Here is a 57,671-nt window from a genome sequence, read left to right on the forward strand (position 1 = left end):
AATGGAAGGGCCATCGCTCAACGGATAAAAGGTACTCCGGGGATAACAGGCTGATACCGCCCAAGAGTTCACATCGACGGCGGTGTTTGGCACCTCGATGTCGGCTCATCACATCCTGGGGCTGAAGCCGGTCCCAAGGGTATGGCTGTTCGCCATTTAAAGTGGTACGCGAGCTGGGTTTAGAACGTCGTGAGACAGTTCGGTCCCTATCTGCCGTGGACGTTGGAAGTTTGAGGAGAGCTGCTCCTAGTACGAGAGGACCGGAGTGGACGAACCACTGGTGTTCGGGTTGTGTCGCCAGACGCATTGCCCGGTAGCTAAGTTCGGACGGGATAACCGCTGAAAGCATCTAAGCGGGAAGCCCCCTTCAAGATGAGACTTCCCTGGCCGCAAGGCCCATAAGAGACGTTGAAGACTACGACGTTGATAGGCGGGGTGTGTAAGCGTTGTGAGGCGTTGAGCTAACCCGTACTAATGACTCGAGAGGCTTGACCATATAACGCCAAAGCGATTTGCGCAGCGAAGCTGCCAGCAAAAGCTGGAAGCCTGAAGCTGGAAGCCGTACACAGTGAACGAGAGTGTTGAGCAAGAATAGGCGACACAGCTTAAAAGAGATTTGGATTCCAGAGCCTTAGTTTTCGAGAAACAGCTTCAAGCCTTCAGCTTAAAGCTTCCAGCTCGAGAGCCACCGGCTCGACCAGTTTTGCCTGGTGACCATAGAGTGTTGGAACCACCCGATCCCATCCCGAACTCGGAAGTGAAACGACACATCGCCGATGGTAGTGTGGGGCTTCCCCATGTGAGAGTAGGTCATCGCCAGGCATTGAATAAAGCAGAACCCCGGTTGAGAGATTGACCGGGGTTTTTGCTGTGTGTCGAGCATGTTGCACAGCTTGGGGGTGAAAGTCCCCTGCTCAGCCAGATGAGGGCGAAGGGTTAGCGAAACACAAGGTTTGTATCGCGAGGTGCAGGCTGAAGGCAGTGTGGAGCAAAACTGCGAGCTGACGAACAGAAATCGGATATGAGGCTGTCTGCGTCGGGACGAGTTAGCAATTGATAACGAAGTCCCATACTCATCCGGACATTCAGGCAGTAGATCCGGCAGTTGTTCAGTGAAGGCGGTGTGACTTACCTCGGGAGGTCTGTGTAGTGTCTGACATTTCAGACTGAGGTCATCGTAAGGTGTCCTGATCGCTACACAGAAGTCAGCAGACGGCATAGTAGCTGGCGTATGTCAGTAAAGGCCCGAACGGTAAAGAGTGGTGAGTAGTTTTTGTCATTCGATACACCGGACGCAGACAAGTCCAGCAAACACTGGAACTCATACCAAGTGGTCACGGCGGAAACGGAGGCTGCGAGGCTATGAGAGCTGAGGTCGTGTCGGTATCACAGGATTACGAAAGCCCGGCGGGTGGTACGAGCCTGATGGAACGTATCACCAATCCCAATAATTTAGCAAGAGCCTTACAGCGAGTTAAACGCAATAAGGCCGGATCTTAATCAACCGAAGCTGTGTGCTGCGCTTGACTTTGCAAGTGAGTGTGACGTTGGTTGCCACACAACTGTAAAGGTTGAATATTTGCAATCGCCAAACGCAAAGGAGTTTCAAAAGATTCCTGATAATGACTCAATATATCTTCAGCAGTATGGAAAAAAATATTCCCGTCCCCCAGTTTACCTATGCAAACATTATCTCCAATGTGAATAAATGTATGAACGGGATCGTTGTTTTTTAAAATTGCAATAGGAGTGAATTGATTGTTTGTATCTAAAGTTTTTAAGTTTGTATACTCGTTGCGGAATTTATCTAGAAATGAAGTTGAATTAAACTCCATAAAGTTCACAAACTGATAGCAAGTTGCTGGGATTTTTTTACCTTTATAAATCTCAGCAACTGTCTTATTTCCTAAGAAAGGGACTAATCTATCTGGAGGGCAATCATCGAAATAAATCTGCAATCCTGAGTTTACACATTTTAAGAATTGCTTTTGCCATAGATGTGAAGGTGTATAGTCGTGATTGCCATTTTGTGTTTTGATATTAAAAGTGAAAGAGCTTTTTGGCCTGTCGTCACTAATGTCAATCATTTTTTTTGCCAGCTCATCATCTCTTTTATTGCCATCGATATAATTAAACACAGTGCCGTTTATTTCAAAAGGGATATGCTTTAATACCACTCTATTCTTCAAGCCTCTCTCATGAAACCCAGCGAAAGCACTCTCTCTTTTTTTGGATCTATCAATTTTTATAGATACTGATGGCTCTAAACACTCCACAGACCTGTTATAACACGTTGCTCCAGATGTTTGTGAATTGTACGGGTTTTGTGTTGAAGCCATATCTGTTGTTGAGAGCAATCTTTTATTTGAAATATTGCTGACCGGTGTCGTCATGATGCAACTCCTTTTCTTTTATTGATTGATGTTGTTCGGAGTCACAACCCTATATAAAGTTCATAACAAAATGGTCAGCCAATATAACAATGAGTGGCAGTATTACCCTTTAGTCTGGCAGTCTGCCGATGCACCAGATGCTACCAGGTGTGCCAAGTGGTATCACGACCATGGTAATAATACTTGAGTAATTGTATTCCAACGAGACTATGCTCTGGTGTCAATGGGAGAAAAGTCCGAAGCGTTATGCGGAGCTGAGAAGGCGGGGAGTCAGTGATGAACTGACGAGACAGACGGTAGGATCTAGCAAAGGGCAGTTGCGAGTATGCCGGAGTCCTGCGCTGCACTTAGCATTGCCGAATAGTTGGTTCGATGAATTAGGTTTGATTAGATTATTGGCTGCTTAACTGACCGAAACGCCCAGTACGGACCCGTAAACTGGGTGTTGTGGGAGTTGCGCCTTGCAAGCGCGTAAAATCTTGTGACCTGAAATGGTCATCGCGGTAAAGCTGTGGTCGGCAGCCGTGTACCGAGTCTTGCGTGGTAGAAGGTAACGACTACTGCGAAGCGTAGACAGGGTGATAACAGGCCGTAACGTCTGCTAAGGGATAATTAGCCCCGAAATTGCACGTGGTTGAAGTGGCTGACCTTCTCTCTCAATGGGGAAAGCGGAAGTCGGGAGCTCCGCTAATGACAAGGCATCCCGACTGCTTCCGGGGTTCGTACCCACGGCATGTTATCGAATGATTTTACGTGAACAAGGGAGATCCTGAACGTTCAGGCGGAGCCTGTAGGGTCCGACGAGCCTTTAAAGCAAGAACGACTTGATGACGTTCAGGAAGTCAGACCAGCTGATAGTACTCCGAGGCGGGGAGAGCCCGTCACATGGGGAAGCGGCTGGCGGTATTTGAGCCTTTCCAGGGAAACATGGGCTCCACATCTGAGGGAGTTACGGTCTTCTACGCAGTGAGAAGGTAAACCAGCCATGGCAACGGGACTGGAGAGGGTAGCAGCGAAAGCCCGGAGTTATCCGAAACTTCGCTTCACAAGTCTGGCACATCACATTACCCCGGCGAGCCTGTGTATGAATCTGAACAAGATTCCACACAACACATCGCCCGGAGTCGATGGGCTGACTGTCGAAGAGACAAAGAAAGACTTTAAGCGGTGGTTGGAACAGACACTGACGTCTATCCATCGGCAAGGCTACAAGGCACCGCCGGTCAAAAGGGCGTGGATACCCAAGCCGGGGAAAAAGGAAAAGCGCCCTCTGGGTGTTCCCTGCATCAATGACCGGGCTTTGCAGCGAAGTGTTGCTGATGTGCTGAATGCTATTTATGAGCAGGACTTTTTGCCCTGTTCCATGGGTGGCAGGCCACGACTGGGAGCGCACCATGCCCTGTCCACTTTTAACGAGGTGGTTTCAGGCCGAAAGGTCAGCTGGGTGCTGGAAGCGGACTTGAAGAACTTCTTTGGGAGTCTTGACCATGGATGGCTGCTTCGTTTTGTGGAACACCGGGTCGGTGATCCCAGAATCCTGAACCTTATACGGCGCTGGTTGAAAGCCGGGGTGATGGAGGCCGGGGAGTTGCAAGAGTGTGAAGAAGGTACGCCTCAGGGTGGGCCGGTCAGCGTAGTTCTGAGCAACCTGTACCTGCATTATGTGCTTGACCTCTGGTTCGAGTGCATGGTCAAGCCTCGGCTAAAAGGCGAGGCATGGCTGATCAGGTACATTGATGACTTTGTGGTGTGTTTTCAGTATCGCAGTGATGCGGAGCGGTTCATGAATGTGCTGCCACAGCGACTGGAGAAATTTGCGCTGAAACTGGAGCCGGATAAAACCCGGTTAGTCAGGTTCGGACGTTTTGCCAGTCGTGGGGGAAGACGACCGGAAACGGTTTATTTCCTTGGCTTTACGCACTACTGCACAAGGAATCTGAAAGGAAACTTCATGGTGGGAAGGAGAACGGAAAAATCCCGCCTAAGACGCAGCATAGCCAAACTGAAGGAACTGCTGAGACGAATACGCCATGATCCGCTGCACGAACAAGTGACAGCGATCAATCGACGGTTGAGAGGGCATTATGCGTATTACGGTCTGGGAGGAAACTTCCGAAGTATGGAGAAGCTTTACCGATTTGTTGACCGCTACTGGTACAAGATGCTGTGTAGCCGATGCCGGAAAGGCAAGATTCCATGGGAAAAGTACCATAACCTCAAGCAGCTTCTGCCGCTACAGAAACCGAGGATAATGCTGCCTTTTATGGCAATGAAATCCATGGCTGTGCTGTGAGTCAAATATCGAAGAGCCCGGTGCGGGAAATCCGCACGCCGGGATCTGAGGGGGTTGGAGCTACAATTGGTAGCTCCTTCTACCCGGTGAGCGTAGCTGTGAGGCTTCGCCCTATCCCGGTTATCCAATGCTTTGTTCCTGAGAGGAATTGAGTCCTGGATAATAAACCCGGCATCTCAGCGGGTCATCACCCCAAAAACGCCTGATAAGCCTTGTTATCCGTTTCTTCACAGTAGTAATAGTCCAGCTCAGCCAGAAATTTTGCGATGTGTGGTCTCTCCATTTCTGGTACTTCCAGACCGACAGCCACACGACCATAGGCAGCTCCGTGGTTCCGGTAATGGAACATGCTGATATTCCATTGGTCACCCAGTTTGTTCAGGAAGTTGAGCAGGGCACCCGGACGTTCCGGGAATTCAAAACAATAAACCACCTCATCCTTTACGGCTTTACTGTGACCGCCTACCATGTGCCGGACGTGCAACTTAGCCATCTCGTTGTCGGTCAGGTTCTCTACCGGATAACCTTTCTCTTGCAACTCTTGGGTCAGATTATCAATGGGCATTTGATCGGGATGAACCTGGACACCTACAAAGATTCGGGCATTTTTGGGGTCGTGGAATCGGTAGTTGAATTCGGTGATATTCCTCTTACCAAGGGTTTCACAAAATTTTTTGAAACTGCCGGGTTGTTCAGGGATGGTGACAGCGATGATCGCTTCGCGCTTCTCACCTAATTCCGCACGTTCGGAAACATAACGCAGACGATCAAAGTTGATATTGGCGCCACTGGCTATAGCCATCAGTTTCTGATTGCTGGCACCTGTCTCGCTGACATATTTTTTCAGGCCAGCTACGCTTGCCGCACCAGCAGGCTCACAGACCGAACGGGTATCATCAAAGATATCCTTGATGGATGCGCAGATTTCATCAGAGCTGACCGTGATCACTTCATCAATGTATTTCCGGCAGAGCTTGAAGGTTTCTTCGCCGATCTGAGCCACAGCAATGCCATCAGCAAAAAGACCCACATGGGGCAAGGTTACTCGCTCATCAGCTTCCAGAGCGGCTTTCAGACAAGCAGATTCTTCATACTCAACACCGATGACTTTGATATCAGGGCGCAGATACTTGATATAGGTCGCTATGCCTGCTGCCAGACCACCTCCGCCGACGGGTACAAAGACAGCGTCGAGCTGACCGGAAGTCTGACGGAGAATCTCCATGCCGATCGTGCCCTGACCGGCGATGGTGTGAGGATCATCATAAGGATGAATAAAGGTATAGCCCTGTTCTTCAACGAGTTTCATGGAGTAAGCCAAAGCCTGATCAAAGGTATCACCATGAAGGATGACCTTGGCTCCTCTGGCCTCGCAGGCTTTGTACTTTATTTCAGGAGTAGTACCGGGCATCACGATAACGGCTTCAATTCCCATGGTCTTGGCTGCCATGGCCACGCCCTGGGCATGATTGCCGGCAGAAGCACAGGTCACTCCGCAGGCTTTTTCTTCAGCGGTTAACTGGGCCATCTTGTTATAAGCGCCCCGGATTTTAAATGAGAATACGGGTTGCAGGTCTTCTCGCTTCAGAAAAACCTGATTATTCAAACGTTTGCTGAGAAATGGAGCCTCATGAATAGGAGTCTCAATCGCCACATCATAAACTTTGGCTTCGAGAATCATTCTTATGTACTGATGAGGCATGGGACTTCACTTTTGTAATAACTTATCTTGATTGGACTGATTCTAAACAGGCATGTGTACAAGAAACAATCTTTTATCGTTTTCAAGTAACAAAAGGTTATACGAAATTTGAAGTATTTAGTTCAGCGGGGGATCGTTTCCGGGGGTATAATCCCTGGCTTCATTGTACATGACCGCAAGGTAGAGACATGACCCAGGACGAGCTGAAGAAGGCGACTGCCGAGGCTGCATTGCAGCGGATCCTCCCTCATCTGGAAGAAGATATGATTATCGGTATTGGCACTGGTTCCACGGCCAATTTCTTTATTGATGCTCTGGCAGAACACAGAAACAGTTTTGATGGTTGCGTAGCCAGTTCAGAGGCTTCTGCTGATCGTCTGAAACAGCACGGGATTCCGGTTTATGACCTGAACAGTATCAGTGAACTGCGCTTTTATATTGACGGGGCTGATGAGTCCAACAATCGTCTGCACCTGATCAAAGGCGGTGGAGCAGCCCTGACAAGGGAAAAAATTGTGGCTGCAGTGGCGAAAGAGTTTATCTGTATTGCAGACGAGAGCAAGCTGGTTGACGTGTTGGGTGAATTCCCGCTTCCTGTTGAGGTTATTCCCATGGCTCGCAGTCATGTTGCCCGTGAACTGGTTAAGTTGGGTGGTGACCCCGCTTACCGTGAAGGGGTTATGACAGATAATGGTAATATCATTCTGGATGTATGGAATCTGGAGATTACTGACGCCATGGGTCTGGAAGAAAAAATCAACCAGATTGTGGGGGTCGTAACTAATGGATTGTTTGCGGCTCGACCTGCTGACGTGTTGCTTCTGGGCACTGCGGAGGGGGTTAAAACCATCAAGCCCTGAATAACCAGAGCCGGGTGTAAACCCGGCCATTTCCCCTGACCTCTAACATGAAATATTACTTGTCACCAATATGGGACACTAATGATTTCCTGAACTCATGGTTCAGAAAATGGTGTTCAAAAAGAAGTGAAGCGAAGCCAGAACGCTGCCTAAAGAAAGTGACAATATAATGAGTTCGCCGGTTTTCAGTTCATTATCCTGTGTATTATGTTGTTTCGTATCCATACTGCTTCTCCTTACATCCTTGTTTAGAGTATTCCCTTACTGAATGCTTTCACTCTAGGTCTGTGATAGCTCTGCCGCCTTAAGACGTTCGTATAGATTTAGACATAAGTCGAAGAAAAAAGTTTGGAAAAAAAGCTGTTATGACTGAAAAAAATCCTTAATATAACTTTTCGAGAGAAAGATGGATTTAGATAATGAGAAAATGGAATTAAGTCCATTCCAAGAGAACTACAGCATGATAAGAAAAATGAACAAAACTCTGGCCGCTCTGGCGGTATCTGCAGCCGTAGCAGGGGCTTCCGGTCTGGCTCAGGCTGCCGACACGATAAAAATTGCTTTAGCTGGCCCGGTAACAGGTCCTGTAGCCCAGTATGGTGATATGCAGTTCACCGGCGCCAGGATGGCCGTAGAGCAAATCAACCAACAGGGGGGCGTCAATGGTAAGCAGCTGGAAGCGGTAGTCTATGACGATGCCTGTGATCCCAAACAGGCCGTAGCGGTTGCCAACAAAATCGTTAATGATGATATCCGTTTTGTCGTAGGGCATCTGTGTTCCGCTTCTACCCAGCCTACCACCGACATCTATGAAGATGAAGGTATCCTGATGATCACCCCCGCCTCCACCAGTCCGGAGATCACCAGTCGTGGATATGAGCTGATATTCCGCACAATTGGACTCGATAGCCTGCAAGGACCTACTGCGGGTAACTACATCGTAGAGAGCATAAAGCCTGAGCGTATGGCAGTTATCCATGACAAGCAACAGTACGGTGAAGGCATTGCCACAGCTGTTAAGAACACGGTTGAAAAAGCCGGTATTGATGTGGCTGTCTTTGAAGGTGTTACTTCAGGTGACAAGGACTTTTCAGCGCTCATTGCCAAGTTGAAGAAGGAAGATGTCGATTTTGTTTACTACGGTGGCTATCACCCTGAGCTGGGCCTGATTCTGCGTCAGAGCGCAGAAAAGGGTTTGAAGGCTAAATTCATGGGACCTGAAGGTGTGGGCAACAAGGATATTTCAGCCATTGCCGGTCAGGCTTCAGAAGGTTTGCTCGTGACACTGCCGAAGAGTTTTGATCAGGACCCTGCCAACGCCAAACTGGTAGCCGCCTTCGAGGCAAAAGGTGAAGATTCATCCGGTCCTTTCGTATTCCCTTCCTATTCTGCTGTTCAGGTTATGGCAGAAGGCATGGAACTGACCAAGAGTGAAAGCCCTGAAGAAGTAGCCGACGTTCTGCGTTCAAACACCTTTAGTACGCCAACAGGTAACCTGGCCTTCGATGGCAAGGGAGACCTGAAAGACTTCAGTTTTGTCGTTTATGAATGGCACGCTGACGGTACCAAGTCTGAGGCTTCAAAATAAAAGCCCGATCGGGAAATACCGTCGACTGTAACTGTGATGGTATTTTCATTACAGGGAATAGCTTGCATAGGCCGACGCTGAAATGTTCAGTTGTCGGTCTGCTTCTGTCTCATCTTTTAGTTCCCAATCCCTGTTCAATGTCTTCCACGCTGGGTAGTTGCGATTGCAAGTTTTCCGGCAGTGATTGAGTGAGTTGGTATTCCGAAACGCCAATAGGCTTTTGCATATCACTGAGAGAGTACTCTGCCACGAGTTTGTCTTTGTTCTTGCACAGCAGAATGCCAATAGTGGGCGTATCGCCCTCTTTACGCAGTTGTTCGTCCACGGCTCTGATATAAAAATTCAGTTTGCCTGCATGTTCCGGTTCAAAATCTACCGTCTTCAGCTCAACCACCACATAACAATCTAACCGGACATGGTAAAACAGCAGGTCAATATAAAAATCCCGTTGTCCTACCTGTATATGAAATTGTTTGCCCAAATAAGCAAATCCAGCCCCTAATTCCAGCAAAAACTGGGTGATATGCTCGGTCAAACCTTTCTCAAGCTCACGTTCGTTGTAGTTTTGGGTCAGGGCGAGAAAATCAAATACATAAGGGTCTTTCAGAGTTTCTTGCGCCATGTCAGATTGTACGGCTGGCAGGGTGGCACTAAAGTTACTGACGGCTTGTCCATCTCGCTGCCAGAGGCCGCTTTCTATCTGGTGAGTGAGTACGCTTCGGCTCCAACCGTGCTCAATGGTACTTCTCACGTAATACAGGGCTTCTGGAACACTTTTACACTTGCTGATAATTTGCAAATTATGTCCCCAGGGTACCTGTGTTAATTGGGCAACAAGCTGTTGCCCAATTGCCTGCTCCCCGGAGTAATAAAGAAACCATTGGCGAATATATTTAAGATTTCGCTCCGAAAACCCCTTAATTTCAGGGAAATCCGACATTAAGTCCTTACTGAGTTGTTTCAGGAAGCCTTCACCCCAGTTAGCCTGAGCCTGTCGACGAACAATGTCTTCCCCCAGTTCCCAGTAAAAAGCCAGCAAGGTCGAATTCACCTGAACAGCGGCTTTAAGCTGAGTTGACAGTACTTTCTGTTTCAACGTTTTCAGCCAGTTTTTGTACTCGCCGTTCAGGCTTAGGTTGACGGTGTTTTTTTGTTTGCTCATGCACGAACCTCTTTTAGCACCGCTGAAACTTAGTTGAGATATTGCCCGAATTCAATGTCAGCATTCTGCTACCAGAGCAACGCAGGAGCAGTTGCCGCGTAGGGCAGCTATTCTCGGTCAGGCTCCTGGTGGGCACTCACTCACCCCTTCAACATATCAAACACAACCCGAGCAAAGCCCCGAGCCAATTCCGGGTTGGAAAGATACTGCAACATCATTTCCTGTTGAGCCTCGTTGCTGTCCATCACGGCATCATCAATGGCTTGTGGGAAGTCACCAAGCAGTGCTTGTTCAGCGGTATTGTTCTCAATCTGCTTCATCACCGTTTCGTTTTCGGCCAGTTTGTCCCGCACGGTAAAGGCGTAATTGATCAAGTCAGCATCGGTCAGGTTGTCGGTAATAAACATCTCATTCAGCCGTGCCACAATCTGGGATAAGAACTCTTCTTTCTTGTCCTTGGGTTTGGCGGAACCGACATCGCTGGAGGGTTCCAGTTCATAGCCCTCGGCGTCTTCCTTGAGTTCAATGTCTTGCTGGCGAATCTTGGACAACCGGTAATGGCTCATGACCACGTTATCCAGGTCAATATCATCTTCTTCAATAACCTTTTCACGGAGCAGTGGGCGCAGGTAGCGAGCGTAAAGGCTGAGCTTTTCCAGGTCTTTGTTGTCGTAGTCCACAATCTGGGACATAAACTCGTAGAAACGGGTAAAGGTGCCTAAGTCCTTTTTGAAGATTTCCAGCCGGTCTTTTTCCAGCTTGCATTCTTTGAAGCTGTTTTCAGCATTAGCGATTAACACGGCATCTTTGGTCTTCCTGGTTCGTTCGAACATCTCCTTGGCACGCACATAAGCATCAATGGCAGAACTGTATCGCTTCTGCCAGCGATCCACAGCGGGCTTGCAAATGTTGCTCACCGCTGCATTGCTTTTGCTCTTGGAAAGAAAAGCCTCGCAGAACTGTTCTACTTCGTTCCAGGTAAAGATACCGCTGGCACGGAGTTTTTCGTAAAGGTCGAATACTTTATCCGGGTCTGTCACATCCGCCAGTTCAGCGATTTGGTAATACGGCTGGAATGCGGCCAGAATCTCTTCCGGCTCATTGACAAAATCCAATACAAAAGTGCCGCACTCGGCTTTGCCGGGATAGGTACGGTTCAGACGGGAAAAGGTTTGCACACATTCCAAACCACCTAAGGGCTTGTCTACATACATGGCGCAGAGTTTCGGCTGATCAAAGCCAGTCTGGAATTTGTTGGCAACCAGCATGATCTGGTAGTCGTCGCTATCGAATGCTTTGCGCATGTCCCGGCCCTTTAGAGCTGGGTTCATATTGGTTTCGGTGAACTTTTGGTCCAGCAGGGCAGAGCTGTCCGGATCGTCCTTATGGAATTCCACCTCGCCGGAGAAGGCAATCATCACGGCTATCGAACTTTTGTGTTCTGAGAGGTATTTATCAAACGCCAGCTTGTAACGCACCGCTTCCTTACGGGAACTGGTGACCACCATCGCCTTGGCCTGACCACCCAGCAAGCCCATAACATGCTCTTTGTAGTGCTCGGTGATGACTTTCACCTTCTGGGAAATATTGTATTCATGAAGCCGCACCCAGCGGTTCAGTTTTACCTTGGCTTTTTTGCTGTCTACCTCTTCGTCCTCGGCCTCTATTTTTTGGGCCAGCTGATAGGCCACCTTGTAGTTGGTGTAGTTTTTCAGCACATCGAGAATAAAGCCTTCCTCAATGGCCTGGCGCATGGAATACACATGGAAGGCTTCAGGCAGGTTCTTCTCGGAAGCAGGCTCATCAGGTTTGGGCAGGCGACCAAACAGCTCCAGGGTTTTCGCCTTGGGTGTCGCAGTGAACGCATAGTAATTCAGGTTGCTGCTGCCCCGGCGTGAGGCAATGGTGGCATCTAGCATATCTTCAGAAGACAGCTCTTTGTCCTCATCTCCGTCATCAGCACCATCCACCATCAACACTTCCTTCAGCTTGCGGGCGGTGGAGCCGGTTTGTGACGAGTGGGCTTCGTCGGCAATCACGGCATAGCGGCGTTCCTTCAGTCTGGTACTGTTCTCAATGGCCGCCAGTACATAAGGGAAGGTTTGAATGGTGACAATAATAATCGGTTGAGCACTCTCCAGAGCCGCTGCCAGTTTCTCCGACTTGGAGCCGTCACCTTCTTTTTTGTTGATACGCCCCACCACACCGTCGGCGTGTTCAAACTGATAAATAGTGTCTTGTAGCTGATCGTCCAGCACGGTTCTGTCGGTAATTACAATCACCGAATGGAACTGCTTGTTGCCTTCACCGTCGTACAGGGTAGAAAGCTGGTGGGCGGTCCAGGCAATGGAGTTGGATTTACCGGAACCGGCACTGTGCTGCACCAGATACTTGTTGCCCGTGCCTTCTGCCTTGGCCGTTGCAATCAGCTTGGTCACCACATCCCACTGGTGATAACGGGGAAAGATCAGGGTTTCCTTTTTCGACTTGCGGCCTTCCCAGTCTTCCTTCTCTTCGATCTGCAAATGCACAAACCGACCGATAATATTCAGCAGGTTGTCGGGCAGCAATACCTCGTTCCACAGGTATTCGGTGGCGTACTCATTCCGGTCTTCAGGAATATCATTGCCTGCACCGCCTTCAGCCGTGCCTTTGTTAAACGGCAGAAAGAAGGTATCGCTGCCCGCCAGTTTAGTCGCCATATACACTTCGTACTGACTCACGGCAAAATGCACCAGCGCCCCCCGTTTAAAGGTCAGCAACGGTTCCGGCTTGCCGGTTTCCGGGTCTTTGGGCAGACGGGTCTTTTGATATTGTCGTTTGGCGTTTTCAATGGCCTGTTTGAATTCTGATTTCAGCTCCAGCGTTGCCACGGGCAGACCGTTTACAAACAACACCAGGTCAATGCGCCATGCCTTGGCTTTTTTACCGGTTTCTGCCAGATGAGCGTCGACGCCTTCCCCCTCGGGGGAAGGTTGGGATGGGGGGACAAGATTGACATAAGGACTGTAAACCAGCTCCGGCACCACACGACAACGGTTTTCTTTATAGCGGGCCAGCGTATCCGGATTCAGGGTATGTTCCGGCATAAACTGACACAGGGAGAACCGGGCATTGCGAATCTTCAAGCCATGACGCAACACGCCCAGGGTGCCAAAGCTGCGAAGCTCCTTATCAATGGCATTGGCATCGGCTTTCTTTAACTGGTTGACCAGATGGCTGATAAAATGCTGCTCCGAATCCACCGGAAAGCTTTTGCAGAACTTTTGCCATTCCTTCGGCTGGGTGTTTTTGACAAAATCCAGTACATCGCTGGTATACAACGCCGTTTCCCGGTCGTACTGGTCGCCACTGCCCAGTAGCCAGCCTTTGGCTTGCAGGCGGGCGATCATATCGTTCTGGAAGGTGGATTCGCTGGTACTGTCCATATTTCAGGGTCTCAAAATGGTACCTGAAGGTCTCGATATGGGACTCTTCAGGCATTGTGCAGACAGTGTCTGCACAATGTATCAATCTGGCTGAATTGTCTCCACACTGCGGAGACAATTCGAGGATTCCACTATTCAGTTTTATTCTCAATACGTTTTCGGGCGTTGCTGACGGCTTCCTGAAAGCGCTCTTCCAATATTTCTTTGGAGGGTATGTTGGTGAGATAGTCTGCTATATGGATACCGCTTTTATCCAGTTCAAGTAATTCAATTTGCTTTTGCTTCTTACCTGCACAAAGAATGATGCCGATAGGGGGGTCTTCTCCATGCTGACGGTCATATCTATTCAGCCAGCGTAGATATAACTCCATCTGTCCTTTGTACTCAGCTTTAAACTTGCCTGTTTTCAGTTCAATAGCAACCAGTCGCTTCAGTTTTCGGTTATAGAACAAGAGATCAATATAAAAATCATCTTCATCAATTTGAACTCGGTGCTGGCGTGCGACAAAAGTGAAGCCCATACCCATTTCTAACAGAAAATGCTCCATTTCCCGCAAAATAGCATCCTCAAGATCTTTTTCCACGTAGGTATCATTAAGCTCAAGAAAATCCAGAATGTAAGGGTCTTTCAGAACGATATCCTGATCGGCTTTCCCTTGATCCCTCAGCATTTTCAGATCGTGAACGATGGTTTCTTCCGGCTTTCGGGATAAGGCAGTACGCTCAAACAGCATGGAATCCGTACGCTCGCTGAAGGTGCGGACAGACCATCGCTCCTGAATCGCCATGGTCATATAGAACTCACGTTTTAGTGGGTCATCAATGTAAATCAACAGTTTCAGGTGTGACCAGCTCAATTGTCTCCACACTGTAGAGACAATTTCATCAGCCTCACAGATTTCGGCAAACTTAATACAATGTCTCAATTGCTGAGGGCTCCAGCCCTTACCAAAATGCCCGGAGAGCTGGCGGGACAAGTCGGAAATAACCTGTTTGCCGTAGTCTGCCCGCTTACCCTTCAGGATTTCCTGCTGAATACGCTGACCGACCTTCCAATAGAGTGCGGTTATCTCGGCATTGAGTGCCACCGCTGCCCGTTGTTTGGCTCTTTGTATCAGGTCTTTGATTTCGCCGAACAGGTTGTCTGGCTCTTTTGATGAAGCGGGTGTTTTGCTCATGCGGTGGCCTCTGTGGGGTGTTCTTTTTGTTCTGTTGCTGGTTGCCAGTCACGGACGTCCTAAGAGATTTCAGGGAGTGATTTAACCAGATTTAACAGCTCATGGGTTAGCAGAATCAGTTCTTTCAACAGTTGCGGGTTAATATCCAGGTGCCCTTCGTATTCCGCCAGGTTACGATGGTTGTGGCATTGATCAAGAACCCGCCATTTTGCACGACTCACGTCTAATGTATGCTGCAAACACTGGAACACCAGATAGCGGCTTTCAGAGCGGTAGCCGTGCCAGCGTAATGCAGCAAGCGACAAAGCATGGGCAGCACTGTAGGCCAGAGAAAACTGGCTGTCGACAGATAAACCACTGATGGCAGCATCTTTGAGTTTGGTTTCAGCCGCCCGAACCATCCCTGCAAATTCCTGTGCATCGGGGGGTTCTTGTTTGAGTTTGTTGATTTTGACCAGATTATCCAGCTCTTTCACGATGGCTTGTCTCCGGTTAAGGGTTGATCGGTCAGCCAGAGTTTGGGCTGTTCCATAAGTCGTGTGACAAAACTTTGCTGACTGTCTACTCTTTGCTGGAATTCTTCAGGCGTCAGCAATGTAGGATTAATGATTCGCCCCAGCTGATTTTCTGCTGGTTCCAGATGCTCCATAATCTCGCCATAACTTAAATCATGCCCCACTAGCAAAACGTCTATATCACTGCCCGCGTGTTCCTGTCCTTTTGCTACCGAGCCATAAATAAATGCCATGTCACATTGACTTAAAACGGGCGACAGTGCCCCTTTAATCACGCCCTGTACGCCAAAGGTTTTGCGGGTAATGGCTTTCAGCTCTTCAAAAACGGGGTTATCGGGATTGGCTTGATAATGCTGCTGGTTACCCTGCTGGTGAGTGGTGAGCAATCCGACTTCGGTCATTTTCTTGAGTTCCCGAACCACAGCGCCCTTGCCGACCCCGGCCAGCCTTGCCACCTCGTTCAGATAAAAAGAGCAGTCCGGCTTGCCGTAGAGCACAGCCAGCAGACGTTGCTGAGTTTTGGTGAACAGTACGGAGGCAATGGATGACACAGTGACGAAGTTCCTATAGAGGTATCAATATGGGAACTATAGGTCTCATATTGGGACTTTTCAAGGTCCCAAAAAAAGACCTTTTAGTCTCAATTTAGGACTGAACTGAATTGTCTCGACAGTGTCGAGACAATCGCAGGCTCAGATATTATGACGGAGCGACCCAGTCACGTACGTCGATTTTGCCGGTGACGGCGGCGGAGATTAGGGCGGTGCGGCGTTCTTGGAGCTTGGCAATCATTGACTCTGCATCTTTCGCTATCATGTCAAAAGATGCTTTCTTGCCAGCAACTTCACGCATAATACTGTCTTGCTCGTCTTCAGGCGGAACAAAAATCGGAATATCTGCTAAAACAGTTTTCTGCAATTTATATCTGCCAACGCCTTGTTTAATCAGCCAAGGTAAAATATCCATGTGTTCAAAATACAAACACGCCCACGCTGTAGAACAAGTTCCCTTGCCTTTGATCAAGTGAGCATGGTTGTTCACGTTGAACTTGCCTTTGACATGAATTGTCATGGATTTTTCTTTGAACTTAAGAAAATGGTCGCCATCCTCACCGAGCAGGAAGTACTCGCCTTCAACATTGTATTGGTTAATGTAATTGAGAATTCCTGTCGGTCCGTAATATGGGTATTCACCCTCCATTTTCATACGGGTCTGTCTATCAATAGGCGTTCTGAGGTTGTTGTCGACTTCACATGCGTGACGAACTCGCTTTACTTCCCAATGCTCCGGCACTTCCCCAAGCCACTCCATACCGGAATCCTTCATCGGTGCATCAGGGTTTAGCCCCTTGGTGACAGCATGACTAATCACCGCCTGTCGTTTTTCTTTCATCAGCCGGATCAGGGATTGCTGCTCTTCGATCAGGGTGTCGATTTTGGCGGTTTCGTGGCTGAGGAAGCTAAGAATATTGTCCTGTTCGACTCTATCTGGCAACGGAAGAACCAAGTCTTTCACAATTCCGGAGTTCAAACCGTGCATGATTGAACCTTTACCGAGAGTTTTTATCTGAAAACCAATCTCGTGTGTTTCATCAATCAGTATCTTGAAGAATCTTGGATCAATTTCATGCTCTTTAACTCTGGTTCTCAAAAGATGCGAATCAATTATCCCTAACGGAATGCCCTCAGGAACGATTTCGCACTTCCCACTTGTACCCATCATGGTTATTAGAATGTCATTCGGGAATACCTGATAAAGACTCATTTCTTGGAATTTTTCAGTAGTAATTTTTCTCTTTCCTAAAGAAAAATCCTTCTTAATTACATTTTCTTGCCCGTAGACATTGTGACCATGCTCAGCCATATCGTCGAGCTTTAAGGCACTGCCGAAAGGGCCGATCTTTATGCCTTCAGAGCCATCTTTAAGCACATAGCGGACTTTTTTTAAGTTCCAATGTTTGGGGATGGAACTCAACCACTCAACCCCAGAATCCTTATATTCCGGATAAGCCGCATATTTTTTGCGCTGAAGGCTGTTTCCATCCATCACAACTCACCCCCCAGTCCCTGCTCAATTTCTTCAATACTGGGCAGTTGCGATTGCAGATTTTCTGGCAGTGATTGGGTCAGTTGGTATTCCGAAACACCAATAGGCTTTTGAATATCGCTGAGGGCGTATTCCGCCACGAGTTTGTCCTTGTTCTTACACAGCAGAATGCCGATAGTCGGCGCATCGCCCTCCCTGCGTACCAGTTCATCTACTGCTTTGATATAAAAATTCAGTTTGCCTGCGTGTTCCGGCCTGAAGTCACCCGCTTTCAGTTCAATGACTACGTAGCAATGCAGGTGTGCATGATAAAATAAGAGGTCAATATAAAAATCCTGCTGCCCTACCTGTATATGAAACTGCTTGCCCATGTAGGCAAAACCTGATCCCAATTCCAGTAGAAACTGAGTGATATGCTTAATCAATCCCTGCTCCAGCTCTCGCTCTGTGTAATTATCAGTGAAGGCAAGAAAGTCAAACATATAGGGGTCTTTCAGGGTTTGCTGTGCAAGGTCGGACTGGACGGCAGGCAGTGTTGCATTGAAGTTGTTGGGCGCTTGTCCCTTCCGCTGCCAGAGTCCACTTTCAATCTGGTGAGTGAGGACGTTTCGGCTCCAGCCATGTTCTATGGTTTTGCCCACGTAATACAGAGCTTCAGCCGTTGTTTGGCACTTGCTGATTATCTTCAGGTTATGTCCCCAGGGCACCTGAACTAATTGCGAAACAGCCTGTTTCGCAATTTCCGGAGATTGGTTCCAGAACAGATACCATTGTCGGATAAATTCAAGGTTTCGACGGGAAAATCCTTTGATTTCAGGAAATTCCGTCATTAAGTCATGGCTTAGTTGCTTCAGAAAGCCATCGCCCCAATTAGCCTGAGCCTGTCGGCGAATAATGTCTTCCCCAAGCTCCCAATAAAAAGCCAGCAAGGTTGAGTTCACCTGAATGGCGGCTTTGAGCTGGGTGGACAGTACCTTCTGTTTAAGGTTTTTCAGCCAGCTTTTGTATTCCTTATTCAGGCTCAGGTTAATGTTGTTTTTTGGCTTGCTCATGAGTGAACCTCTTGTAACAGACTCATGATTCTAGCACTCACCGCATCCAGATCAGCATCAATGGCTTCCAGCGCACGGGGCGGCCGATACACATAAAAATGTCGGTTAAAGGGAATCTCGTAACCCACAATACCAATCTCACCATCCTGGGCATCGCATTTATCGGCATTGATCCAGGCATCGGGTACATGGGGTGCCACTTCCCGGTTGAAGTAGGTTTCGATCAGGATATGGGTGGGCATTGATGGGTCAAGAGGAATATTCTCGTTATCCCGCAGGTCGCCATCGGTCTGGAATTCGACGATTTTGCCTTTGTATTCAAATGCGCCGTACAGTGGTTGGGTTTCTTTATGTTCAGGATGAACGGTATGCGGCGGCGTCATGGACGACGAGGAGCCGCCCTTCAGCACCTTTTTGATCACCGGCTCGGCTTCGGGGTTCTTGCGGGTGACGGCATCGAGGAACTGCTTTTTCTCTTTGGTATCCAGCTTTAAATTAGCGGCTTTGAGCGCGGCTTTCAGGTCTTTATCGAACTGGTTAAAGTCGTTGGACAGTATCGTTCCGACTGTATTTTGCAGAGTTTGGGCTTTCTCCATCAGCCCCCGCTGGAACAGCCAGAGTTTGTCGTTCAGCACCTCTTTGATCTGCTTCTCTTTCAGTTCTTTGAAGTCTTTTTTGATTTTGGTGCGGATGGTTTCTTCGTTGTCTGCCAAGGTTGTATGACACTCTGTGCCGAATTCCTCAACCATCCAGCGCATAACGGCATTATACGGCCTGGGTGCATAGCGTAGACCCGTTACTGCGTCATCAGTAATCTGGGCGGACAGGCGAAGTGGGCGTTCCACGGTAATACGACGGTAGCCGAATTTATGACTGTCGAAAATTTTGGCGGCAAAATTTTCTTCGGATGCTTCTGCAAAGGCTCCAAAGTTTTGGGTAATGATGCGGCGATCCGCTTCGCTCATTATGTTCCGCTTGGAGCCCAGGGACTTACGCATCTTGCCGCAAAGGTTTACGCCGTTAATCAGCTGCACTTTACCTTTGCGTTCATTGGACTTTTTATTGGTCAGCACCCACACATAGGTAGCGATACCGGTGTTGTAGAACATGTCTGTGGGCAGGGCGACAATGGCTTCGAGCAGGTCGGCTTCGAGAATATAACGGCGAATCTCGCTTTCACCACTGCCTGCACTGCCGGTAAAGAGCGGCGAACCGTTGAGGATAATGCCGATGCGGCTGGGGTTCTGGTTCTCTGGCGTGATGTCCCTGAACTTGCTGATCAGGTGCATCAGGAACAGCAGCGAACCATCGGACACTCTTGGCAGGCCAGGGCCAAAGCGACCGTCGTAGCCTTTGTGTTCATGCTCATCTTTAATGGTGCCTTCGATCTTCTTCCAGTCCACCCCGAATGGCGGATTAGACAGCATGTAGTCAAACTGGTCGCCACTGAGGTGATCGTTCGACAGAGTGTTGCCCAGTTTGATGCGACTGACATCCTGACCCTTGATCAGCATATCGGCTTTACAGATGGCGTAGGACTCCGGGTTCAACTCCTGGCCAAAGGCCGTCATACGAGCTTTTGTATTGTGCTTGTATACGTACTCCATTCCCGCAGAGAGAAAGCCGCCTGTGCCTGCCGTTGGATCATAAATACTGCGAACGATCCCTTCTTTGGTTAAGGCATCATCATCTTCCATAAACACCAGTGAGGTGGTGAGCTCGACAATATCCCTTGGGGTAAAGTGTTCACCGGCGGTTTCGTTGGAAGATTCGGCAAAGCGACGGATCAGTTCTTCAAACACCAAACCCATATCGTGGTTGCTGATCGCCTTGGGGCTGAGGTCGATGGTGGCAAACTTCCGCAGTACCTTGAACAGCAGGTTGGCTTCGTTCAGGCTGCCTGCAAACTCATCAAACTTGAAATGCTCAAAGATTTCACGGGCATCTTTGGAGAAGGAGAGGACATAGTTTTCAAGGTTGTCCTTGATATCGCCCTGACCCATCTTCGACAGGTTCATGGGTGAAGTGTTGAAAAACGACAATCCAGAAGCACGCAGCAGCATCTTCTCCATACCTTCTTCAGGCAGGTTCATAGCCTTTACTTTTTCGTGCTGGGCAACCACTGCTTCCTTGGTGGGCTCCAGAACGCATTCCAGGCGGCGCAGCAGGGTAAACGGTAAGATGATGCGCCCGTACTGGGACTGCTTGAAATCGCCTCGCAGGAGGTCGGCTACGGACCAGATGAAGGCGGCAAGGTTGTTAGAGGTTTGGGTGTTGGGCATATCTTGACCAGATTGAGCTTTTGGCTGGCAGGTGAGTCAGCAAAAGTGACCAATTGATTGACTTTGATGCTGCTAGAGTACATCAAAAGTTCAGTATTAACGAATAGCGAAATATGTTTACCCAAGCTCTGGAGAGGCTGTCGCAAAACTCTGGTTCCCATGCTCCAGCGTGGGAACCCATACCCATCTCGCGCTGCAGAGTCCGCTTTTCAGGGGAGGTATGCATTCCCACGCAGAGCGTGGGAACGAGTTGTTAGAGTTTTGCGACACCCTCTGGAGTTCGGGGTTGCACATTCGAAAACTATAAGAATTGAAGTCTCTGAATCGTAAGGGCATATTGTTATTGTCGTCTAATGGGTAATGGCAATAATGAGTAAAATAATAAGAACTGCTAATGAGCTGCCTGGCTGCTAGTCAGTTGCAATACTGCCCTGATTAATGGGGGATTTTCCGCCAGCTATTTTTTTGTTCCATCCCTACCAAGAGCCTTTGTCGTGTGAGAGAATCGGCCCGACATTGAGGGGGTTTTTATAGATCTTCAGCCCTGACATATGGGTTTTGACCCAGACAGATCCAGGATGATATTTCGCAGACTTTCTTGTGGCTGAGTCAGAGCAAACCCTCTGAAGAAAAGTAAAAAATAGTAGAAAAAACAACGTTTACAAAAATAAAAAACGAGGTCGTGGAATGGGGGATTCAGGTTTTTACCTTATTCAACAACTACTTAACGGGCTGACGATAGGTAGTACGTATGCTCTGATTGCTATCGGTTATACCATGGTTTACGGCATCATTGGCATGATCAATTTTGCTCATGGTGAGATCTACATGATTGGCAGTTACATCGCTTTTGCGGTACTGGCCGCGTTAGCGATGATGGGAATAGACAGTGTTTCACTGATGCTGGTTTCCGCCTTTGTCATCAGCATCATTATCACCAGCACCTATGGCTTTGCGGTGGAGAGGGTTGCTTATCGGCCTTTGAGGAACAGCAACCGGCTGATTGCCCTGATTTCTGCCATTGGTATGTCCATTTTCCTTCAGAACTATGTCCGCCTGGCCCAGGGGTCAAGGGATATAGCCATGCCCAGCATGATCAGTGGTGGCTGGACCTTTGGTCCTGAAGACGGTTTTAATGCCACTGTGTCGTACATGCAGTTAATTATCTTTGTGGTGACGTTTATTGCCATGACGGCCCTGACTCTGTTTATCTCCAGATCAAAAATGGGTCGGGCCTGCAGAGCTTGCGCTGAAGATCTTGGCATGACCGGGCTGCTGGGTATCAACACGCATCAGATTATTTCGATCACTTTTGTGATCGGGGCCGCTCTTGCTGCGGTAGCCGGTGTATTGCTTGGCATGTATTACGGAGTAATCAATCCCCACATTGGCTTTATGGCAGGTCTTAAAGCGTTCACTGCTGCGGTGCTGGGAGGAATCGGAAGTATACCCGGAGCTGTGCTGGGTGGTTTGATTCTGGGGGTCACGGAAGCCTTCACTGCAGGTTACTTCAGTGCGGAATATAAGGACGTTGTCGCCTTCAGTCTCCTCGTTCTGATTCTTCTGTTCAGGCCGACCGGCCTTCTGGGCAAGCCGGAGGTTGAAAAAGTATGAAATCATTACGCTTCACTCCGGCAATACTCTCGGCAGTTGTTTTGCTGATACTAACCAGCCTGATGATGGGGGTTCGTCTTGAGCCCTCGGGCGTTGGACTTGAGGTGACATTAGCCGATCCTTCTTCCCTCTACTGGATAGCTGCCGGTGTGGCTGCTGTCTTCTTCTTCCAGCTGTTCAGGGCACCCATCGATCAGGGGCTTTCCGGAATAAAACAACAGTTGCCATCTATTAATGCAGAAAAGCTGACCAAAGTAACCAGGAACAAAGAAGCTAAAACCCTTGTAATCTGCTTTGCAGTAGCAGGATTGATGATCTGGCCATTCTTTGTTTCCAGGGGGGCTGTGGATCTCGCCACTCTGGCCCTGATTTACGTCATGCTGGGGCTGGGTCTGAACATTGTGGTGGGCCTGGCCGGTCTTCTTGATTTGGGCTACGTCGGCTTTTATGCCGTGGGTGCCTACAGTTATGCCTTATTGAATCAATATTTGGGGCTCGACTTCTGGAGCAGTCTGGTGCTGGGTGGTATTCTGGCGGCTTTCTTTGGTTTTATTCTTGGTTTTCCGGTGCTCAGGCTTCGGGGCGATTATCTGGCCATCGTAACTCTGGGTTTTGGTGAAATCATTCGAATCCTGCTCAACAACTGGACGACATTAACAGGTGGTCCTAATGGAATCAGTCAGATTCCGAAACCGACTTTGTTTGGCCTTGAATTTGGACGCAGGGCGCAGGAAGAAGGGAATGTTCCTTTCCACGAATACTTTGGTATTGATTACAGCAGTGAGTACAAGGTGATTTTCCTGTACATACTGGCCGTGTTGCTGGTGATTGCCACGCTGTTTGTGATCAATCGACTCCTTCGAATGCCTATTGGCAGAGCCTGGGAAGCCTTGCGTGAAGACGATATTGCCTGTCGCTCACTGGGTTTGAATCCTACGGCCATCAAACTGTCTGCATTTACTATAGGGGCTGCATTTGCTGGCTTTGCTGGTACCTTCTTTGCCGCCCGTCAGGGTTTTATTAGTCCTGAGTCGTTTACTTTCATCGAGTCCGCAATCATTCTGGCCATTGTTGTGCTTGGTGGAATGGGGTCTCAGGTCGGTGTCATTCTTGCTGCTGTGATTATGACCGTTTTGCCTGAGTTTGCCCGTGAATTCCAGGAATACCGAATGCTGATGTTCGGGTTGATGATGGTTTGCATGATGGTATGGCGTCCTGAAGGTCTGATGCCCATGAAGCGGCCTCATATCAAGATTAAATCGGATAAGTCTGAGTCGGTTAGCCCGATCAAGACAGCATCATTGGCTGAAAGCGTGTAAACGGAGGAATCAGAATGAGTGAATGTTTACTGGACGTTTCTGATCTGAGTATGCGCTTTGGCGGACTGCTGGCTGTGGATCAGATGGCGCTGAAAATCTGTCCGGGTGAAATTGTTTCCATGATTGGGCCCAATGGTGCCGGAAAAACGACCGTTTTTAACTGTCTTACGGGCTTTTATAAGGCGACTGGTGGCTCTGTTCAATATAAAGGTCAGGCTATCGAAAAGATGCCGGGTTATAAAATAGCCCGGCTCGGTGTTGTGAGAACCTTTCAGAATGTGCGTCTGTTTAAGGGCATGAGCGTGCTGGAAAATCTTTTGGTTGCCCAGCACCGACATCTGAATACAAGGTTGTTGGCAGGGTTGTTTAAGACCTCGGATTATCGGCGTAGTGAAGAACAAGCGATGGCAAGGGCTGAGTTCTGGCTGGATAAAGTTGGTCTGACCGGGTTTGCCAATCGTGAAGCGGGTAACCTGGCTTATGGACAGCAACGCAGACTGGAAATTGCCCGTTGTATGGTGACTCAGCCCGAGTTATTGATGCTGGATGAACCAGCCGCTGGTCTCAACCCCAATGAGACAGCAGAGCTGGATGAGCTGATTTCTGATTTGCGACGGGATCATGGTGTTACTGTGCTTCTGATTGAACATGATATGAAGCTGGTTATGGATATTTCTGACCGGATTTATGTCATTAACCAGGGGCGTCCTCTGGCTTCAGGCGTACCAGAAGATATTCGCAACAACCCTGAAGTGATCAAGGCTTATCTGGGGGAAGGATAGTCACAAATTACTATTAGCTTCCAGTAGTAATAGTCCCGGTCAGAGTATGAGTCTTCGGGCTGTCTTGCGAATGTGTTTCTGGTATCTTCGATGACACCTCAAGACAGTCAGAATAAAGAACAATCAGAATAAATAAAGGGCAGTAGCAGTATGTCAGCACCTGAACCACTTCTCAGCATTCGAAATGTGTCTACCTTCTATGGAAAGATCCAGGCTCTGGATGCCGTCAGCGTAGATATCTCGGCAGGTGAGATTGTCACTCTGATAGGTGCCAATGGTGCTGGCAAGTCTTCATTGCTGATGACCATTTGTGGTGAACCCAGGGCCGAATCTGGCTCCATACTCTACAAGGGGAAAGAGTTAGCGGGTCGTCCTACCTCCGAAATCATGCGCTCAGGCATTGCTGTTGTGCCAGAAGGGCGGAGAATTTTTTCCAGACTGACCGTCGAAGAAAATCTGACTATGGGCGGTTTTTTTGTGGATGGCGAGCCTTTCCGAAAAAACTATGAATTTGTACTGGAGCTTTTCCCCCGTCTGAAAGAGAGGCTGTACCAGAGAGGTGGCACCATGTCCGGAGGAGAGCAGCAGATGCTGGCGATCGCCAGGGCCTTGATGAGCAGCCCGGATTTGCTGTTACTGGATGAGCCCAGTCTGGGGCTGGCTCCGATTGTTATCCAGCAAATTTTTGAAATTATTGAACGCCTCCGGGAAGAAGGCGTTACGGTTTTTCTGGTGGAGCAGAATGCTAATCAGGCTCTGAGACTGGCAGACCGGGGTTATGTTCTGGAAAACGGTCGTATCGTGCTGCAGGGTAACAGTGATGAACTGTTGGCGGACGACGCTGTCCAGAAGGCTTATCTGGGAGCCTGACACTTTTCTGGCGAAAAACAGCCAGTCAGTTTGTCTGGACTATCAAAAGACCGTTCATCTATTCCTGCTTATGGAGACTAACAGGATCGAAACAGACTGGACACCTGTTAGCATCAGGCTTCTGAAGTTTTGCTGGCCATTTGGGCGCCGATTCTGATCGCTACACTGAGAAGTGTAATGTTGAATAGCGATTATGAAGTACGAGGTAAGCATTATGGAAGTTTCGAATGATCGGCTGTCCCTTCAGGAAGTTGCTCTGTTAACCTGCTCTTTTTACAGCATGGCCAGCATCATGGTCTGGCTGGTCAAGACAATTTATTGATTGGACAAGAAGCTTCAGGGTGACTTGGGAGGGAAGTCCTGAAGCACACGTTCATCAGTTATTTCGAGATCGTGCCGGGCATCCTGAAGGCTGTAAATGGTACTGTCAGGTTCAAAATCAAAGCCTTGTTGAATGGTTTTTTCTGCTTCAGCTGTTTTGCCCAGAAAAACCTGAATGGCTGCCAGAGTATTAAACAGGTCAGAGGCGATGACACCGTGTCGAGGTGATCGCTTGCTGACTAAATCCTCTCTATGATTTACCTGAATGAGCGGAAAGCCCCGTACTTTTAGAGGATGTCGTAAAAGCCAAAATTCAAATCCAGTAAAGCCTTCCCTTAGCAAAGTATGATGCTTTGCTGGGTTTCTTTCCCGACTGACCCATTTTCCTGTTCATCAAGAAGACTAGCGACAGTGAATGGTGCTTTCTGGTCGGTTAACTCAAGATGCTCTTTTAAGCTTGTATTGCCAAGGGTAATGGAGTTTGCGTCTGGAGCAACAAAACGTCTTGTTTGAGCTTGGTCATCTGAATTGCCAGACTCCTTGAAAGAGCTTTGATCAGAGTTGCGAGCTGCTGTTGAGAAAATATCCAGCTGAGGGTCGTTATTAATCTTAATTTGGCGTCTTGTTGTCATGAGGTAGCTGGTAAAACTGCTTTATCTAAGATTACCGGCTTTTGCGGGGTTTTGCGACACCCTCGATTGGGCGAGGGTTTATGACGATTTTGCTAAATATACACCTCCGGGCACCACTCCTTATTCATGGCTATCTGTAGAAGTGATTAACACTGTTGGCTGGCTTTTAAAAAACTATTGGATCTTCGGTTCACCTCTGTTCAGGCCGTTCGAACAACATGAGGCAGCATCTGTGCTGTCAAAAGGGGATCTTGCAATCATCACTATGATGCTCAACTCTGGAAGTACCCCACAACAACATCAGCCACCAGAATCATCCGGCCAGCAAGACCCACAGGCCATCCTCCAATCCACTGGCTCTTTCAGTAACCCCTTTTATATTGACTCTGGCGGCAGTGACGGTGGCCCTCAGCAACAACTGCATACTTTGGGTTTAAACTGTTTCGTTTATCCCTGTAATGGGATTTGCAGGTTCCGATCATCATTCAACAGCAGCGAGTCCGCTGAATGGCCTCTTAATTCAGCAGACAGGCCGACAACTCCATCATAATGTGCCAACAGCCGAGGATTTGCCAATCAGTGCTGATGATTTGGTTATAGTCAATGCTTTACTCAATCTACGTGGTCTTGGTGTTATCGAAAAAACCGCTATGAACTGTGCACTTGTCACACAAACAACGGGGACTTCAGAAACACAACAAACAACAGGAGGGCCACCCCAATGGGATCAGTACCTGCCTCATCTTTCCCTGGCAGATGCAATACAGACCAAAGACGACAGCGCGAAACCAACCTGTGACTTGACCATGGCCGGGAAGAATGGCCAGCCACAGCCGTGCGGAAGCGGCTGTATCAGTGCCAGAGCCCTGACGGATCACAAAAGGGTACATCGAAAACGCAAGCCTGTTGATGTGGAATCGGGACGATGATTGAATTTGAATGCAAGGGCAGAGTGATTAAACTCTTTATCTTTGCTGTAACGCTGTCGCTACTTCTGTCTTTGTCTTTCATCTGCAAGGCCGAACCGTCGACAAGACGTTTTGTTGTCGAGCTTGATAAGAATACAGGTTCTCCAAAGCAGAGCTTTTCAGTAAAACCTGACCGGCGCACTCTGCCCTGCAACCCATCTGATATGGCCAACACAGAATCCGATTCACTAACTTATGAAAAACCACACAGACTTAGCGGCTTCGCCGTAAGAACACCCCTTATTGGGTCGATTACGTGGCAATGGCTTTATGTTACTAACCTGCTGGTTGGTTATGAACTGATCCTGACCATCAAAGACGCTCCTCTAAGCTCTACCTATTTTTCATGGATACCTGTAGAAGTGGTTAGCGCTGTCGGTTGGCTTTTAAAAAGCTGCTGGACACCTGGTTTAACGCCGTTTAACCCGAATGAAAAGCAAGAGCTGCTTCAGGATCAGTCCTTTACGGCCACCAATATGATGTTTGGCTCTGGACATAACCAACCGGAATGCCAGCCATCAAAATCATCCGGACAGAAATCCCCAAAGACAACTAACCACTTCACAGGCTCTTACACCAGCCCACTGAATACCGACTATGGCAGCGGCAGCAGAAGACCTCAACAACACTTACATACATTGGATTTAAATTGTTTCGTCTATCCCTGTTATGGCGCGTGTAAATTACGACAGTCATCCGACAACAGAGGACCCAAAGAATGTCAATACAATTTCGTAGAAAATTCGACAGTGCACACAGAAGCAAAATTAAAACGAGGCTCGTGCCCCCATTTGACTGATGGATACTGTTTTAGTTGTGTAGACTATTCTGATCCTGTAAACGCTGCAGGTTCCGACCATAATCTGCCTTTCGAAACAGATCCGCCTGACATTCAAGTCCAGTGCCATGCTGGTCCATTACTTGAACGACAAACTGAACATAAAATTGATAGCAACTCAGTCAATATCCGTAATTCTGTTGACGGGGTCGCCTTAGACGGGGTCGCCTTAGACGGGGTCGCCTCAAACTGGATCGCCACAAACCCATTGAATGTAGTAGCCTGTACAACTGGACCTGACGGGCAATTAAGCTGTGTCGAAACCGTGTTCGGGAAAGATGGCCAGCCGAAACCATGCGGGATGGTCTGCAAGAGTGCTCAGGCCTTGTCGAAACACAAAAGAAGCATCCATAGCGGACAAAAAACCTGTGACTTGACAGTGGCTGGCAAGGATGGCCAGTCGCGACCTTGCGGAAAAGTCTGCAAGAACACTCAATCTCTGTCGTCTCATAAAAGCAGAGTCCACAGCGGGCAAAAAACCTGTAACGTAATAATGGTCGGTGAGAATGGCCAACTTCGAGCATGCGAAACAGTCTGCAAGAATGCTCAATCCATATCATCACACAAAATCATATACCACTCCGGGCAGCAAATCTGTGACATAACTGTGGTCGGAGACGGTGGCTGTAAGCGGCCATGCGGCTCGGTCTGGAAAAGTTCTCATGCCCTGAAAGAACACAAAAGAAGAGAACATACCGGGCAAATAATCTGTGAGATGCCCCTGGTCGGGGAGGATGGCCTGCCAAGACCATGCAGGACGATCTGCAACAACCAGAAAGCCCTCACGGATCATAAAAGATGCGCCCACAGCGGACAAAAAATTTGCGACTTCACCATGGTCGAGGATGATGGCCAACCAAGGCCATGTGGAATGGTCTGCAAGAGTGCCAAAGCATTGTCTGATCACAAAAGAAGAAACCACAGCGGGCAACAAATATGTGACGTAACTCTGGTCGGAGAGGATGGCCTGCCGCAGCTATGCGGGAATGTCTGCACGAGCTCCAGAGCTCTGGGAGATCACAAAAGAAGAGAGCACTCAGGGCGACAAATTTGTAACATAATCGCAGTCGGCAAGGATGGCCAAAAGCGACCATGCGGAACGTTTTGCAAGAGTACTCAGCACCTGACTGAGCACAAAAGAAGAGAGCACTCAGGGCAACAAACTTGCAACATATCCGTGACCGGAGAAGATGGCCAGCTGCAACCATGCTGGATGATCTGCAAGAGTGCTGCATCTCTGTCAGATCACAAAAAAACACATCGAAAACGCAAGCCTGTTGATATGAACAAGAACGATAAACTTAGCTCTCAAAAAATGCAAATTGAATAAAAAAACAGGCTTTTTCACTGCCCCTTTTTATTCTGACTCTGGCAAGACCTTGATCGGAGTGGATGGACAGCCACTCCGGCGCACAAAGGTCTCCCCAGTGCGAGCTTTGACTACTAAAGGCTTTTATCAGACAAACACACTTAATTTTTTGATCTATTCTTTCTACCTGAAGACAACAACGCAGGGACAGATTTATTAAATACTCACTCCTTTCAGCAGCTCTGTTGCTGCTACCGTTTTTGTCTTTCATCTGTCAGGCAGAGACATGGACAAATTCTTTTGTTGTCGCGCTTGAGCAGGAAAAAGGTTCTCCAAACCAGAGCTTCTCTATAAAGCATGACCCGAGTGCATTGCCCGGCAATCTGCCAGAGACTGTCGACACAAATGACCATAGAGGGCCATTCCTTCTGACTGGCAATAAACGACATTTATCGCTCAGCTACAGGCTAGCAACGACCCTTGTTGAGTCGATCTCATGGCAGTTGCCTTACGTCACTAACCTGCTGGTTGCTTACGAACTGACCCTGACCACCAAAGTAGCCCCTATAAGCGCTACCTCTCATTCATGGCTTCCTGCAGAAATGGTGGTCGTTGTTGGTTGGCTTTTGAAAAGCTATTGGAACCCTGATTCGCTGCTGTTCAATCCAACTAAACAACAGGAGACGAGTCAGGATGGGCCGTTTTCGAGCATTATTATGATGGTTGTTCCTGTTCCTGAACAAGGCCAACAACAACGCCATTCATCGGGATCATCCGGTCACAGAGCTTCAGGGACAAGCCAATACAATATAGGCTCTTCCCTTGGCCCACCGCCTTCTGGCTCTGGTGATGACGATGGCAACGGAGGTTATCAGCAAAACCAACATACATTGGGATTAAATTGTTTGGTCTGTAACGGCATTTGCCGCTTGCGACCATCATCCGATATCAGGATGCCAGCTGAATGGACAATGGGTTCACCAGAACGATCGACAGGCAACACTGTATTGAGTGACCTGTCTGACGTTCAACTTCAAGATACTTCTGAGCAGCCGTTTCAGGAGCCTTACATTGATTCCCTCTCTTTTGGCGGGGTCGCCTTAGACGGGGTCGCCTCAGACGGGGTCGCCTCAGGCTCAGTGATTGCAGAGGCAGCCTATAACGGGATACCCAATCCTGATGTACCGGCGCCCTGGAATTTGCCTTCCACCGATGATTTTACGGTCTTTGACAGGATAATTGGCCATCAGAATCCTCACGAACAAGATGAGTTTTTCTTAACCCCTGCCCATTCAGAGACACAACAAACAACCACTGAATCACTCCACTCGAATCACAATCAACCCAATGTTACCCGGACAGGCGCAACACAACATATAAGCGTCAAAGGTCTATCAATTTGTAACCTGATAGTGGTCGGGGAGGATCGTCAGACGCGGTCATGCGGTGTGGTCTGTCATAGTGCCAAGGCCCTGTCGCTTCACAAAAACAGATACCACACCGGGGAACAAACCTGTGACGTAAACGTGGTCGAAGAGGGTGGTCGGCCACGGCCATGCGGAAAAGTCTTCAAGAGTGCCGAATCATTGTTGTCTCACAAAAGCAGATCCCACACCGGACATAAAACCTGTAACGTGATCGTGGTTAGTGATGGCCAGTCTCAACCATGCGGGAAGATCTGCAAGAGTGACAAAGCGCTGTTTGATCACCAAAGAGAGCACCGAAAACGCACGCATGACGATGCGGATAATAACAATGACTCTCCCTGAACTGACACCCGTTCTTGATGAGGTTTTGTCCGGTGCAACCTTTGGTTTTAACACTAGAATGCAAGGGTGGAATTATTGAACACTCTCTCTTTGCGATACTGCTGTTGCTGTCAGGCAGCCCGTCAGATATTAGCGATACAGATGACTATAAAGAATCAGCTGTGCCGCTTGATTAAAGACGACACAAGCCTGTTGATTTGGAAAAGGTCGATGACCCCAAGCCTTAGATCTATAGAACCACCCGGGTCTGTTCAGGTGTCGTTTAGTTGCCCTGTTCTGCCTGTTCCCTCTCTTCACTGTCCAGCTCAGACGCCAGCCGATAATCATCCCGCCCGCTTTTCTTGGCCACGTACATGGCCTGATCGGCAGCCTTAAGCAAAGCTTCGGCGTCGGAGCCGGTATCTTCAGACGTTGCAATTCCGATGCTGGTGCCTACGTGTCTGGCTTCGCCATCAAGATCATGGGGCTCCCGGATTGAGGTGAGAATTTTCTCTGCAATCAGTTTGGCATCCGAAGCCTCCGCCACATCATCCAGAATAATGGCAAATTCATCCCCACCTAATCTGGCCACCAGATCACCTTCACGGACGCACTCCTGCAACCTTTGTGAAACACTTTTCAGCAAAAGATCTCCAGCATCGTGTCCGAGGGTATCGTTAATTTCCTTGAAGTGATCCAGATCAAGATACATGACAGCGGTGCTCTTATTGCGCCTCTGACTCCTGGCCAGTGAAGTACCCAAAAATTCTCTGAACAGTGTCCTGTTGGCCAGCCCTGTCAAACTGTCGTATTTCGCCATCAGCAACAACTGATTTTCCAGCTTTTTACGCTCGGTAATGTCCTGAAATAATAGAACGCAACCCTGCACTTTCTGTCTGTCATTAACAATAGCCGCCATATTGTATTCTGCGGCGAAGCTGTTTCCGGAAAGCGTCCAGAGTTGTCTCTCGGATGTTTGAAAGACGCCTCCACCGACCATGGTATTCTCACGTATCTCTGACTCTTGCCACTTTTCCAGAGCCTCTTCTCCTTGAGTGTCGTAGATAAACTGACTGATGTGTTTTCCCAGCAGATTTTCTTCTGTTCCCTCAAGCATGGCGCAGGCGGTTGGATTAATGAAGGAGATCCTGCCGTCGGGATCAAGACCGGCAATTCCTTCACCGGCATTATCCAACAGCAGCTTGTTCTTGCGACTGATCCAGCGAAGTTCCCTGGAGACCTGCTCAAGTTCAATCCGCTGTTCTTCCAATTGCAGAAACACCTTAACCTTGCCCAACAGGATATCCGGATTGATCGGTTTTGGCAGATAATCAACTGCACCGGCCTGATAACCTTTATTGATATAAGCCTGATCCTTGTTAATGGCGGTCACAAAAATGATAGGAATACTGGCTGTTTGCTTATTGCTGTGCAGCAAAGTTGCCGTCTCAAAACCATCCATGCCCGGCATCTGCACATCCAGAAGGATCACCGCAAAATGATGGTGAAGAACTTCTGACAAAGCCGCCTCACCAGAGTCCACTTTATGGATCTCGGCCCCCAGCGGCTTGAGAAGCTTGTTCATGGCCAGCAGATTCTCAGGACGATCATCCACCACCAGAATTTTAACTCTTGGCTTGTCATCCATGACAGCCCTCCTGACTCAGTCAAGTCCCGGGTTTGAAATTCTCGGCTTTTAAACAGATAGCAATATCACTCAAGTCCAGCACATGGTCTACACAACCGGTTGCAATAGCTGAATTGGGCATGACTGGCATATCGGCTGTTTTCGGACTCTGGGCAATGGTTATTCCGCCGACCTGTTTAACTGCCCTGATACCCTCTGCACCATCTCTATTGGCGCCAGTTAATACGACACCCACCACTTGTGTAGCAAAAACATCGGCAGCGGATTGAAAGAGGACATCCACCGATGGTCTGGAATGACAGACGGGTTCATCCATGCTCAAACTCAGGGTTTCCCTGTCCTCAATCTGCAAGTGGTAACCACCGGGAGCCAGATAAACATGATTGTCGGTCATCTTCTGCTTGTCATAAGCAATACTGACCGCCAGTGGTGATGTTTTGTCCAGAACGTTTAATAAACCCTCTTCATCACCTGATGCCAGGTGTTTGGCAATAACAACGGGGCAAGCAAAATGACTTCCCAGCTTCTGGAGCAGGAATTCCAGTGCCGCAAGCCCTCCGGCAGAGACTCCGATCACCACAACCCCGTCGTTCATCAGATACTCTTCCTGTAGATACGCTGGTCCCGGTCCGTTACTTCCAGCTGATTACCGATGGCACTGAAGAGAATATTTTCCCGCTTGCCAACACAGAGCACGCCTCTGGAACAGAGGCTGTCAAACAGCAGTTGCAGTACCCGATCCTGAAGCTCCTGATTGAAATAAATGAGTACATTTCGACAGAGAATCAGGTTCATTTCTCCGAATACACCATCTGTGACCAGATTATGATTAGCAAAGGTAATATGCTCGGTCAGTCGTCCATTGAACTTCACAGAGTCATAACCTCTGTGACAGTAATCTGATAACTCTTTCTTACCTCCTGCTTTTTGGTAGTTCTCTTCGTAGAGGGCCATATCTTTTTCGGGATAGATCCCGGTTTTGGCATGACGCAATGCCTGATCGTTAAAGTCTGTGGCATAGATCTGACTGCGATCCAGCAGACCCTCTTCATCGAGGAGAATAGCCATGGAGTATGCTTCCTGCCCACTGGCACAACCTGCATGCCAGACTTTGATAAACGGGTAGGTTTTCAGAATCGGGACTATGTTTTCCCTCAGAGACTTGAAGAAATCAGGGTTCCGGAACATCTCTGTCACGACCACTGACATACCTTTAACAAAAGCGGCGAAAGCAGATTCATCATGAAGAAACAATGGAATCAAGTCACTGATGTGTTGAACACCCGACATTTCCATGTGCCTTCTGACACGGCGCATTAAGGATGCCCTGGCATAGCTGCCAAACTGATAACCATACTTTTCCTGAACAGCCCTTAGCAGTAGTTTCAGTTCAAAATCCTGATCCGAATCCACGGGTTCTGTCATTTAAATAACCAGACTTTCATCATTTCAGTCAGTTTGTCGATATTCACTGGCTTGGTCATATAATCATTGGCTCCTGCTTCTATGCACTTCGCCTTGTCATCGGACATGGCTTTGGCTGTCAATGCAATGACTGGCATGCTCTTAAACCGTTCAATTTCACGCATTTTGGTCATGGCTTCATAGCCATCCATCACCGGCATCATGATGTCCATCAGCACCAGCTCAATACCGTCTTCTTCATCAAGCTTATCGAGGGCATTTTGTCCATTGTCAGCAATGACCACTTCCAGCCCCTGCCCCTGCAAGCCCTTCGACAATGCAAAGGTATTACGAAGATCATCATCCACCAGCAGGATTTTATGACCTTCCAGCGATTTGTTACTCAGGGGCTCTGCTGCTGGCTTGAATTCAGCGGGAGCCGACTTTTCAACCGAATGGATGAACAGACTGACCTCATCCATCACCCTCTCAGAAGCGTAATCTCCTTTCATAACCAGAGCACGGGTATATTTCTGCAGCTCTTTCTGGTCTTCAGTCGACAACTTCTTATCGGTATGAATGACGATTGATGGCATATTGTCGCCCATCTTTTCCTGCAGTTTCTGTAAAAACTCCAGACCACTGCTATCGGGTAAATCAACATCCATCACCAGACACTGCCACTGATTCTCTGCCATCGACTTTTCGGCTTCTTCAGCGGATGAGACCCCGGCGATGTTCATCCCCTTTTCTGTCAGCATTTTCGCCAGGTGCGATCGACTCTCTGCATCACTGTCCAACAGCAGGGCATGTTGGATATCTTCTGACAGAGCCGTTTCAAGCGTGCTGAAAACCGTTTCCAGATCATCTATAGACACCGGCTTGACGAGGTACCCAACCGCGCCCTGTCGCTCTGACTCATCAGGATCACGACCCGACACGATATGCACCGGTATATTTTTTGTCGCTTCATTCTTCTGCAACTGCCTGAGCACCTCTTCACCATCCATATCTGGCAGGCCCAGATCAAGGATAATAGCCATAGGCTGTTCTTCGATCGCTGTCTGAATCCCTTCTTTACCACTGGCCTCCACCAGACATTGATAACCATGGCTGCCGGAAAGCTGTTTGACGATATCCGAAAAGTGCTGGTCATCTTCAATGATCAAAATATTCTTGCCAGCCTCTGACGTCTTCTTTTTGGTCGCAATTTTTTCAGCTTCAGGAGCGGGTTGAGCTTTGGCTTTTTTTTCAGCAGCAGAGGCTATTTTTTGATAACCGTCACTGGTAGCGGATGAATGACTGTCAGCCATCACTTCTCCGCCATCAAGTGAGCAGACGGCATTATCAGGCAGATACACAGTAAACGTTGTCCCTTCTCCTTCAGCGCTCTCTATGCCGATATAACCACCCAACATAGAAGACAGCTCACGTGAGATAGCCAAGCCCAACCCGGTTCCGCCGTACTTTCTGCTGGTGGAGCCATCCGCTTGCTGGAATGTTTCAAACACGGCGTCCTGCTTTTCTTTCGGGATCCCTATCCCGGTATCCCTGACCGCAAAACCGACATAGGTTTCATTGCCATGGTCTGTCTTGCGGATTGAATTAAAGACCCGAATATAGACACCACCCTGCTCCGTAAACTTGAAGGCATTTGACAGGAAGTTTTTGAGAACCTGCATAACTCTCTGGCTATCGGAGAGAATCACCCTGGTCGTGCCCGGATCAATATCCACAGCAAAATCCAGCCCCTTGTTATCAGCCAGAGGTTTGAACAGAGTCCGCATACTGGAGCACAACTCTTCGATATCCATATCCTCAAGGTTGATACTCATCTTACCGGCTTCAACCTTGGATAAATCGAGAATGTCGTTGATCAGATCCAGAAGTTCCTTACCACCGCTGTAAATCACCTGCGCGGATTCTATCTGGTCTTCATTCAGGTTACCTTCGTCATTATCTGCGAGCATCTGCGCCAGAAGGAGCAGTGAGTTGAGAGGCGTGCGTAATTCATGGGACATATTGGCCAGGAACTCAGACTTGTATTTACTGGCCTGTTCCAGCTCTTTTGCCTTGTCTTCCAGGGTTTTTCTTGAAAGCTCAATATCCAGGTTTTTGCGTTCAATCTCGGCTTTCTGTTGTTGAAGCAGCTCGGTTTTCTCCTCCAGCTCAGCGTTAGACTTCTGCATTTCCTCACTTTGGGCTTTCAGTTCTTCCTGAGATTCTTCCAGCACTCTGGCACGGCTTTCCAGCTCATCATTCACAGAACGCAACTCTTCTTGTTGCTCTTTCATGGCTTCCGATTGCCGTGTGGTCTTTTCGAGCAGCTGATTGACACGAGTTCGATACTGGGCAGAATTGATGCCAATAGCGACACTCTCAAGGGCATCTTCCAGAAAGCCTCTCTGCTCATCCGTCAGCTCCCTTATAAGGGCAAACTCCAGAACACCCTTAACTTCTCCTTCATAGACAAGTGGTACGGTAATAATCACTTTTGGAGATGTACTGCCCAACCCCGATTCAATTTTGATGTAATTTTCGGGAATGCTGGTCAGTTCAATGGCCTGTTTCTCCATAGCTGCCTGACCCACCAGACCTTCCCCAATCTCAAAACTGTTTTTGCTTTGCTGGCGTTTTTTCCAGGCGTAGGATGCCATCAGCTGCAACCGCTTCTCATCATCCATGACATACATGGCACCCGTCTGCATATCAAGATAACGGGCAAGGTAGGAAACGATGTTTTTACAGACCTCTGATAACCCCTGCTCTCCCCTCATACAGTTATTCAAGCCTGCCTGACCTTCCTGTTGCCAGCTCTTGCGATCGTTATCACTGATGACATTCCTCAACTTCTCCGTCATCTCGGAAAAGCTGCGACTCAGGTCACTGATTTCATTGTGACCACTGAGCACAGCACCCTGAGCGTAATCTCCCGACGCAACCCGGTTGACCCAGGCAGTGATGCTTCTGATGGGTCTGACCAACCTTCGGGTAATAACCAGAGCAATCAAAATTACAATCAGGGCTGTAATGGCTGTGATATAGATCAGGCGATTTCTGAACTGAACAACTGAGGCGAAAGCATCCTCCTGGCTCACTTCAGAGATCAGAGCCATAGGTGTGCCAGCTACCTCAATGGCATAAAAGGTACCCAGAACCCTCTCGCCGTAAGCATTGGTGTAACTCTTGATATGAAAATTTTGATCGACCTTATGACTGTCGGAAGCTTCTGAGTAAAGATCAAGCTCTCCGCCAAAAAGTTCATTCAACTCTGCATCGCTATCAAGACCGTGACTTTCATCGTCCCTGTCATGGTCATGGATTTCATGGAATACGCCTTCGGCATCAATATGAGCAACCCAGTCCTGCGTCAGGATATTATCTGCTTTCAAAATCATGGACTGGCTTGAATCCAGATCTGTACCATAGCGAATGTAGCCATCCTCGCCAATGAGATAAGATTTCAGAGCATCACTAAACTGGTTTTCACTCTCAAAAATGTTCTGAACGTTGTGAGCCAGAATCTGAACCGCCAAAAAGCCAATGGCTTTTTCTCTCTCGTCCACCAGCGGCAAAATAAAAAAACTGACTTTCTGGTCTCCAATGGGTGGATACGCAGTCACATCAGCGTACTTAGGTACCAAATCTTCAAGACTCTCGCGTGCAGCTTTTGCAAATGAGGTGTTGGCAAGAGTTCCATTGAAAATGTTCTTGCCCAGATCGTCGTAGGCATTCACGGTGAAGAGAATATTACCTTCCGTATCCCCCAAAATCAGGTCGGAGTAATCGTAGTAACGTAAAAAGTCCACAAACTCACTGAAGTACTGATCCAGAATCTGGTTGTAACCGTCAGAATTAATGAACGTTTCCGTTGATTTCCTGAGATCGCTGTGACTTTTGATCAGGTGCGACAGAAAATCCCGGGCCACCCCGGCCTTGATAAACAGGTTGGTCACTACTGAGTCAAAATAATCATTAATTTGCTGACTCAATAACTGGTTGACGGTACTCAACTGCTCATAACGAGTCTGAACTATTGTTTGCTTACCCTGGCGGTATTCGTTGAAACCAATCACCGTAATAGGTCCCAGCGAGAGAATCATGAACCAGACAAAGAGTGTTACTGATAGACCATGCCTGAATTTTCTTTCAGTTGATTGTTGTGCATCCTGCATTTATCTGGCCATCCCTGCCACTTAAATCCCAACTATGTACGGTGTAATGCTTACAGCCTGAGTTGCCAGACTTCAGTAGTTTATCTCTTATTGCATCGCCTCTTTAAGGTAAAGTTTTAGAGCCGATAAGCTGGGAAATACTACCGGTTATCCAATGGGGCTGAATGAGTTCTGTAGACCCACACTGTCTGAGGAAATAGGGAGCGAAGATATGGATGGAAAAGGTAAACTCCGGCCTCTGCGAACAGACCCTTCACCCCTGAGGGAAAACGATCCATCAGATAATAAAAATAAGGCTCAGGCAGACCATCAAACCGACTCTGTGACAAAATCGATCAAGAGCCCTTCCCGGGAAAGAGGCTTAAGGTCTGACAGTCACTACGGCTCATACCCTGAAGGTACAAGCCTCCGGGAGCGAGAAATCACTGCTGAAATAGTGAAAATCCAGCCGGTGCCAGACAAGGTAGATGCCAGAAGCCCCTACCAGACCGACCAACTGCTATTTGATAATGCTCTGTCCACTACGAGTAGAATGTTAATTCGCTACCACGCCCATCACTCACGAAACACACTTCCTTTCTGGATTCAATTTAATCGATACCCTGTTCGGCAATTTCGGGCCTATCAGCTAGAAAATGGATCAGTCGGGAAAGAAACCCAGCAAAGCATCATACTTTGCTAAGGGAAGGGCTTTACTGGATTTGAATTTTGGCTTTTACGACATCCTCGACAAGGCGGGGAGTGTCACAAATAAAAGGCTGCAAAACGTAAAACCTGATGAAAGGCAGGAGACGGGTCGTTACTTACTCACTTTACCTTCTTTATGACCGAGGCCATCGTCCAGGCCCCGATCAGCAGGTTTGTGTTTACGATGTATTCTTTTGTGATCTGACAGTGCTTTAGCGTTCTTGCAGAGCTTTGCACATAGCCGCGGCTGACCATTCAACCCGACCACGGTTAAGTTACAGGTTTGTTGGCCTGTGTGTTCTTTTCTTTTGTGATGCGACAGAGCTGAAGCATCTTTGAAGACCTTCCCGCATGGTCGCCGCTGACCATTTGCCCCGACTACTGTTATGTTGCAGATTCGTTGCCTGCCGTGTTGTCTTCTTTTGTGATCCGTCAGGGCTTTAGCACTCTTGCTAACTGCCCCACAGGGCTGCGGCTGGCCATCCTGGCCGAAGACAGCTACGTCACAGGTTTGTTGCCTGCTGTGGTGCCTTCTTTTGTGATCGTTCAGGGCTTGGGCATTGTTGCAGACCGTCCCGCATGGCCTCTGCTGACCATCCTGCCGGATCACTGATACGTCGCAGGTTTGTTGTTCTGTGTGTTCTTTTCTCTTGTGATAATCTAAGGCTCGAGCATTTTTCCAGACCGTCCAACATGGCCGATGCTGACCATCCTCCGCGACCACTTTTAAATGACAGGTTTGTTGCCCTCTGTGGAGGCCACTTTTGTGAGACGAAAGGGTTTTAACACTCTTGCAAACTGTCCCGCAGGGCTGAGGCTGACCATCCTGGCCGACGACAGTTACGTCACAGATTCGTTGCCCACTGCTGTTTTTGCTTTGTACTTTGTCTGTCCGGAAAAGATGAGGTGGGCTTTGACTCTTACCCAGATTGAGTAGCCCGCTGATTATAATCAAATCATCAGAGGTGGCAGACACAATCCCGGGCAATTGCATATCGCCTGGCTGATGAGTTCGGGGCTGAGAATCTCTAGCGGTTACAGAATCAAAATCAGTGATGCAACCGGCTGATGCTTCTGTGTCGTCTGTCGAATTTTTTTCAGAATTCAGCGTCGATTCAGAGGGCCCGCTGCTATCCGATGCTGGTCGTAATTGACAAACGCCGTGACAAGAGTTGACGAAACAGTTTAAACCTAAAGTGTGTGAGTCTTGTTTGGGGTCTTCGTTACCATTGCCAGAGTCAGAACACAGAAGATGAGTGAAATAGCCCGTGGGGTTGTTAGTGGCTTGTGGGGCTTGTTGGCCTGTTGATTCTGGTGATGGGTATTGTGGTGAGTTATGTCCGAAGCCGAACATTGTGGTGATGATCGCAAATGGCTGATCCTCCTGTGTCAAAAGAGATGCCGATTGTAGTTCAATCGGTTTAAACACGGGTGAATCGGGGCTCCAGTAGTTTATTAAAACCCAGCTGACAATCACTTCAAAAGGTAACCATGAATAATCATTGGAATTTAAGGGCGTGTCTTTGATGGTCAGGATCAGTTCGTAAGCAATCAACAGATTCGTGGCGTAGAGTCTTTGCCATGAAATCGACTCAATGAGGGGTGTTTTTACCCCATAATTGCAGGGTTTATGATTATGCAGAAAGTTTGGTCCTGCATAGCCGTTTTTTTCGATAATTTCTGACGGGTTGCCCGAAAATGTACGACGGTCATCCTTTATAAAGAAGTTTTGCTTTTTAAACCCTGTACTCTGCTCAAGGTCCACAGTAAAACGACCTGTCCAAGGTTCGGCCTGAGATGGCACAGACAATGGCAGCAGCAGAAACAGCAGTACAGTGAAGAGTAAGTGTCTAATAATTCTATCCTTGCATTCTGGTTTACAGAGAGGAAGGATAGATCAAGACAACTAGTGTAGTGCGTCGTTCTTTTTGCAACTTAACCGGCGATTAGCCCGAACGACTTTTTCTAAGATATCATTTGCCTTAGCAGTCCAGATAAACGGCTTTGGATTTTGATTATGCTTTTCAATATATTCATCAATCGCACTGACTAGCTGTGGCACACTGACAAACACACCACGGCGTAAACGCTGACTCGTGAGATCCCGAAAAAATCTCTCAACCATGTTTAACCATGATGCTGACGTTGGCGTAAAGTGCATATGAAAACGAGGATGTTTTTCCAGCCATTCTCGCACCTTCGGGTGTTTGTGAGTCGCATAGTTGTCGCAAATCAGGTGCAGCTCTTTGTCTTTTGCCGTTTCCCTATTTATCTGTTTAAGAAACTTCAACCATTCCACATGGGTATGACGCTGCTGGCACTGACCGATGACAGCACCATCAAGTACATTCAGTGCTGCAAAGAGAGTGGTTGTACCATGTCGTTTATAATCATGAGTCATTGTTGCGGCACGCCCTTTCTTCAACGGTAAGCCAGGCTGTGTTCGATCGAGTGCCTGAACCTGACTTTTTTCATCACAGCACAGCACCAACGCATGTTCAGGAGGAGACAGATAGAGTCCGACAATATCTTCAAGCTTCTCCACAAATTTCGGGTCTCGGGACACCTTGAATGTCTTTTCCAGGTGAGGCTTGAGGCCATATGCATGCCATATCCGGCGAACACTTCTCTCACTGATACCGCTAACAGCAGCCATAGTTCGGGTGCTCCAGTGAGTGGCATTTTCCGGAAGGGTGTTTGTGGTCAGACTCACAATCTCAGCAGCATCAATCTTCTTTTTACGGCCACTGCGAGCTCGATCCTGTTCAATCCCGGAGAAGCCTTCCTGAGCATATCGGTCACGCCAGCGGCTGACCTGATGACGACCGATCTTCAGTATTTGCGCAATCTCAAGATTGCTTTTTCCTTCTGCAGAGAGAAGAACAATCTGGGCACGGCGGGCCAAGCGAAGAGGGCAAGTATTTGATGAAGTAATCTTTCTGAGTCGTATTTCTTCAGAAGCATCAAGTATTATCTCTGTGGCAACTCGCATAGTAAAAACAGGCAGTGGTTGGAATAACATCCATAGTAGACCGTTAGGAGTCTTTATGTACTGTTAATTAGGTCGCACTACACTAGCGTGTTTTTCTATCAAAAACCTTCTGTCAGAAACTAGAGGCTGAACTGGACAAATCTTCATGAAAGGGTTGGGGTCAGATGGTTACTTACTCACTTTACCTTCTTGGAGACTGAGGTCATCGTGCAGATCCTCATCAGCAGGTTTGCGTTTTCGATGTATTCTTTTGTGATTCGCCAGAGCTTTAGAATTCTTAAAGAGCTTTCCGCATGGCTGCTGCTGACCATGCTCGCCGACCACGGTTTTGTCGCAGGTTTGTTGCCCTGTGTGGTTTCTTTTTTTGTGTTTCGCCAGAGCTTCAGCATTCTTACAGAGCTTTTCGCATGGCCGCTGCTGACCATGCTCGCCGACCACGGTTTTGTCGCAGGTTTGTTGCCTGCCGTGATATCTTCTTCTGTGTTCTGAAAGAGCTCTGGCAGTCTTGAAGAGCTTCCCGCATAGCTGCGGCTGTCCATCCTCGATCACTGTTAAGTGACAGGTCTTTTGTGTCCTGTGCATACTGCTTTTGTGAGACGACAGGGCTCTGGCATTCTTGCAGACTGATCCGCAAGGTCGAAGCTGGCCATCCTGCCCGACCAAGGTTACTTCACAGATTTTTTGCCCGCTGTGGTGTCTTCGTTTGTGATCGCAGAGTGCTTGAGCATTGTTGAGAACCGTACCGCATCGCCACTGCTGGCCATTATTCCCGACCACGGTCAGGTCACAGGTTTGTTGTCCAGTGTGGACTATTCTTTTGTGAGTTGAGAGAGCTTGAACGCTCTTGCAGATCTTCCCGCATGGCTGTTGCTGGCCACTTTCTGCGACCACGGTCATGCTACAGGTTTGTTGCCCTGTGTGTTCTTTTCTTCTGTGATACTTCAGAGCTCGAGCATTTTTACAGACTTTCCCGCATGGTCGCTGCTGACCATCCTCTCCGACCACTGTGAGTTGACAGGCTCGTTGCCCCATATGCATAGTGCTTTTGTGAGCCGACAGGGTTGCAGCATTCTTGCAGATTACTCCGCAGGGCTTCAGCTGGCCATCCTGCCCGACGACGTTTAAGTCACAGGTTTGTCTTCTGCTGTGGTATCTTTTTTTGTGATCCGCCAGGGCTTGAGCTTCGTTACAGATTGTCCCGCATGGCCGTTGTTGGCCATCCTGCCCGAAGACGATTTTGTTACAGGTTCTTAGTACGTTGTGGCTTTTTCTTTTGTGTGCTATCAGGGCTTGAGTGTTCATACAGATCTTCCCGCATGGTCGATCCTGATCGTCCTCCCCGATCACCATCATGTCACAGGCTTTTTGCCCGCTGTGGTATCTGCTTTTGTGAGACGACAGGGAATTAGCATTCATGCAAGCCTTCCCGCACGGACGCTGTTGGCCATTCTCCCCGACTATGGTCACGTCACAGGTTCGTTGCTTGCTGTGATCTCTGGCTTGTTTTGTGCCTGTTTGGGAAAGGCGAGTTCGGCTCAGTTGGGATGATCCTCTTGTTTGTTGTGTTTCTGAAGTCGCCATTGGAGAGGGCAAATGCTTAATCGTAAAAGAAGTGATGGTTTCTGCGGGGGGGCGGTGCCTGCGTAGATTGAGTAACCCGTTGATTATGATCAAGTCATCAGCAGTGGCAGACAGATTTCCGGGCATTCCTGCGTCATCAGGTTGATGAGTCTCAGGCTGAAAGGGTTGCCATGAAGCAAAACCACTTACGCAGCTCAAGCAGTGTCCATCCGTCAAATGAGGGTGTGAGCTTTGCCCGGGTGCTGTTTTTGTGGGGTCTGTCGAATTTTCTCTGGAATTCAGCGGCCATTCATTAGGTTCTGTGCTATCGGTTGATGTTCGCAATCGACAAAAGCCACGACAGGGATGAACGAAACAATTTAAACCTAAAGTGTGTGAATCTTGTTCAGGGTCTTCGTTACCATTGCCAGAATCAGAGTACACTGGATGGGTAGAATAGCCTGAAGGATGGGTCGTGGCTTTTGGGGCTTGTTGGCCGGATGGTTCTGATGACGGGTATTGTGGAGGGTTATGTCCGGAGCCAAACATTGTAGTGATGGTCACAAACGGCTTATCTCCCTGCCTCAGCATAGATGCCGACTGTAGTTCAATCAGTTTAAACAATGGTGAATCAGGGGTCCAATAGCTTCCTAGAAGCCAGCCAACAATCACTTTTAAAGGTAACCATAAATAAGGATTGTAACTTAAGGGCTTGTCTTTGATGGTAGGGATCAGTTCGTAAGCAAGCGCCAGATTCGTGGCATAGAGCCATTGCCATGAAAACGACTCAATGGTAGTGATTTTTACCCCGTAAACGCAGGGATTATGTCGATTATCATCAGGTGGAAAATCTGATCCTGAGTAGGCCTTTGCTTCGCTAATGTCTGACGGGTTTTCCGAAAACCTACGGCGGCCACTTTTCATGACAAAGTTTTTCTGTTGAGATCCTGCACCCTGCTCATGGTCGATTTTTAGATGCCCTGTCGAGGGTTCTGCCTGACAGAGGACAGACAATGGCACTAGCAGGCAAAGCAGTGCAGAAAAGAGTGAGTGTTGAATAATTCTATCCTTGCGTTCTGGTTTACAGAGAGGAAGGATAGATCAAGAAAATCAGCGTGTTTTTCTATTAAAAAACTTCTGCCAGAAACCAGGAGGCTATAGCTGTACAGGGCAAGCCTCACGAAAGGGTTGCAGTCAGACGGTTACTTACTCACTTTGCCGCCTTGCTGAGGTCGTTGTCCGGGTCCCTGTTAGCAGGTCTGCGTTTTCGATGTATTCTTTTGTGATCCGACAGCGCTTTAGCAGTCTTACAGAGCTTTCCGCATGGTCGCTGTTGGCCATCCTTCCCGACCACGGTCAAGTGACAGGCATGTTGCCCCGTGTGTTCTTTTCTTTTGTGATACATCAGGGCTCGAGCATTTCTGCAGACCTTCCCGCATGGCTGCTGCTGACCATCCTCCCCGACTTCTGTGAAGTGACAGGTTTGTTGCACCCTGTGGATGCCACTTTTGTGACACGACAGGTTTTTAGCATTCTTGCAAACTACCCCGCACGGTCGCAGTTGGCCATCCGGCCCGACCAGGGTAACGTCACAGGTTTGTTGCCCGCTGTGGTCTTTCCTTTTGTGATCCGACAGGTTTTTAGCATGCTTGCAAACTTTTCCGCAAGGTTGCGGCTGGCCATCCTGCCCGTCCACGATGACGTCACAGGTTTTTTGTCCGCGGTGGATGTTGCTTTTGTGAGATGACAGGGCTTGAGCATTCTTGCAAACTTCTCCGCAAGGCTGCAGCTGGCCATCCTGCCCGACCATGGTTACGTCACAGAATTGTTCTCCGGTGTGGCTTTTTCTTTTGTGAGCTGACAGGGCTTGGGCGTTTGTGCAGATCTTCCCGCATGATCGCTGCTGACCATCCTCCCCGAGCACTGTTAAGTGACAGGTTTGTTGCACCCTGTGGATGCCACTTTTGTGAGACGACAGGGCTCTGGCATTCTTGCAGACTGAACCACAAAGCTGCGGTTGGCCATCCTGCCCAATGGTGGTTAAGCCACACGTTTGTTGCCCGCTGCGGTCTGAGGTCTGCTTCGTGGCTGTGCGGGAGAGAGGCAGGTTCTGACCCGGTTGGGATGATCCTGTTGTTTGTTGTATTTCTGAAGTCCCTATTGGAGTGGAAGAATTGTTGATGGTCAGTGAGTTTCTGGCATCTTCGAGAGGAGGCTGCTTACTTAGATTGAGTAACCCGTCGATTATAATCATGTCAGCAGAGGTGGCAGGTAAATTCTCAGGCATTCCCGCTTCATCAGGCTGAAAGGGTTGGCAGGAAGCCTGTTGGTACTGACTAGGAGAGAGATCATTCAATGTATCGACAGGCGGGATTTGTCTCGAATCTGTAGCCTTTAAAGAATCAAAATCACTTTTGCAACTCAAGCAGTGACTGTTTGAAAAATGAGGGCGTGAGCTTTGTCCGGGTGCTGCTTCTATGTGGTCTGTCGATTTTTTTTCGGAATTCAGGGGGCATTCAGCGGGCTCACTGCTATGGAACGCTGGTCGGAATCGACAAACTCCATGGCAGGGATGAATGAAACAATTTAAACCTAAAGTGTGTGAGTTTTGTTCAGGATCTTCGTTACCGTTGCCTGAGTCAGAATACAGACGATGAGTGAAATAGCCTGTAGGGTTGTTAGTAGCTTGTGGGGCTTGCTGGCCAGTTGCTTCTGATGACGGGTATTGTGGAGGGTTATGTGCGGAGCCATACATTGTAGTGATGGTCGCAAATGGTTGATTCCTCTGTTTCAACATGGATGTCGCCTGCTGTTCAATCGGGTTATACAGCTGTAAATCAGGTTTCCAAGAGCTTTTTAAAAGCCAGCCGAAAATCACTTCTGCGGGTAGCCACGAGTAAGGATTGGAATTTAAGGGCGTGTCTTTGATGGTCAGGATCAGTTCGTAAGCAATTACCAGATTCGCGGCGTTGAACCATTGCCATGAAATCGGTTCAATAATGGTTGTTTTTACCCCGTAATTGCAGGCGTTATGTTGTTTATCGTCAGGCGGTGAGTCTGATCTTGTATAGACATTTGTTTTGGTGATTTCTGACGGGGTGCCCGACGATATATTGGGTTCAGGATGTATAAAAAAGTTTTGCTTTTGAGATCCTGTACTCTGTTCAAGATCGACAGTAAAACATCTTGTCCACGGTTCTTCCTGACAGACGACAGAAAACGTAAGTGGCAGAAAAAGCAGCGAAGTAATGAGTAAGTGTTTAATAATTCTATCCTTGAGTTCTGGTTTACAGAGAGGAAGGATAGATCAAGACAATTCGCGTGTTTTTCTATTCAAAAACTTCTGTCAGAAACTAAAGGTTTTACAGGGCAAAACTTCACGAAAAGATTGGAGTCAGATGGTTACTTACTCACTTTACCTTCTTGATGACTGAGTTCATTGTCCAGGTTCCCGTCAGCAGGTTTGCGTTTTCGATGCATTCTTTTGTGATCCGACAGCGCTTGAGCATCCTTGAAAACCTTTCCGCATGGTCGCTGCTTACCATCCTCCCCAATCACTGTCAAGTGACAGGTCCGTTGCTGTCTGTGAAACCTGGTTTTGTGAGCTGACAGGGTTCTGGCGTTCTTACAGACTCGCCCGCAAGGCCGTAGCTGGCGATTCTTACCGACGACGGTTTCGTTACAGGTTTGCCGCCCGGTGTGGTGTCTTCTTTTGTGATCCACCAAGGCCTGAGCATTTTTGCAGACCTTCCCGCATGGCTGCGGCTGCTCATTCTCCCCGGCCACAGTTAAGTTACAGATAAGTTTTTCTGTGTGGCATGCTTTCTTGTGATTCAAGAGGGCTTGAAAATTGTTGCAGGTCTTCCCGCACGGCAGTTGCTGGCCAGCTTCCCCAACCACAGTCACGTCACAGGTTTGTGGTCCTGTATGTTCTTTTCTTTTGTGATACGACAGCGTTTTAGCATTGCCAAAGGCTTTTCTGCATGGCAGCTGCTGACCATCCTCTGTGAACACCATCATATCGCAGGCTTTTTTCCTGCCGTGTTCTTTTCCTTTGTGATACAACAGAGTTTGAGCATTTTTGTAAACCTTTTTGCATGGCCGCTGCTGACCATCCTCCCCTAACACTATAAAGTCACAGGTTTTTTTCCCGCTGTGGTATCTGCGCTTGTGTCCTGCCAGAGCTTTAGCTGTCCTGCAGAGCTCCCCGCATGGCTCCGGCTGGCCATTCCTGATCACTGTTGTGCGACAGATTTGTTGCACCCTGTGGATGCCGCTTTTGTGAGACGACAGGGCTTTAACATTCTTACAGACTGCCCCACAAGGGCGCTTCTGGCCATCCTGCCCGACTACGGTTACGCCACAGGTTTGTTGCCCGGTGTGGTATCTTCTTTTGTGATCGGTGAGGGCTTGAGCATTTTTGCAGACAATCCCGCATGGTCGCTGCTGGTTATTCTCCCCGACCACAGTTAAGTCACAGGTATGTTGTCCTGTATGGCTAAACCTTTTGTGAGCTGACAAGGCTTGAGTGCCCTTGAAGATTTTCCCGCTGGGTTGCTGTTGGCCATTCTTCTCGTCTATGGTCACGTCACAGCTTCGTTGCTGAGTGTGGTCTGTGCTCTGTGCTGTGCCTGTCTTGGAAAAGCGAGGTGGGCTCTGACTCAATTGAGATGATTCTGTTGTTTGTTGTGTTTCTGATGTCTCCAATGGAGAGGGCAAATGAGTGAGTGCAGAGGACGTTGAGGTTTCTTCGAGAGAACTACTTTTACGTAGATTGAGTAACCCGGTGATTATAATCACATCATCGGTAGTGGCTGGTGCCACCTGGGACATTGGTTCATCATCAGGCTGATGAGCCTGAGACTGAAAGGTTTGGCTTTGACTTATGGAATTTAAGCAGTGTCCTTCCAGTAAATGAGGGTGTGAGCTTTGTCCGGGTGCTGCTTCTGTGTAGTTTGTCGAATTTTCTTCGGAATTCAGCATCCATTCAACGGGCCAGCTGTTATCGGATGCTGGTTGGAATTGACAAACGCCATGACAGGGATGGAGGAAACAATTTAAACCTAAAGTGTGTGAGTTTTGTTCAGGGCCATCATTACCGTCGCCAGAGTCAGAATACAGAAGATGAGTTGAATAGCCTGTAGGTATGTTATTGGCTTGTGGGGCTTGTTGGACGGATGATTCTGATGACGGGTGTTGTGACGATTTATGTCCGGAGCCAAACATTGTAGTGATGGGCGCAAATGGCTGACCCCCGTGTCTCAATATAGATGCTGCTTGTTGGTCAATCGGGTTAAACAGCAGTAAATCGGGTTTCCAGTAGCTTTTTAACAGCCAGCCGACAATCACTTCTACAGGTAACCATGAATAAGGATTGGAATTTAAGGGCATGTCTTTGATAGTCAGGATCAGTTTATAAGCAATCAGCAGATTAGAAGCGAAGAGCCATTGCCATGAAATCGATTCAATGGTAGTGGCTTTTACTTCGTAATCGATGTGTTTATGTCGTTTATAATCAGGCGAAAAATATGATCCTTCATGGACGTTTATTTCGGTGCTGCCTGACGGGATGCCCGACAAAGTACGGCGATCACTCTCTATAAAAAAGTTTTGCTTTTGAGAGCCTTTACTCTGCTCAAATTTGACAGTAAAACGCACTGTCCATGGCTCGGCCTGACAGACCAAAGACAACGGTAGCAAAAGCAGTGCAGTGAAGAGTAAGTGTTGAATAATTCTATCCTTGCATTCTGGTTTACAGAGAGGAAGGATAGATCAAGAAATAAGTATGTATCTGTGCTTCCCTTATGAGTTTTGGGTGTCAGATCAAAGACTGAAGCTATCGACTTGTCTTAGATCATCAAGCTTGCGTTTACGATGCTTTCTTTTGTGCTTCCTCAGGGCTTTACTATTATTGCAGATCTTTTCGCATGGCCCTTCCAGGCCATCCTCCCTGATCACGGTATAGCCACAGATTTTTTGTCTGGAGTAGTCTTTTTTTATTTTCTGATCCGACAGGGTTTGGCCATCATTTCCGACTATGGCCATGTCACAGGCTTTTTGCCTTTGGTATTTTCTTCTGTGATCCAACAGGGCTGACTGACAAGTCGAAGTTAATTCCCGGGGAGCGTAATCATTCCTGAGCATTGATGCGTCATCATTGAGTGTTCCGCCTGTGTCATCTTTAAAGCCAGCCTCGGCACTCATTGGGTCTATAAAGTTGAAGTTGGCTGGGTCGTTATCAATGTCATAGGCCTTTATATCAAACATATTTCCAGAGTCGTATGGATGTTCAATGTCAAAAAGATCACAGGATGTTTCTACAGGTGAGTTTTTTCGGGAATCTTTGTCGTTTACAGGATCAAGATAGCCGATACAGCCTAAGTAGGATTCATAGGGCAGATCAGGACATGAGCTCTGTCTGGTAGATGCTTCTGCCTGACCTGTCTCCAGGGAATTCTGCAAACTTTCATCAGACCCTCTGTTATCGGATAGTGATCGGAATTGACAAACGCCATGACAAGGATCGACGAAACAATTTAAACTCAGCGTATGACGGTGTTGTTGAGGGTCTCCGTTACCTTTGCCTGAGTTAGAATGTAAGGTATGAGAGAAATAGCTTACTGATTGGCTGGTGGCTTGAGGGGGCCGCTGGCTGGAAGATTGTGATGGCTGGTAGTTTGATGGTTTATATCCGGAGTTTAACATCATAACAGTAATCGCAGGCAGGTGGTTCTGACTCGCCTGTTGTGCGATCAGATCAGGTTGTTGTATTCGGTTAAAGAGCGGTGAATCAGCCCTCCAATAGCTATTTAAAAGCCAGCCGACTGTGACAATTATTTCGGCAGGTAACTTTGAATAAAGGGCTAAGCTTAGTGGGTCGTCTCTGGCAATCAGGGTCACTTCGTTAGCAACCAGCAGCTGAGTAGCGCAAAGCAAATGCCAGGAAATTGACTCAATGATGCTTTTGTTTAATTTATAAATAAACGATATATGTCGTGAACTATAGAGCGGTGAATCCGATCCTGAATAGTCGTTTATGTCGGTAGTGACATACGGCTTGCCCGACAATGTGTTCAGGTTATGCTTCATAGAAAAGCCCTGGTTTGGAAAACCTGAATTTTGTTCAGGTTCGACAGTAAAGCGTCCTGTCCAGTGTTTGTCCTGACAGGCGAAAGACATCGAAATTAGCAGCAACAGCGGTGCCGCAAAGAGTGAGCCTTTAATAATTCTGTCCTTGGATTCCTGAATACAGAGAGGAAGGATAGATCAAGAACATAAGCGTGTTTGTTGTGTCTTTAGTGGTCAGGATCAGTTCGTAAGCGATCAACGGGTATGTGGTGTAAAACCATTGCCACGACATCGAATCAATCAGAGGCGACAGGTAACGACAGCAGCAAAAGTGACGCCATAAAGCATGGGTGCTTAATCATTCTATCTTGCATTCTGATTTAGTCATCGTCCTGGTTCGCATCAACAGGCTTGCGTTTTCGATGTTTTCTTTTGTGGTCCGACAGGGTTTCAGCAGGGCGGCGGACCCTCCCGCGTGGCCGCTGCCGGTCATTATTCCGGACCACTATCTCACCCAAGGCTTTTGGCCTGGTGTGGTATTTGCTTTTGTGAGATGACAGGGCATGAGCATTCTTACAGGCCTTCCCGCATGGCTGCTGTTGGCCATCTTCCCCGACTATGGTCACGTCACAGATTTGTTGCCCAGTGTGGATTAAACTTTTGTGATAGGACAGGATCTGAGTATTCTTGCAGACCAACCCGCATGGCTGCGGCTGGCCATCCTCCCCGACCAGTATTCCATCACAGGTTTGTTGTCCGCTGTGCACGTCTCTTCTGTGATTAGAAATGGTTAAAAAATTTTTGCAGATCGTCCCGCATGGTCGCGGTTGACCATCTTCCCCGACTATTTTCAAGTCACAGGTTTTTCGACCACTGTGGAAGTTTCTTTTGTGATCCGAGAAGCTTTTGGTACTCTTGCATACTGTTCCACATGGCTGCAGCAGGCCATCCTCACCAACCACTGTTGCAGCACAGGTTTTTTGTCCGCTGTGGGCATTGCTTTTGTGATTGTACAGGGATGAAAGATTTTTGCAGATCTTACCGCACGGCCGCTGCTGACTATCCTTTCCGGCCACTGTTGCATTACAGGTTTCTTGCCCGCTGTGGTGCATTCTTCTGTGAAGCGACAAGGCCTGAGCATTCTTGCAGACCTTCCCGCATGGCCAGAGTTGGCCATCCTTTCCAATGACTGTTGCGTTGCAGGCTTTCTGTCCGCTGTGGGCTGTGGCTTGATTTGACCCCGTCCGGGAAAGACGAGGCAGATTCTGATCCAATTGGGATGATCTTGGTTGCGTTTCTGAATGTTTAGGCGTAATAAAAAAACCGTCTTCTTGAATAGGAGGCTGTAGATCGGATGCTTTTTTAATGGCCGCAAAACCATGGGTGGTAGTAGGAAAACTCGCGAGTACTGGTGCATCATCATTGAGTGAACCCGCAGCGCCGGTCGTATCGGCGACCCCGTCTAGGGCGACCCCGTCCAGGGCGATCCCGTCTAAGGCGACCCCGTCAATAAAGTTGTCATCAAATAGTCGGTCAGAATCAAAAGGAAGTTGAACATCAGAAAGATCATTCGAAGCTCCAAGGAACAATTTTTCTTGTGAATCTGCCGTGTATAAAAAATCAAAATGACTTACACAATTTAAGCAGTGTCCAATAACTAAGTGGGGACATGAGCTTGCTACGGAATTCGGCGACCATTCAGCGGGTTCTCTGCTATCTGATGATGGTTGCAATTGACAAACGCCATGACAGGGAGAGACGTAACAATTTAATTCCAAGGTATGTGAATGTTGTTGAGGGCCTCTGTTGCCGCCATAGTCATTATTCAGTTGGCTGATGAAAGAGGCTTTAGGGTGAGGGAGAGGCTTTGGGGCTTGCTGCCCGGATGACTTTGATGACTTTGATGACTGATATTGTTGCTGGTTATGATCAGAGCCAAACATCACAGTGATGGTAGCAAACGGGTGTGCTCCCACAGATGCTGCTTTTTGTTCAACTGGGCTAAACAGCGGAAAACCGGGGTTCCAATAGCTTTTCAAAAGCCACTCGGCAATGATAGCCACTTCTACAGGTAGCCATGAATAAGGAGTAGAGTAAGGTGTAACATCTCTGGTGGTCAGGGTTAGTTCATAAGCAAACAGCAGGTGAGTGGCGCGAAGCAACTGCCACGAAATCGACTCAACAAGGGGCGCTTTTGTTTCGTAACTGTTTTGTTTATGACGTTTGTTATCAAGCGATGAGCCGGACCTCGCACAGCCGTCGTTGTCGGCAATGTCTGATGGGTTGTCCGGCAATGCAGGTATGACAGGTTTTATAGAAAAGTTCTTTTTTAGAGAGCCTGAATCCTGTCCAGGCTCGACAAAAAAACGTCGTGTCAACGGCTCTTCCTGACAGGTGACAGATAACGAAAGTATCAGCAACAACACTGCTGAAAAGAATATATGCTTAACCATTCTATCCTTGCATTGTCTTTTACAGAGAGGAAGAATAGATCAACTCTTGAAAATGCGAGTGTCAGATCAGGGACTGAACTTGTCATTCTGTTTGACATCAACAGGCTTGCGTTTTTGATGTATCCTTTTGTGATCCGAAAGGGCGAGGGCACTCTTGCAGATCGTCCAGCACGGCCGCTGTTGACCATTTTGCCCGACCACGATCGCATCACAGAATTTTATCTCGCCGTGGTTTCTTCTTGTGTGAATTGATAGGGCGGGAGCACTCTTGCAGACTCTTCCGCATGGCTGATGTTGACCATCCTCCCCGACCACGATCACGTCACAGACTTGCTGTCCGGAGTGGAAGTTTCTTTTGTGATGTGACAAGACTTTGGGATTCTTACAGACCGTTTCGCATGGTCGCTGTTGACCGTCCTCACCGATCACCGTCGCATCACAGGTTCGAATAACACCGTGGACTCTGTCTTTGTGAGATGACAGACATAGATGGTTTTTACAGATCTTTCCGCATGGCTGTAGCCGACCATCCTCTGTGACCACCGTCACCTCGCAGGTTTGTTCCCCTCTGTGGACTCTGCTTTTATGGGTTGCCAGAGACTGAGCACTCCTAAAGACTTTCCCGCATGGCCGTTGCTGACCATCTCCCCTGACCATGGAGAAGACACAAGTCTTTGGCTCGCTGTGATGGCTTTTTTTGTGAGAATACATAGATTGAGCATTCTTGAAGACTTTCCCGCATGGCTGCAGCTGGCCGTCCTCTCTGACTACGGGCACGCCACAGGTTCGTTGCCCGCTGTGGAATGTGCTTTTATGAGTTGACAGGGCGCTGCTATTCTTGCAGGTCCTCCCGCACGACTGCGGCTGGCCATTTTGCCAAACTACGGTCACGTTGCAGGTTTTTGGTCCGTCGTGATATTTGCATTTGTGTTCAGGCAGATCCTGAGCCCTTTTGCAGACCTTTCCGCATGGCTTTTGCTGCCCATCTCTACCAACCACGGTCACGTCACAGGTTCGTTGCCTGGTGCGGTGTTTGCGTTTGTGACCCGAAAGGGGTCGTTGGAAATGTTTAATTTCATTCACTGGCTTTGACACATCATCATTGACTGGCCCTTTAGGGTCATTGGTGCAGGCGGTCCCTGCAACTGTTGACTCTCTGTAGTTGCAGATATTTGCAGGTGTTTCATTAATGTCATGAGCCTGAAGTAATTGGCCAGAAGTAGATTGGAGTTGAATGGCAGCGAGATTGTTCAATTTTCCTGACGGCGAGAGTTGCTGGGAGCTGGAAGGGTTTGTCGGGTCAAAATGAACTCTGCAACCAAGGCAGTGGCCATCAGCCAAATGAGAGCATGGGCTTTGTCCTGATATTGCTGTGAGGCTTGTCGAACTTTCTTCGAAGTTCGGCAAACATTCAGCGGGCTCTCTGACATCGGATGAGAGTCGGAATTGACAAATGCCATGACAGGGATAAATGTAGCAATTCAAGCCCAGGGTGTGCACGTTTTGTTGAGGGTCCCGGTCACCGCCTCCGGAGCCAGAATTCAAAGAGCCGATTAAAGAGCCTGTAAGTTGGGCAGTGTCATGTGGGACTTGCTGGGCGGAGGATTCTGATGGCTGATGGTGTGGTGACGCACGTCTGGAGCCAAACATCGCAGTGATGATTGCAAACGGGTGGTCCCCCGTTGTTGACATGGAGGCCACCCGTCGTTCAATGGCTTTAAACAGCAGTGAATCGGGACTGCAATAACTTTCTGAAAGCCAACTGATAACGACAACCAGGTCTAAAGGCAACCATGAATAGGGGAGTGAGTCCGGAGGGGCATCTTTGGTAGTCAGGATCAGTTCGTAAGCAACGAGAAGGTGAGTGGCGTAAAGCATAGGCAATAAAATCGATGTAACAAGGGGCGTTTTTATCCCGTAAACGTAAGGTCTGTGTCGTTTGCCATCAGGCGGTAAATCGGAACCTGTGCAGCCGTTGTTGTCGGCAGTGCCTGAAGCTTTGTCCGGTAATGTAGGACGGTCACATTTTATAGAAAAGTTCTGTTTTGGAGAATCGGCATCTTGCTCGAGCTCGACAATAAAACGTGGTGTCAATGGTTCGGCCTTAAAGGCGACAGACAAAGACAATAGCAGTATTAGTGGTGCCGCTAAGAGTGAGTGTTTAATAATCCTATCCTTGCATTCTGCTTTACAGAGATGAAGGATAGATCACCTTATGAGAAGGTGCGGGTGTCAGATTATGGACTGAAGCCGAAGTCTATGAAGCTATTTGCCAGGAGCCTGTCGGACTTGAGCATCCTCGCTACGGGCGCTGTCCTCTCTCAGCCTCCTGGTCAACATCAACAGGCTTGTGCTTTCGATGTACCCTTTTGTGATTGTTCAGGGCTTGAGCAGTGTTGCAGACCTTCCCGCATGGCTGCGGCTGACCATCCTCCCCGACTACGGTCACTTCACAGGTTTTTTGCCCTGTATGGTATTTGCTTTTGTGAGATGACATAGCCTTGGCACTCCTACAGGCCTTCCCGCATGGCTGCTGCAGGCCATTTTTTCCGACCACGGTCAGGTTACAGATTTGTTGTTCACAGTGATCTCTTCGATTGTGACTCATAAGGGTTCTGATATTACTGAAGACTTTTCCGCATGGTTGCTGCTGGCCATCCTCCCCAACCATGGTCACGTCACAGGTTTGTTGCACGCTGTGGTATTTTGTTTTGTGAGCCGACATGGCTTGAAGACTCTTGCAAACTCTTGCACATGGCTGCGACTGGCCACTCTTCACAACCACTGTTGCCCGACAGGCATATTCTTTGGCGTGGGCTCTTCTTTTGTGATCCCTCAGGGCAATGACATTATTGCAGACCTTCCCGCAGAGTCGCAGCTGGCCATCCTTCCCAAACACGCTTATGTCACAGCTTTGTTGTCCGGTGTGGTCTCTTTGTTTGTGTCTCGACAGGGTTTGAGCATTCTTGCAGACGGCCCCACATCGGCGCGACTGGCCATCCTTCGCGACCAGAATCTCGTTGCAGGTTTTTTGCCCGCTATGGTAACTGCTTTTGTGAGCCGACAGAGATTGAGCGTTCTTGAGGACGAGCCCACATGGCCGTGACTGGCCATCTTTTCCGATCAGAATCTTGGTGCAGGTTTTTTGCCCGGTATGGTAACTGTATCTGTGAGCCGATAGAGATTGAGCATTCTTGAAGATGGCCCCACATGGCCGCAACTGGCCATCTTTTCCCACTGTTGTTACGTCACAGGTTGGTTGTCTTCTGTCGTTTTTGGCATTTATTGCGCCTACCGGCGAAAGATGAGGTTGGTCATCATCCGGTTGGGATGATTCAGTAGTTGATCCAGGTATTTCTGAATAATCAGGCGTTGAGGAAAAAACGGACTCTCTGAGAAGATCATATAGATCGCTTGAGCCATTAATGTCCATTAAATGGTCAGCGGTGTAAGGCCAATTCCAGGGCATTGGCAATTCATCATTAAATGGTTCGGCAGCATTTGTTGTAGAAGCGATTCCATTTAAGGCGATCCCGTCTACAGAGTTGCCAGCAAATACTGGGTGTGAATTGAATAGGGGTTGTATATCAGAAAAATCATTCAGTATTTCAGGAAGCGGGTCTTCCCGGGAGTCTTCAGCAGTCTCCGGATGACAAAGATCTATGTAATCCAGGCAGTGTCCATTAGCCAGATGAGGTGAGCTTCCTCTGTAATCCAGTGGCTGTTCAGATAACTCGCAACTATCGAATGATGGTCGGAATCTGCAAACGTTATTACAGGGATAGACGTAGCAATTTAAATTCAGCGTGTGTTGGTGTTGTTCAGGGCCCTCGTCACCATTGTCAGAGTCAGGATACAGGAGGTTGCTGAAATAGCCTTTAGTGAAGGTGAGTTTTTCCCTGGTGTTTTGGCCGGATGATTCTGATGACTGGTATTGTGCTGAGTTCTTTCCAGAGTCAAGTGCTGAAGTGATGACCGCAAACAGACGATCCTCCCATGTCATAATAAATGACCAATGTCGTACAATAGGACTAAACAATGGTGAATCGGGATTCCAGTCACTTTTCAAAAGCCAACCGATAGCGACAACCAATTTTACAGGCAGGCATAAATATGGTTTGGAGATCATTAGGGTGTCTCTGGCAGTCAGGATCAGTTCACAGGCAACCAGCAGCTGGGTGGCATAAAGCCATTGCCACGAAATTGACACGGGAATGGTCGATTTTATTTCGAAACTGAGAAATATTTGTCGTTTATTCTCGGGTAGCGAAAAGGAGCCTGTACAGATGGTATTGCAGTCCGTGCCTGACAGGCTGCCCGGCAATGTATGACAGTCACACTTGGAAAAGCTCTGTATTGGAGAGTCTGAATTCTGTTCAAGCTTAACAGAAAAACGTTCTGTCGACGGTTCGGCCGGACAGAAGACAGACCGCAACAGAAGCAACAACACCTGTGCTGCGAAGAGTGTATGTTTAATAATTCTATCCTTGCCTTCTGGTTTAAAAAGCGAAGGATAGATCAAGAAAATAAGCGTGTTTTTCTGCTGAAGTTCTTCTGTTAAAAAAACTCTGTCAAAAGCCAAAGGTTGTAGGAGGCAAAACCTCATTAAATAGGGTTTCAGATCAAGGATTGGGGCTATCCTCCAGACCATCAAACTTGAGTTTTCCATGTGAACATTTGTGAATTGCCAGGGAAAGAACACTTTTGTAGACTTTTCCACATGGCCGTTGCTGGCCATCCTTGGCGACCACTATAAAGTTACAGGTCTTTTTCCTGGCGTGGCA

41 protein-coding genes and 2 rRNA genes (2 of these 43 only partly in view) are annotated in these 57,671 nt (G+C 48.2%); 16 read left to right on the forward strand and 27 right to left on the reverse strand.

The features are described 5' to 3' along the window. The 3 genes from ACOMHB_RS05470 to ACOMHB_RS05480 form a co-directional block, all read left to right on the forward strand. Positions 1 to 496 (forward strand): 23S ribosomal RNA (locus ACOMHB_RS05470); it begins 2,597 nt to the left of the window's first position. A gap of 210 nt (positions 497 to 706) precedes the next feature. Next, positions 707 to 822 (forward strand): 5S ribosomal RNA (rrf, locus tag ACOMHB_RS05475). Positions 823 to 1,362: 540 nt separating this feature from the next. Further along, the gene (locus ACOMHB_RS05480) at positions 1,363 to 1,500 is read left to right on the forward strand and encodes a hypothetical protein (protein ID WP_448215788.1); all 138 of its coding nucleotides are present in this window, start codon (positions 1,363 to 1,365) and stop codon (positions 1,498 to 1,500) included. On the opposite strand, the gene ACOMHB_RS05485 is transcribed toward ACOMHB_RS05480, so the two are convergent. Continuing rightward, positions 1,497 to 2,393 carry a hypothetical protein gene (locus ACOMHB_RS05485; protein ID WP_448215789.1) on the reverse strand — a complete coding sequence of 299 codons (897 nt, stop codon included), beginning with the start codon at positions 2,391 to 2,393 and terminating at the stop codon, positions 1,497 to 1,499. The genes ACOMHB_RS05480 and ACOMHB_RS05485 overlap by 4 nt on opposite strands. A 985-nt stretch (positions 2,394 to 3,378) precedes the next feature. Here ACOMHB_RS05485 and ltrA point away from each other — a divergent pair. Continuing rightward, entirely contained in the window at positions 3,379 to 4,686 is a 1,308-nt protein-coding gene (gene ltrA, locus ACOMHB_RS05490; RefSeq protein ID WP_448215790.1) for a group II intron reverse transcriptase/maturase, read from the forward strand. Between the two features lie 187 nt (positions 4,687 to 4,873). Here the strand turns inward: ltrA and ilvA are convergent, their stop codons facing one another. After that, the gene (ilvA, locus tag ACOMHB_RS05495) at positions 4,874 to 6,388 is read right to left on the reverse strand and encodes a threonine ammonia-lyase, biosynthetic (RefSeq protein WP_448215791.1); all 1,515 of its coding nucleotides are present in this window, start codon (positions 6,386 to 6,388) and stop codon (positions 4,874 to 4,876) included. Between the two features lie 188 nt (positions 6,389 to 6,576). On the opposite strand from ilvA, the gene rpiA reads away from it, so the two are divergent. Continuing rightward, the gene (gene rpiA, locus ACOMHB_RS05500) at positions 6,577 to 7,248 is read left to right on the forward strand and encodes a ribose-5-phosphate isomerase RpiA (RefSeq protein WP_448215792.1); all 672 of its coding nucleotides are present in this window, start codon (positions 6,577 to 6,579) and stop codon (positions 7,246 to 7,248) included. A 102-nt stretch (positions 7,249 to 7,350) separates the two neighbouring features. Here the strand turns inward: rpiA and ACOMHB_RS05505 are convergent, their stop codons facing one another. Further along, a complete protein-coding gene (locus tag ACOMHB_RS05505) occupies positions 7,351 to 7,473 on the reverse strand; it encodes a hypothetical protein (RefSeq protein WP_448215793.1) in 123 nt (40 codons plus the stop codon). Between the two features lie 235 nt (positions 7,474 to 7,708). Between ACOMHB_RS05505 and ACOMHB_RS05510 the strand changes: the two genes are divergently transcribed. Next, positions 7,709 to 8,836 carry a branched-chain amino acid ABC transporter substrate-binding protein gene (locus tag ACOMHB_RS05510; RefSeq protein ID WP_448215794.1) on the forward strand — a complete coding sequence of 376 codons (1,128 nt, stop codon included), beginning with the start codon at positions 7,709 to 7,711 and terminating at the stop codon, positions 8,834 to 8,836. 109 nt (positions 8,837 to 8,945) lie between these two features. Here ACOMHB_RS05510 and ACOMHB_RS05515 read toward each other — a convergent pair whose 3' ends face one another. The 8 genes from ACOMHB_RS05515 to ACOMHB_RS05550 form a co-directional block, all read right to left on the reverse strand. Then, positions 8,946 to 9,998 (reverse strand): PDDEXK nuclease domain-containing protein, encoded by a 1,053-nt coding sequence (locus ACOMHB_RS05515; RefSeq protein ID WP_448215795.1) that lies wholly within the window; start codon positions 9,996 to 9,998, stop codon positions 8,946 to 8,948. Positions 9,999 to 10,138: 140 nt separating this feature from the next. Beyond that, positions 10,139 to 13,426, reverse strand: a complete 3,288-nt coding sequence (locus tag ACOMHB_RS05520) for a type I restriction endonuclease subunit R (RefSeq protein WP_448215796.1) — start codon at positions 13,424 to 13,426, stop codon at positions 10,139 to 10,141. Between the two features lie 131 nt (positions 13,427 to 13,557). Beyond that, complete coding sequence (locus tag ACOMHB_RS05525) at positions 13,558 to 14,604, reverse strand: PDDEXK nuclease domain-containing protein (RefSeq protein WP_448215797.1); 1,047 nt, start codon at positions 14,602 to 14,604, stop codon at positions 13,558 to 13,560. Between the two features lie 59 nt (positions 14,605 to 14,663). Next, positions 14,664 to 15,080: a hypothetical protein gene (locus ACOMHB_RS05530; RefSeq protein ID WP_448215798.1), complete on the reverse strand. Its 417-nt coding sequence runs from the start codon at positions 15,078 to 15,080 to the stop codon at positions 14,664 to 14,666. After that, complete coding sequence (locus ACOMHB_RS05535) at positions 15,077 to 15,670, reverse strand: nucleotidyltransferase domain-containing protein (RefSeq protein ID WP_448215799.1); 594 nt, start codon at positions 15,668 to 15,670, stop codon at positions 15,077 to 15,079. Before ACOMHB_RS05535 ends, ACOMHB_RS05530 begins: the two co-directional genes overlap by 4 nt. A 148-nt stretch (positions 15,671 to 15,818) precedes the next feature. Then, a complete protein-coding gene (locus ACOMHB_RS05540; RefSeq protein WP_448215800.1) occupies positions 15,819 to 17,165 on the reverse strand; it encodes a restriction endonuclease subunit S in 1,347 nt (448 codons plus the stop codon). Beyond that, a complete protein-coding gene (locus ACOMHB_RS05545; protein WP_448215801.1) occupies positions 17,165 to 18,217 on the reverse strand; it encodes a PDDEXK nuclease domain-containing protein in 1,053 nt (350 codons plus the stop codon). The genes ACOMHB_RS05540 and ACOMHB_RS05545 overlap by 1 nt, the downstream gene beginning before the upstream one ends. Continuing rightward, the gene (locus ACOMHB_RS05550; RefSeq protein WP_448215802.1) at positions 18,214 to 20,499 is read right to left on the reverse strand and encodes a type I restriction-modification system subunit M; all 2,286 of its coding nucleotides are present in this window, start codon (positions 20,497 to 20,499) and stop codon (positions 18,214 to 18,216) included. Before ACOMHB_RS05550 ends, ACOMHB_RS05545 begins: the two co-directional genes overlap by 4 nt. A gap of 687 nt (positions 20,500 to 21,186) precedes the next feature. Here ACOMHB_RS05550 and livH point away from each other — a divergent pair. The 5 genes from livH (at position 21,187) to ACOMHB_RS05575 (ending at position 25,406) form a co-directional block, all read left to right on the forward strand. Then, positions 21,187 to 22,113: a high-affinity branched-chain amino acid ABC transporter permease LivH gene (gene livH / locus ACOMHB_RS05555; RefSeq protein WP_422473876.1), complete on the forward strand. Its 927-nt coding sequence runs from the start codon at positions 21,187 to 21,189 to the stop codon at positions 22,111 to 22,113. Next, positions 22,110 to 23,432 carry a high-affinity branched-chain amino acid ABC transporter permease LivM gene (locus ACOMHB_RS05560; protein WP_448215803.1) on the forward strand — a complete coding sequence of 441 codons (1,323 nt, stop codon included), beginning with the start codon at positions 22,110 to 22,112 and terminating at the stop codon, positions 23,430 to 23,432. Before livH ends, ACOMHB_RS05560 begins: the two co-directional genes overlap by 4 nt. A 14-nt stretch (positions 23,433 to 23,446) precedes the next feature. Continuing rightward, complete coding sequence (gene livG, locus ACOMHB_RS05565; RefSeq protein WP_448215804.1) at positions 23,447 to 24,214, forward strand: high-affinity branched-chain amino acid ABC transporter ATP-binding protein LivG; 768 nt, start codon at positions 23,447 to 23,449, stop codon at positions 24,212 to 24,214. Positions 24,215 to 24,364: 150 nt separating this feature from the next. After that, the gene (locus ACOMHB_RS05570; RefSeq protein ID WP_448215805.1) at positions 24,365 to 25,084 is read left to right on the forward strand and encodes an ABC transporter ATP-binding protein; all 720 of its coding nucleotides are present in this window, start codon (positions 24,365 to 24,367) and stop codon (positions 25,082 to 25,084) included. A gap of 193 nt (positions 25,085 to 25,277) precedes the next feature. Further along, positions 25,278 to 25,406: a hypothetical protein gene (locus tag ACOMHB_RS05575; protein WP_448215806.1), complete on the forward strand. Its 129-nt coding sequence runs from the start codon at positions 25,278 to 25,280 to the stop codon at positions 25,404 to 25,406. Positions 25,407 to 25,420: 14 nt separating this feature from the next. On the opposite strand, the gene ACOMHB_RS05580 is transcribed toward ACOMHB_RS05575, so the two are convergent. Together ACOMHB_RS05580 and ACOMHB_RS05585 are read right to left on the reverse strand one after the other, a co-directional pair. Next, positions 25,421 to 25,747: a hypothetical protein gene (locus ACOMHB_RS05580; RefSeq protein WP_448215807.1), complete on the reverse strand. Its 327-nt coding sequence runs from the start codon at positions 25,745 to 25,747 to the stop codon at positions 25,421 to 25,423. Further along, entirely contained in the window at positions 25,741 to 26,037 is a 297-nt protein-coding gene (locus ACOMHB_RS05585; RefSeq protein ID WP_448215808.1) for a hypothetical protein, read from the reverse strand. Before ACOMHB_RS05585 ends, ACOMHB_RS05580 begins: the two co-directional genes overlap by 7 nt. A 142-nt stretch (positions 26,038 to 26,179) precedes the next feature. Here ACOMHB_RS05585 and ACOMHB_RS05590 point away from each other — a divergent pair, with 142 nt between their 5' ends. The 4 genes from ACOMHB_RS05590 (at position 26,180) to ACOMHB_RS05605 (ending at position 30,921) form a co-directional block, all read left to right on the forward strand. Then, positions 26,180 to 26,587: a hypothetical protein gene (locus tag ACOMHB_RS05590; RefSeq protein ID WP_448215809.1), complete on the forward strand. Its 408-nt coding sequence runs from the start codon at positions 26,180 to 26,182 to the stop codon at positions 26,585 to 26,587. A gap of 19 nt (positions 26,588 to 26,606) precedes the next feature. Further along, a complete protein-coding gene (locus ACOMHB_RS05595) occupies positions 26,607 to 26,966 on the forward strand; it encodes a hypothetical protein (RefSeq protein WP_448215810.1) in 360 nt (119 codons plus the stop codon). Further along, a complete protein-coding gene (locus ACOMHB_RS05600; RefSeq protein ID WP_448215811.1) occupies positions 26,963 to 29,173 on the forward strand; it encodes a hypothetical protein in 2,211 nt (736 codons plus the stop codon). The genes ACOMHB_RS05595 and ACOMHB_RS05600 overlap by 4 nt, the downstream gene beginning before the upstream one ends. A gap of 224 nt (positions 29,174 to 29,397) precedes the next feature. Further along, a complete protein-coding gene (locus ACOMHB_RS05605; protein WP_448215812.1) occupies positions 29,398 to 30,921 on the forward strand; it encodes a hypothetical protein in 1,524 nt (507 codons plus the stop codon). Positions 30,922 to 31,183: 262 nt separating this feature from the next. Here the strand turns inward: ACOMHB_RS05605 and ACOMHB_RS05610 are convergent, their stop codons facing one another. Genes ACOMHB_RS05610 through ACOMHB_RS05625 form a run of 4 tightly spaced genes read right to left on the reverse strand, consistent with a single transcriptional unit; the run spans position 31,184 to position 38,127 of the window. Then, positions 31,184 to 32,548: a two-component system response regulator gene (locus ACOMHB_RS05610; protein ID WP_448215813.1), complete on the reverse strand. Its 1,365-nt coding sequence runs from the start codon at positions 32,546 to 32,548 to the stop codon at positions 31,184 to 31,186. Between the two features lie 19 nt (positions 32,549 to 32,567). After that, positions 32,568 to 33,143 (reverse strand): chemotaxis protein CheB, encoded by a 576-nt coding sequence (locus tag ACOMHB_RS05615; RefSeq protein WP_448215814.1) that lies wholly within the window; start codon positions 33,141 to 33,143, stop codon positions 32,568 to 32,570. Next, the gene (locus ACOMHB_RS05620) at positions 33,143 to 33,973 is read right to left on the reverse strand and encodes a CheR family methyltransferase (protein ID WP_448215815.1); all 831 of its coding nucleotides are present in this window, start codon (positions 33,971 to 33,973) and stop codon (positions 33,143 to 33,145) included. Before ACOMHB_RS05620 ends, ACOMHB_RS05615 begins: the two co-directional genes overlap by 1 nt. Beyond that, positions 33,970 to 38,127, reverse strand: a complete 4,158-nt coding sequence (locus tag ACOMHB_RS05625; protein WP_448215816.1) for a response regulator — start codon at positions 38,125 to 38,127, stop codon at positions 33,970 to 33,972. Before ACOMHB_RS05625 ends, ACOMHB_RS05620 begins: the two co-directional genes overlap by 4 nt. Before the next feature lie 211 nt (positions 38,128 to 38,338). Here ACOMHB_RS05625 and ACOMHB_RS05630 point away from each other — a divergent pair, with 211 nt between their 5' ends. Then, the gene (locus ACOMHB_RS05630) at positions 38,339 to 38,809 is read left to right on the forward strand and encodes a hypothetical protein (protein WP_448215817.1); all 471 of its coding nucleotides are present in this window, start codon (positions 38,339 to 38,341) and stop codon (positions 38,807 to 38,809) included. Positions 38,810 to 38,926: 117 nt separating this feature from the next. Here the strand turns inward: ACOMHB_RS05630 and ACOMHB_RS05635 are convergent, their stop codons facing one another. From ACOMHB_RS05635 to ACOMHB_RS05680, 10 genes are all read right to left on the reverse strand, one after another. Then, entirely contained in the window at positions 38,927 to 40,579 is a 1,653-nt protein-coding gene (locus ACOMHB_RS05635; protein WP_448215818.1) for a hypothetical protein, read from the reverse strand. Between the two features lie 141 nt (positions 40,580 to 40,720). Then, positions 40,721 to 41,806 carry an IS630 family transposase gene (locus tag ACOMHB_RS05640; protein ID WP_448218589.1) on the reverse strand — a complete coding sequence of 362 codons (1,086 nt, stop codon included), beginning with the start codon at positions 41,804 to 41,806 and terminating at the stop codon, positions 40,721 to 40,723. A 168-nt stretch (positions 41,807 to 41,974) separates the two neighbouring features. After that, positions 41,975 to 44,380: a hypothetical protein gene (locus ACOMHB_RS05645; protein ID WP_448215819.1), complete on the reverse strand. Its 2,406-nt coding sequence runs from the start codon at positions 44,378 to 44,380 to the stop codon at positions 41,975 to 41,977. Positions 44,381 to 44,576: 196 nt separating this feature from the next. Beyond that, positions 44,577 to 46,163, reverse strand: a complete 1,587-nt coding sequence (locus ACOMHB_RS05650; RefSeq protein WP_448215820.1) for a hypothetical protein — start codon at positions 46,161 to 46,163, stop codon at positions 44,577 to 44,579. A gap of 605 nt (positions 46,164 to 46,768) precedes the next feature. Further along, complete coding sequence (locus tag ACOMHB_RS05655; protein WP_448215821.1) at positions 46,769 to 49,057, reverse strand: hypothetical protein; 2,289 nt, start codon at positions 49,055 to 49,057, stop codon at positions 46,769 to 46,771. Between the two features lie 132 nt (positions 49,058 to 49,189). Next, the gene (locus ACOMHB_RS05660) at positions 49,190 to 50,545 is read right to left on the reverse strand and encodes a hypothetical protein (RefSeq protein ID WP_448215822.1); all 1,356 of its coding nucleotides are present in this window, start codon (positions 50,543 to 50,545) and stop codon (positions 49,190 to 49,192) included. A gap of 269 nt (positions 50,546 to 50,814) precedes the next feature. After that, positions 50,815 to 52,812 carry a hypothetical protein gene (locus ACOMHB_RS05665; protein ID WP_448215823.1) on the reverse strand — a complete coding sequence of 666 codons (1,998 nt, stop codon included), beginning with the start codon at positions 52,810 to 52,812 and terminating at the stop codon, positions 50,815 to 50,817. A gap of 141 nt (positions 52,813 to 52,953) precedes the next feature. Continuing rightward, positions 52,954 to 54,981 carry a hypothetical protein gene (locus ACOMHB_RS05670; RefSeq protein ID WP_448215824.1) on the reverse strand — a complete coding sequence of 676 codons (2,028 nt, stop codon included), beginning with the start codon at positions 54,979 to 54,981 and terminating at the stop codon, positions 52,954 to 52,956. Positions 54,982 to 55,189: 208 nt separating this feature from the next. After that, positions 55,190 to 57,337: a hypothetical protein gene (locus ACOMHB_RS05675; protein ID WP_448215825.1), complete on the reverse strand. Its 2,148-nt coding sequence runs from the start codon at positions 57,335 to 57,337 to the stop codon at positions 55,190 to 55,192. Between the two features lie 172 nt (positions 57,338 to 57,509). After that, positions 57,510 to 57,671, reverse strand: the end of a protein-coding gene (locus tag ACOMHB_RS05680) for a hypothetical protein (protein ID WP_448215826.1). It continues 1,923 nt past the right edge of the window; the window shows 162 of its 2,085 coding nt (coding positions 1,924-2,085); the start codon falls outside the window, past its right edge; the stop codon is at positions 57,510 to 57,512.

The sequence above is a fragment of the Endozoicomonas sp. 2B-B genome, from assembly GCF_053470045.1.

What these genes read in the sequence shown, in the direction of transcription:
- ACOMHB_RS05540 (WP_448215800.1), bottom strand. Translation starts at nt 17,165, where the DNA reads ATGGATGGAAACAGCCTTCAGCGCAAAAAATATGCGGCTTATCCGGAA.
- ACOMHB_RS05650 (WP_448215820.1), bottom strand. Translation starts at nt 46,163, where the DNA reads ATGTTGAAACAGAGGAATCAACCATTTGCGACCATCACTACAATGTAT.
- ACOMHB_RS05630 (WP_448215817.1), top strand. Translation starts at nt 38,339, where the DNA reads ATGGATGGAAAAGGTAAACTCCGGCCTCTGCGAACAGACCCTTCACCC.
- ACOMHB_RS05480 (WP_448215788.1), top strand. Translation starts at nt 1,363, where the DNA reads ATGAGAGCTGAGGTCGTGTCGGTATCACAGGATTACGAAAGCCCGGCG.
- ACOMHB_RS05640 (WP_448218589.1), bottom strand. Translation starts at nt 41,806, where the DNA reads ATGCGAGTTGCCACAGAGATAATACTTGATGCTTCTGAAGAAATACGA.
- ACOMHB_RS05525 (WP_448215797.1), bottom strand. Translation starts at nt 14,604, where the DNA reads ATGAGCAAAACACCCGCTTCATCAAAAGAGCCAGACAACCTGTTCGGC.
- rpiA (WP_448215792.1), top strand. Translation starts at nt 6,577, where the DNA reads ATGACCCAGGACGAGCTGAAGAAGGCGACTGCCGAGGCTGCATTGCAG.
- ACOMHB_RS05625 (WP_448215816.1), bottom strand. Translation starts at nt 38,127, where the DNA reads ATGCAGGATGCACAACAATCAACTGAAAGAAAATTCAGGCATGGTCTA.
- ACOMHB_RS05510 (WP_448215794.1), top strand. Translation starts at nt 7,709, where the DNA reads ATGATAAGAAAAATGAACAAAACTCTGGCCGCTCTGGCGGTATCTGCA.
- ACOMHB_RS05610 (WP_448215813.1), bottom strand. Translation starts at nt 32,548, where the DNA reads ATGGATGACAAGCCAAGAGTTAAAATTCTGGTGGTGGATGATCGTCCT.
- ACOMHB_RS05520 (WP_448215796.1), bottom strand. Translation starts at nt 13,426, where the DNA reads ATGGACAGTACCAGCGAATCCACCTTCCAGAACGATATGATCGCCCGC.
- ACOMHB_RS05550 (WP_448215802.1), bottom strand. Translation starts at nt 20,499, where the DNA reads ATGCCCAACACCCAAACCTCTAACAACCTTGCCGCCTTCATCTGGTCC.
- ACOMHB_RS05600 (WP_448215811.1), top strand. Translation starts at nt 26,963, where the DNA reads ATGATTGAATTTGAATGCAAGGGCAGAGTGATTAAACTCTTTATCTTT.
- ACOMHB_RS05575 (WP_448215806.1), top strand. Translation starts at nt 25,278, where the DNA reads ATGAAGTACGAGGTAAGCATTATGGAAGTTTCGAATGATCGGCTGTCC.
- ACOMHB_RS05570 (WP_448215805.1), top strand. Translation starts at nt 24,365, where the DNA reads ATGTCAGCACCTGAACCACTTCTCAGCATTCGAAATGTGTCTACCTTC.
- ACOMHB_RS05660 (WP_448215822.1), bottom strand. Translation starts at nt 50,545, where the DNA reads ATGTCTTTCGCCTGTCAGGACAAACACTGGACAGGACGCTTTACTGTC.
- ACOMHB_RS05615 (WP_448215814.1), bottom strand. Translation starts at nt 33,143, where the DNA reads ATGAACGACGGGGTTGTGGTGATCGGAGTCTCTGCCGGAGGGCTTGCG.
- ACOMHB_RS05560 (WP_448215803.1), top strand. Translation starts at nt 22,110, where the DNA reads ATGAAATCATTACGCTTCACTCCGGCAATACTCTCGGCAGTTGTTTTG.
- ACOMHB_RS05505 (WP_448215793.1), bottom strand. Translation starts at nt 7,473, where the DNA reads ATGGATACGAAACAACATAATACACAGGATAATGAACTGAAAACCGGC.
- ilvA (WP_448215791.1), bottom strand. Translation starts at nt 6,388, where the DNA reads ATGCCTCATCAGTACATAAGAATGATTCTCGAAGCCAAAGTTTATGAT.
- ACOMHB_RS05585 (WP_448215808.1), bottom strand. Translation starts at nt 26,037, where the DNA reads ATGACAACAAGACGCCAAATTAAGATTAATAACGACCCTCAGCTGGAT.
- ACOMHB_RS05620 (WP_448215815.1), bottom strand. Translation starts at nt 33,973, where the DNA reads ATGACAGAACCCGTGGATTCGGATCAGGATTTTGAACTGAAACTACTG.
- ltrA (WP_448215790.1), top strand. Translation starts at nt 3,379, where the DNA reads ATGGCAACGGGACTGGAGAGGGTAGCAGCGAAAGCCCGGAGTTATCCG.
- ACOMHB_RS05545 (WP_448215801.1), bottom strand. Translation starts at nt 18,217, where the DNA reads ATGAGCAAGCCAAAAAACAACATTAACCTGAGCCTGAATAAGGAATAC.
- ACOMHB_RS05485 (WP_448215789.1), bottom strand. Translation starts at nt 2,393, where the DNA reads ATGACGACACCGGTCAGCAATATTTCAAATAAAAGATTGCTCTCAACA.
- livG (WP_448215804.1), top strand. Translation starts at nt 23,447, where the DNA reads ATGAGTGAATGTTTACTGGACGTTTCTGATCTGAGTATGCGCTTTGGC.
- ACOMHB_RS05515 (WP_448215795.1), bottom strand. Translation starts at nt 9,998, where the DNA reads ATGAGCAAACAAAAAAACACCGTCAACCTAAGCCTGAACGGCGAGTAC.
- livH (WP_422473876.1), top strand. Translation starts at nt 21,187, where the DNA reads ATGGGGGATTCAGGTTTTTACCTTATTCAACAACTACTTAACGGGCTG.